Source organism: Rhodococcus sp. NPDC060086 (genome assembly GCF_042730275.1).
Classification (GTDB): Bacteria; Actinomycetota; Actinomycetes; order Mycobacteriales; family Mycobacteriaceae; genus Rhodococcus.
In genome coordinates this window covers 55,493-112,460 of sequence record NZ_JBHWWZ010000003.1, presented here as the reverse complement: position 1 = coordinate 112,460, position 56,968 = coordinate 55,493, and the positions used below count along the sequence as shown (strand labels likewise).

The 56,968-nt window shown below is 66.0% G+C and carries 53 protein-coding genes (2 of these 53 cut by a window edge); 28 read left to right on the top strand and 25 right to left on the bottom strand.

Features of this window, described 5'->3' with window-relative positions; translation table 11 throughout:
- From ACFWB0_RS03345 to ACFWB0_RS03335, 3 genes are all read right to left on the bottom strand, one after another.
- Positions 1-496: the 5' portion of a CoA transferase subunit A gene (locus ACFWB0_RS03345; protein ID WP_378489008.1), read on the bottom strand. Its footprint begins 404 nt before the window's first position; 496 of the gene's 900 nt are visible here — the first part of the coding sequence; its start codon is at positions 494-496; its stop codon lies off the left edge, out of view.
- Between the two features lie 59 nt (positions 497-555).
- A complete protein-coding gene (gene echA20 / locus ACFWB0_RS03340; protein ID WP_378489007.1) occupies positions 556-1,317 on the bottom strand; it encodes a (7aS)-7a-methyl-1,5-dioxo-2,3,5,6,7,7a-hexahydro-1H-indene-carboxyl-CoA hydrolase in 762 nt (253 codons plus the stop codon).
- A gap of 89 nt (positions 1,318-1,406) precedes the next feature.
- A complete protein-coding gene (locus tag ACFWB0_RS03335) occupies positions 1,407-3,104 on the bottom strand; it encodes a class I adenylate-forming enzyme family protein (protein ID WP_378489006.1) in 1,698 nt (565 codons plus the stop codon).
- Between the two features lie 151 nt (positions 3,105-3,255).
- Between ACFWB0_RS03335 and ACFWB0_RS03330 the strand changes: the two genes are divergently transcribed.
- From ACFWB0_RS03330 to ACFWB0_RS03310, 5 genes are all read left to right on the top strand, one after another.
- Positions 3,256-4,068, top strand: coding sequence for a MaoC/PaaZ C-terminal domain-containing protein (locus ACFWB0_RS03330; RefSeq protein ID WP_378489005.1), 813 nt, complete (start codon positions 3,256-3,258; stop codon positions 4,066-4,068).
- A 39-nt stretch (positions 4,069-4,107) separates the two neighbouring features.
- Positions 4,108-5,781 carry an AMP-binding protein gene (locus ACFWB0_RS03325; protein WP_378489004.1) on the top strand — a complete coding sequence of 558 codons (1,674 nt, stop codon included), beginning with the start codon at positions 4,108-4,110 and terminating at the stop codon, positions 5,779-5,781.
- A gap of 197 nt (positions 5,782-5,978) precedes the next feature.
- Complete coding sequence (locus ACFWB0_RS03320) at positions 5,979-7,145, top strand: Rieske 2Fe-2S domain-containing protein (RefSeq protein WP_378489003.1); 1,167 nt, start codon at positions 5,979-5,981, stop codon at positions 7,143-7,145.
- Complete coding sequence (locus tag ACFWB0_RS03315; RefSeq protein ID WP_378489002.1) at positions 7,126-7,383, top strand: hypothetical protein; 258 nt, start codon at positions 7,126-7,128, stop codon at positions 7,381-7,383. The genes ACFWB0_RS03320 and ACFWB0_RS03315 overlap by 20 nt, the downstream gene beginning before the upstream one ends.
- 40 nt (positions 7,384-7,423) lie before the next feature.
- Complete coding sequence (locus tag ACFWB0_RS03310; protein ID WP_378489001.1) at positions 7,424-8,227, top strand: SDR family NAD(P)-dependent oxidoreductase; 804 nt, start codon at positions 7,424-7,426, stop codon at positions 8,225-8,227.
- A gap of 70 nt (positions 8,228-8,297) precedes the next feature.
- On the opposite strand, the gene ACFWB0_RS03305 is transcribed toward ACFWB0_RS03310, so the two are convergent.
- The 3 genes from ACFWB0_RS03305 to ACFWB0_RS03295 all read right to left on the bottom strand — a co-directional run bounded on the left by ACFWB0_RS03305 (position 8,298) and on the right by ACFWB0_RS03295 (position 11,553).
- Positions 8,298-9,347: a 2Fe-2S iron-sulfur cluster-binding protein gene (locus ACFWB0_RS03305; protein ID WP_378489000.1), complete on the bottom strand. Its 1,050-nt coding sequence runs from the start codon at positions 9,345-9,347 to the stop codon at positions 8,298-8,300.
- A 152-nt stretch (positions 9,348-9,499) separates the two neighbouring features.
- On the bottom strand, positions 9,500-10,645 hold the full coding sequence (locus tag ACFWB0_RS03300; RefSeq protein ID WP_378488999.1) for a 12-oxophytodienoate reductase: 1,146 nt from the start codon (positions 10,643-10,645) through the stop codon (positions 9,500-9,502).
- Positions 10,642-11,553, bottom strand: coding sequence for an LLM class F420-dependent oxidoreductase (locus ACFWB0_RS03295; RefSeq protein ID WP_378488998.1), 912 nt, complete (start codon positions 11,551-11,553; stop codon positions 10,642-10,644). Before ACFWB0_RS03295 ends, ACFWB0_RS03300 begins: the two co-directional genes overlap by 4 nt.
- A gap of 410 nt (positions 11,554-11,963) precedes the next feature.
- Between ACFWB0_RS03295 and ACFWB0_RS03290 the strand changes: the two genes are divergently transcribed.
- The 6 genes from ACFWB0_RS03290 (at position 11,964) to ACFWB0_RS03265 (ending at position 18,812) form a co-directional block, all read left to right on the top strand.
- Positions 11,964-12,791, top strand: coding sequence for an IclR family transcriptional regulator (locus tag ACFWB0_RS03290; protein WP_378489119.1), 828 nt, complete (start codon positions 11,964-11,966; stop codon positions 12,789-12,791).
- 76 nt (positions 12,792-12,867) lie between these two features.
- Positions 12,868-13,734 (top strand): alpha/beta fold hydrolase, encoded by an 867-nt coding sequence (locus ACFWB0_RS03285; RefSeq protein WP_378488997.1) that lies wholly within the window; start codon positions 12,868-12,870, stop codon positions 13,732-13,734.
- A gap of 159 nt (positions 13,735-13,893) precedes the next feature.
- Positions 13,894-15,072, top strand: coding sequence for an acyl-CoA dehydrogenase family protein (locus tag ACFWB0_RS03280; RefSeq protein ID WP_378488996.1), 1,179 nt, complete (start codon positions 13,894-13,896; stop codon positions 15,070-15,072).
- Positions 15,073-15,110: 38 nt separating this feature from the next.
- The gene (bphC, locus tag ACFWB0_RS03275; protein WP_378488995.1) at positions 15,111-16,040 is read left to right on the top strand and encodes a biphenyl-2,3-diol 1,2-dioxygenase; all 930 of its coding nucleotides are present in this window, start codon (positions 15,111-15,113) and stop codon (positions 16,038-16,040) included.
- Positions 16,041-16,137: 97 nt separating this feature from the next.
- A complete protein-coding gene (hsaA, locus tag ACFWB0_RS03270; RefSeq protein ID WP_378488994.1) occupies positions 16,138-17,307 on the top strand; it encodes a 3-hydroxy-9,10-secoandrosta-1,3,5(10)-triene-9,17-dione monooxygenase oxygenase subunit in 1,170 nt (389 codons plus the stop codon).
- A 38-nt stretch (positions 17,308-17,345) separates the two neighbouring features.
- The gene (locus ACFWB0_RS03265; RefSeq protein ID WP_378488993.1) at positions 17,346-18,812 is read left to right on the top strand and encodes an FAD-dependent oxidoreductase; all 1,467 of its coding nucleotides are present in this window, start codon (positions 17,346-17,348) and stop codon (positions 18,810-18,812) included.
- 49 nt (positions 18,813-18,861) lie between these two features.
- Here the strand turns inward: ACFWB0_RS03265 and ACFWB0_RS03260 are convergent, their stop codons facing one another.
- Positions 18,862-19,314, bottom strand: coding sequence for a flavin reductase family protein (locus tag ACFWB0_RS03260; protein WP_378489118.1), 453 nt, complete (start codon positions 19,312-19,314; stop codon positions 18,862-18,864).
- Between the two features lie 308 nt (positions 19,315-19,622).
- On the opposite strand from ACFWB0_RS03260, the gene ACFWB0_RS03255 reads away from it, so the two are divergent.
- The 3 genes from ACFWB0_RS03255 to ACFWB0_RS03245 all read left to right on the top strand — a co-directional run bounded on the left by ACFWB0_RS03255 (position 19,623) and on the right by ACFWB0_RS03245 (position 22,099).
- Positions 19,623-20,237, top strand: coding sequence for a TetR family transcriptional regulator (locus ACFWB0_RS03255; protein WP_378488992.1), 615 nt, complete (start codon positions 19,623-19,625; stop codon positions 20,235-20,237).
- 174 nt (positions 20,238-20,411) lie between these two features.
- Positions 20,412-21,188 (top strand): SDR family oxidoreductase, encoded by a 777-nt coding sequence (locus ACFWB0_RS03250; RefSeq protein ID WP_378488991.1) that lies wholly within the window; start codon positions 20,412-20,414, stop codon positions 21,186-21,188.
- Complete coding sequence (locus tag ACFWB0_RS03245; protein WP_378488990.1) at positions 21,185-22,099, top strand: SDR family oxidoreductase; 915 nt, start codon at positions 21,185-21,187, stop codon at positions 22,097-22,099. The genes ACFWB0_RS03250 and ACFWB0_RS03245 overlap by 4 nt, the downstream gene beginning before the upstream one ends.
- A gap of 65 nt (positions 22,100-22,164) precedes the next feature.
- On the opposite strand, the gene ACFWB0_RS03240 is transcribed toward ACFWB0_RS03245, so the two are convergent.
- From ACFWB0_RS03240 to ACFWB0_RS03230, 3 genes are all read right to left on the bottom strand, one after another.
- Positions 22,165-22,824, bottom strand: coding sequence for a GNAT family N-acetyltransferase (locus ACFWB0_RS03240; RefSeq protein ID WP_378488989.1), 660 nt, complete (start codon positions 22,822-22,824; stop codon positions 22,165-22,167).
- A gap of 79 nt (positions 22,825-22,903) precedes the next feature.
- Positions 22,904-23,377, bottom strand: coding sequence for a nitroreductase family deazaflavin-dependent oxidoreductase (locus tag ACFWB0_RS03235; protein ID WP_378488988.1), 474 nt, complete (start codon positions 23,375-23,377; stop codon positions 22,904-22,906).
- 2 nt (positions 23,378-23,379) lie between these two features.
- Positions 23,380-24,543 (bottom strand): steroid 3-ketoacyl-CoA thiolase, encoded by a 1,164-nt coding sequence (locus tag ACFWB0_RS03230; protein ID WP_378488987.1) that lies wholly within the window; start codon positions 24,541-24,543, stop codon positions 23,380-23,382.
- Between the two features lie 202 nt (positions 24,544-24,745).
- Between ACFWB0_RS03230 and ACFWB0_RS03225 the strand changes: the two genes are divergently transcribed.
- Positions 24,746-25,999, top strand: coding sequence for a cytochrome P450 (locus ACFWB0_RS03225; RefSeq protein ID WP_378488986.1), 1,254 nt, complete (start codon positions 24,746-24,748; stop codon positions 25,997-25,999).
- A gap of 93 nt (positions 26,000-26,092) precedes the next feature.
- Here the strand turns inward: ACFWB0_RS03225 and ACFWB0_RS03220 are convergent, their stop codons facing one another.
- The 9 genes from ACFWB0_RS03220 to ACFWB0_RS03180 form a co-directional block, all read right to left on the bottom strand.
- Positions 26,093-27,037, bottom strand: a complete 945-nt coding sequence (locus ACFWB0_RS03220) for a DUF1254 domain-containing protein (protein ID WP_378488985.1) — start codon at positions 27,035-27,037, stop codon at positions 26,093-26,095.
- A gap of 53 nt (positions 27,038-27,090) precedes the next feature.
- A complete protein-coding gene (locus ACFWB0_RS03215; protein ID WP_378488984.1) occupies positions 27,091-27,777 on the bottom strand; it encodes a hypothetical protein in 687 nt (228 codons plus the stop codon).
- Positions 27,774-28,373, bottom strand: coding sequence for a TetR/AcrR family transcriptional regulator (locus tag ACFWB0_RS03210; RefSeq protein ID WP_378488983.1), 600 nt, complete (start codon positions 28,371-28,373; stop codon positions 27,774-27,776). The genes ACFWB0_RS03215 and ACFWB0_RS03210 overlap by 4 nt, the downstream gene beginning before the upstream one ends.
- Positions 28,374-28,450: 77 nt before the next feature.
- Entirely contained in the window at positions 28,451-29,023 is a 573-nt protein-coding gene (locus ACFWB0_RS03205; RefSeq protein ID WP_378488982.1) for an NTP transferase domain-containing protein, read from the bottom strand.
- Positions 29,024-29,032: 9 nt separating this feature from the next.
- A complete protein-coding gene (locus ACFWB0_RS03200; protein ID WP_378488981.1) occupies positions 29,033-29,446 on the bottom strand; it encodes a nuclear transport factor 2 family protein in 414 nt (137 codons plus the stop codon).
- Positions 29,443-30,375: a TIGR03619 family F420-dependent LLM class oxidoreductase gene (locus ACFWB0_RS03195; RefSeq protein ID WP_378489117.1), complete on the bottom strand. Its 933-nt coding sequence runs from the start codon at positions 30,373-30,375 to the stop codon at positions 29,443-29,445. The genes ACFWB0_RS03200 and ACFWB0_RS03195 overlap by 4 nt, the downstream gene beginning before the upstream one ends.
- 12 nt (positions 30,376-30,387) lie before the next feature.
- Complete coding sequence (locus tag ACFWB0_RS03190) at positions 30,388-31,563, bottom strand: thiolase domain-containing protein (RefSeq protein ID WP_378488980.1); 1,176 nt, start codon at positions 31,561-31,563, stop codon at positions 30,388-30,390.
- Complete coding sequence (locus tag ACFWB0_RS03185) at positions 31,563-32,624, bottom strand: thiolase domain-containing protein (protein WP_378488979.1); 1,062 nt, start codon at positions 32,622-32,624, stop codon at positions 31,563-31,565. Before ACFWB0_RS03185 ends, ACFWB0_RS03190 begins: the two co-directional genes overlap by 1 nt.
- Before the next feature lie 13 nt (positions 32,625-32,637).
- Positions 32,638-33,612, bottom strand: a complete 975-nt coding sequence (locus tag ACFWB0_RS03180; RefSeq protein WP_378488978.1) for a Zn-ribbon domain-containing OB-fold protein — start codon at positions 33,610-33,612, stop codon at positions 32,638-32,640.
- A gap of 90 nt (positions 33,613-33,702) precedes the next feature.
- Between ACFWB0_RS03180 and ACFWB0_RS03175 the strand changes: the two genes are divergently transcribed.
- Entirely contained in the window at positions 33,703-34,740 is a 1,038-nt protein-coding gene (locus ACFWB0_RS03175) for an LLM class F420-dependent oxidoreductase (RefSeq protein WP_378488977.1), read from the top strand.
- 210 nt (positions 34,741-34,950) lie between these two features.
- On the top strand, positions 34,951-35,907 hold the full coding sequence (locus tag ACFWB0_RS03170) for a hypothetical protein (RefSeq protein ID WP_378488976.1): 957 nt from the start codon (positions 34,951-34,953) through the stop codon (positions 35,905-35,907).
- 115 nt (positions 35,908-36,022) lie between these two features.
- On the opposite strand, the gene ACFWB0_RS03165 is transcribed toward ACFWB0_RS03170, so the two are convergent.
- Positions 36,023-36,859: a crotonase/enoyl-CoA hydratase family protein gene (locus ACFWB0_RS03165; RefSeq protein WP_378488975.1), complete on the bottom strand. Its 837-nt coding sequence runs from the start codon at positions 36,857-36,859 to the stop codon at positions 36,023-36,025.
- Between the two features lie 78 nt (positions 36,860-36,937).
- Between ACFWB0_RS03165 and ACFWB0_RS03160 the strand changes: the two genes are divergently transcribed.
- Both ACFWB0_RS03160 and ACFWB0_RS03155 read left to right on the top strand, forming a co-directional pair.
- Positions 36,938-38,608, top strand: a complete 1,671-nt coding sequence (locus ACFWB0_RS03160; RefSeq protein WP_378488974.1) for an acyl-CoA synthetase — start codon at positions 36,938-36,940, stop codon at positions 38,606-38,608.
- A gap of 9 nt (positions 38,609-38,617) precedes the next feature.
- On the top strand, positions 38,618-39,730 hold the full coding sequence (locus tag ACFWB0_RS03155; RefSeq protein ID WP_378488973.1) for an NAD(P)H-dependent flavin oxidoreductase: 1,113 nt from the start codon (positions 38,618-38,620) through the stop codon (positions 39,728-39,730).
- 7 nt (positions 39,731-39,737) lie between these two features.
- On the opposite strand, the gene ACFWB0_RS03150 is transcribed toward ACFWB0_RS03155, so the two are convergent.
- The gene (locus tag ACFWB0_RS03150) at positions 39,738-42,305 is read right to left on the bottom strand and encodes a multicopper oxidase domain-containing protein (protein WP_378488972.1); all 2,568 of its coding nucleotides are present in this window, start codon (positions 42,303-42,305) and stop codon (positions 39,738-39,740) included.
- Positions 42,302-43,024, bottom strand: a complete 723-nt coding sequence (locus ACFWB0_RS03145; RefSeq protein ID WP_378488971.1) for a helix-turn-helix transcriptional regulator — start codon at positions 43,022-43,024, stop codon at positions 42,302-42,304. Before ACFWB0_RS03145 ends, ACFWB0_RS03150 begins: the two co-directional genes overlap by 4 nt.
- Positions 43,025-43,103: 79 nt before the next feature.
- Between ACFWB0_RS03145 and ACFWB0_RS03140 the strand changes: the two genes are divergently transcribed.
- Positions 43,104-43,628, top strand: coding sequence for a hemerythrin domain-containing protein (locus tag ACFWB0_RS03140; protein WP_378488970.1), 525 nt, complete (start codon positions 43,104-43,106; stop codon positions 43,626-43,628).
- Between the two features lie 15 nt (positions 43,629-43,643).
- On the opposite strand, the gene ACFWB0_RS03135 is transcribed toward ACFWB0_RS03140, so the two are convergent.
- A complete protein-coding gene (locus ACFWB0_RS03135; protein ID WP_378488969.1) occupies positions 43,644-44,225 on the bottom strand; it encodes a TetR/AcrR family transcriptional regulator in 582 nt (193 codons plus the stop codon).
- A 187-nt stretch (positions 44,226-44,412) separates the two neighbouring features.
- Between ACFWB0_RS03135 and ACFWB0_RS03130 the strand changes: the two genes are divergently transcribed.
- From ACFWB0_RS03130 to ACFWB0_RS03100, 7 genes are read left to right on the top strand one after another with little or no spacing between them, the layout of a single operon-like run.
- Entirely contained in the window at positions 44,413-46,191 is a 1,779-nt protein-coding gene (locus tag ACFWB0_RS03130; protein ID WP_378488968.1) for a multicopper oxidase family protein, read from the top strand.
- Positions 46,188-47,348: an alpha/beta hydrolase gene (locus ACFWB0_RS03125; protein WP_378488967.1), complete on the top strand. Its 1,161-nt coding sequence runs from the start codon at positions 46,188-46,190 to the stop codon at positions 47,346-47,348. The genes ACFWB0_RS03130 and ACFWB0_RS03125 overlap by 4 nt, the downstream gene beginning before the upstream one ends.
- Positions 47,345-48,622, top strand: coding sequence for an oxygenase MpaB family protein (locus ACFWB0_RS03120; protein ID WP_378488966.1), 1,278 nt, complete (start codon positions 47,345-47,347; stop codon positions 48,620-48,622). Before ACFWB0_RS03125 ends, ACFWB0_RS03120 begins: the two co-directional genes overlap by 4 nt.
- Positions 48,623-48,664: 42 nt before the next feature.
- Positions 48,665-49,720, top strand: coding sequence for a lipocalin-like domain-containing protein (locus tag ACFWB0_RS03115; protein WP_378488965.1), 1,056 nt, complete (start codon positions 48,665-48,667; stop codon positions 49,718-49,720).
- A complete protein-coding gene (gene hmgA, locus ACFWB0_RS03110) occupies positions 49,717-51,018 on the top strand; it encodes a homogentisate 1,2-dioxygenase (protein WP_378488964.1) in 1,302 nt (433 codons plus the stop codon). Before ACFWB0_RS03115 ends, hmgA begins: the two co-directional genes overlap by 4 nt.
- A 9-nt stretch (positions 51,019-51,027) precedes the next feature.
- On the top strand, positions 51,028-52,512 hold the full coding sequence (locus tag ACFWB0_RS03105; protein ID WP_378488963.1) for an aldehyde dehydrogenase family protein: 1,485 nt from the start codon (positions 51,028-51,030) through the stop codon (positions 52,510-52,512).
- A gap of 24 nt (positions 52,513-52,536) precedes the next feature.
- Positions 52,537-53,781: a CaiB/BaiF CoA transferase family protein gene (locus ACFWB0_RS03100; protein WP_378488962.1), complete on the top strand. Its 1,245-nt coding sequence runs from the start codon at positions 52,537-52,539 to the stop codon at positions 53,779-53,781.
- A gap of 34 nt (positions 53,782-53,815) precedes the next feature.
- On the opposite strand, the gene ACFWB0_RS03095 is transcribed toward ACFWB0_RS03100, so the two are convergent.
- Both ACFWB0_RS03095 and ACFWB0_RS03090 read right to left on the bottom strand, forming a co-directional pair.
- Positions 53,816-55,300 (bottom strand): aldehyde dehydrogenase family protein, encoded by a 1,485-nt coding sequence (locus ACFWB0_RS03095; protein ID WP_378488961.1) that lies wholly within the window; start codon positions 55,298-55,300, stop codon positions 53,816-53,818.
- Between the two features lie 193 nt (positions 55,301-55,493).
- Positions 55,494-56,726, bottom strand: coding sequence for a DUF222 domain-containing protein (locus tag ACFWB0_RS03090; protein ID WP_378488960.1), 1,233 nt, complete (start codon positions 56,724-56,726; stop codon positions 55,494-55,496).
- A 159-nt stretch (positions 56,727-56,885) separates the two neighbouring features.
- Between ACFWB0_RS03090 and ACFWB0_RS03085 the strand changes: the two genes are divergently transcribed.
- Positions 56,886-56,968, top strand: partial view of a nitronate monooxygenase gene (locus tag ACFWB0_RS03085; RefSeq protein WP_378488959.1) — the beginning only. Its footprint extends 1,051 nt past the window's final position; 83 of the gene's 1,134 nt are visible here — the first part of the coding sequence; it begins with the start codon at positions 56,886-56,888; its stop codon lies off the right edge, out of view.

Here is a 56,968-nt window from a genome sequence, read left to right as displayed (position 1 = left end):
ACGACGCGTCCAGGTTCAGCGCGGGCATCGCGATCAGGGTCTCGCGGCGGCCGGATTCGTCGGCATAGGGGGAGGTGACGGTCTGCAGTTCGTCGCCCCAGAAGGTCTGCACGTCGGAGCCGAGCCCGGCGCGGATGGGCAGGAACGGCAGGCGCGCGGCGGCAGCTTCGAGGCCGCACTTGATCATGCCCTCGTCCATCTCGCGGGCGATGAGTTCGCCGGAGGTGCGGGCGGCGGCGAACCACGGGTCGTAGAACGGCGCCGAATCGAGCGACACGAAGCCGTAGTACGCCTTTTTCACCTTGCCTGCCGAGCACAGCAGGCCCAGGTCGGGTCCGCCGTAGGTGACGACGGTCAGGTCCTTGATGTCCGAACGCAGAATCGCGCGGACGAACGCCATGGGCTTGCGGCGCGATCCCCAGCCGCCGAGGCCGATGGTCATTCCGCTGCGCAGTTCGCCGACGACCTCGTCGAGCGACATTCTCTTGTCACGCATGAGTGTTCAAGCTCCTGTTCGTGCTGCTCAGTTCTCGTACTGCCCAGCTCTCGTGCTGCTCAGTGGTTGCTTCGGGGCTTGCCCGTGGCGACGAACTCGTCGCGGTGCTCGTCGGCGACACCGGCGAGGTTCAGTTCGAAGGTGAAGCCCTGCTCGATGCGGTAGGCAGTCTTGACGTCGACCGGGTCGATGCGGTTGATGGCTTCCTTGGCTCGGCGGATGACGCGCGTGTCCTTTGCGGCGATCAGTCCGGCGACTTCGAGTGCGGTGGCGTCGAGTTCGCTGCGCGGAACCACCTTGTAGACCGAACCGAAATGCTCGAGCTGCTGTGCGGTGACGTTCTGTGCCGTGTAGTACAGAGTGCGCATCAGGTGCTGGGGGACGAGGCGCGAGAGGTGGGTGGCGGCACCGAGGGCGCCGCGGTCGACCTCGGGGAGGCCGAAGACGGCGTCGTCGGAAGCGACGATGACATCGGCGTTGCCGACGAGTCCGATGCCGCCGCCGACGCAGAAGCCGTTGACTGCCACGACCACGGGGACCTCGCAGTCGTACACCGCGGCGAATGCGGCGGCGCAGCCGTGGTTGGCGGCGATGAGGGCGTCGAAGCCTTCGGTGGCCTGCATCTCCTTGATGTCGACGCCGGCGTTGAAGCCTCGGCCTTCGGCGCGCAGGACCACGACGTGCGTGTTCATGTCCTTGCCTGCGGCCACGATGGTGTCGGCGAGCTCGAACCATGCGGCGGAGGGCAGTGCGTTCACGGGCGGGAAGTCGACGGTGACCGTGGTGATCCCTGCGCCGTCGGTGGTGGAGGTGATGCCCATGGCATTTTCCTAACGTCGGTACCGAACCAAGCGATTGCTTGGTAAGTTAGCACATGCGGCTTCCAGGGCACAGTGACAGCGAATTCGCGTCAGTTCCCGGGCAGGTCGTCCCCGGGGAAGCGGCGTCGAATGATCTTTCCGGTGGTATTGCGAGGCAGCAGATTCTGCGTCAACCGCCAGCGGGTGGGCACCTTGAAGTAGGCGAGACGATCGGCCACGTACGCCGTCAATCTCTCCTTGGTCACAACCCCCGAGGCCTCCGGCGACGCGGGATTCAGGACGACGACTGCGCACACCTCCTGCCCCCACTCGGGGTGCGGTGTGCCACTGACGAGGCATTCGCGAACCGCAGGATGACTTTCCAGGACGCGTTCGACCTCCGACGGGTAGATCGCCTCCCCATTCTGTTCTATGAGGTCCGCTCGCCGACCGACCAGCCGCAGCCGCCCGCCCTCGACGACGCCGTAATCGCCCGTGCGAAGCCACCGGTCGGCGGTGATCGTCTCGGCTGTGGCCGCGTCGTCGCGCCAATATCCGAGCATGACGAACGGACTACGCACGCATACCTCGCCGGCGTGTCCATCGGGGAGCCACCCGCCGTCGGGATCGCGGATCTCGAGACTCACAGTGATGACGGGTTGTCCGACCGTGCCCGGATACTCCTCGTTCTCCAAGGCGCTCGCGACAGAGATGGAGGTGCTGCACTCGGTGATGGTGTAACTGTCGACGACGGTGTGACTGCCGAAGGGCAATCTCTCACGTATCCGCTGCTTGAATTCGGGGGTGGACGGCTCCGAAGACAATGTGAACCTGATCAATGAGGTGAGATCGTACTGGTCGAGATCGTCGATCTCGAGCATGCGCGCCGCCATCGACGGAACCGCATTCCAGTGGGTGATCTCCTCGCTTTCGAGCAGTTCGAGCACGGGTCGGATACCGACCCAGCCCTGGTTCATGACGACAGCGCTGCCCGTCGCGAGCCGGGGCACCACGGTGTTGTGAAGGCTCGTGATGTGGCACAGGGAGGAGGTGAGCAGATGCCGGGTGTCCGAGGGAACACCGCGCGTGTAGTGCTCCCCGCTCCAGGCGGCGGCAATGGCGTCGGAGTAGCGGTGATAGTCGACCACTGCCAGCAGGTTTCGCTGCGAATGCAACGCCCCCTTGGGGTCGCCGCTCGTCCCGGAGGTATACAGAAGTACAGCCGGATCGTCCTCATCGACCCTCGGCGGGGGCGGTTGCGAGCCGTCGAACTCGCCGATCAGGCGCGGCAGATCATCCTCGATGGTGAGTACGATCGTGTCGCTCGTATCCATGGCGGACACGGTGTCGGCGCGCTGTTCGTCGACGAACACCACCCGCGGACGCGAAGACCGGATTCCGAATTCGATCTCCGGCCGCATCCACCACGCGTTGAGGCCTACGGTGATCGCGCCCAACGCCTGAGTCGCCCAGAACGCAGTCACCCATTCGGGTCGGTTCGCCGACAGGATCGCGACCCGGTCGCCGACCGACACCCCGTAGCGTTCGCGTAGCGCCGCGGCCAGTGCGTAGGCCTCGCGCGCGTGCTCCGCGAACGTGATCCTGCGTTCCGTCGTGACGAGGTACTCGCGTTCTCCCCAGGCGAGCGACTGCGACAGCAGATCGGCGACGGCCCGGTCGCGGTTCCGCATCACCGGCATCTCGGTGCCCAGCACGTCGTCCATGACGATCTCGAAGTCGCCGCCCCGGCCGGTGAGCCGGGAAATGAGCTGGTCCAGGAACGGCCGTGGATCCGACGGGACAGTCAAAAGTGCTCTCCCTCCTCCGACGCGCTTGTGTGTCGCGAAAGGCTCTCACGCTCCGGACCACGACCTTCGAATGTACCGGTGAGTGAGATAGCAGAGGGGAGCGGTCGCCTACCCACTTAGCCTGCTCACAGTGGAGAAAGGACCGGCAACCATGACCACCATCGAAGAATCGTCGGCCGCCCGCTGGCGCGGCGTCGAACTGGGTACGCGCACCGTCCGTTACGACGAGAGCGACGCGATTCTGTACGCCCTCGCGGTCGGCGCACCCGCCACCGATCTCGACCTCGTGTTCGAGGAGCGGCTCAGGGTGCTCCCGACGTTCGCCCTCACGCTCGCGCAGTGGGCACCCGACGAGCTCGGTGCCCGCGGCGGGTTCGACACCCGCACCGCTGTGCACGGGTCGCAGAGCCTCGAGGTTCGCGCACCGCTGCCGCGCGCGGGTGAGCTCACGTTGTCGGCGAAGGTCGGCGAGGTGTGGGACAAGGGTCGCGCCGCGGTGTTCGAGGTGTTGGTCGAATCCGAGTTCTTCGTCGCCACGTGGTCGCTGTTCGCGCCGGGCGCGGGCGGGTTCGGTGGCGAACGTGGACCGTCGGCAGCATCGGCGTCCGAAGGAGCACCGGACCGGACGACGACCCTGCGCACCCGAGAAGACCAGGCTGCGCTGTACCGGTTGACGGGGGATCGGCACCACATCCACATCGATCCCGAGGCGGCTGCACGCATCGGCCAACCCCGGCCGATCATGCACGGACTGTGCACGCTCGCAGCCTCGACGATCCCGCTGGCCCGTGCGGTCGGCGCGCACCCCGCAGACCTGACGTCGCTGTCCGGCCGCTTCGCAGCGCCAGCGTTCCCCGGCGACGAGCACGAGATCCGCATCTGGGGCGAGAGCAACGACCTGCAATTCGACGTCCGCACCGGCGACAACGCAGTGGTGTCGGGTGGGCGTGCGACGTTCGCCTGACCGCCCCTGCCCAGGGCCGGAACCATCTGGAGGAAAAAGTTGGACACGTTCGCCGAAGTAGTGCGTTCTCGCAAGGGCGACGACAAGATCGGCCTGCGGTTCGAAGACCGGCAATGGACCTGGGACCAGGTGACCCAGGAGAGTGCCGATCGCGCGGCCGCGCTCGTTGCCGCAGTGGAGGAACCCGCCGATCGCCGTCGCCATATCGGCGTGCTGCTCGAGAATGTTCCGGACTTCGTGTTCTGGATCGGGGCAGGCGCACTCGCCGGTGCCGTGGTGGTGGGCATCAACGCGAGCCGCAGCGGCCCTGAGATCGCCGACGACATCCGCCAGGTCGACGTGGACTTCGTCATCACCGAATCGCGCCTCGCGCACCTGATGGACGGCACCGACCACGGCTTGCCTGCCGACCGGATCCTCGACGTCGACTCGCCCGAGTACCTCCGCTTCCTCGAACCGCACCGCGGCGCCGACCTGCCCCAGACGATCCCCGCACCCGACGACATCGCGCTGCTGCTGTTCAGTTCCGGGTCGACGGGTCGACCCAAGGCGGTCATCGTCACGCAGGGCCGCCTCGGGAAGCTCCTCGACGTCCTCGTCGAGCGCACGCGCATGCGTCGCGACTCGGTGACGTACCTGTGCATGCCGCTGTTCCACGGCAACGCCGTCATGCTCAACCTTGGCACCGCCATGCGCGTCGGCGCGACGGTCGGCCTGATCCGGAAGTTCTCGGCCAGCCGATTCGCCGACGACATCCACCGCTACGGCGCGACCTTCGTCAATTACGTCGGACGTGCGCTGTCGTACGTGCTCAACAAGCCCGAGGACCCGCGCGACCGCACCGGCACGCTCGAGGTGGCTTTCGGCACCGAAGCATCCGAGGTCGACGTCGCGCGGTTCTCCGAGCGATTCGGGTGCACGGTCATCGAGGGCTACGGCTCGAGCGAAGGCGTCATCAGGATCAACCGCACCCCCGAGACCCCGACCGGATCCCTCGGCGTGGCGCCGGGCGGAGCCGACGTGCGGATCCTCGACGAGAACACCGGCGAGGAATGCCCTCGCGCGCAGTTCGACGACACCGGCCGGCTGCTCAACTCCGAGGCGGTCGGGCAGATCGTCTCGATCGGCGGTGCAGCAGCCTTCGAGGGCTACTACAAGAATCCGGGTGCCGCCGCCGAGCGGATCAAGGGTAACGATTTCTGGACCGGCGACCTCGCCTACCGCGACGCCGACGGATTCTTCTACTTCGCCGGTCGCGCGTCGGATTGGCTGCGTGTGGACAGTGAGAACTTCTCCGCCGCACCCGTCGAACGAATCCTGGTGCGCATCCCCGGGATCCTGTCGGCGCCGGTGTTCGCAGTGCCGGACCCGGCCACGGGCGACCAGGTGATGTGCGCCGTCGAGCTCGACGCAGGCGCGGTGTTCGATCCGCAGGCGTTCGGGCAGACGCTCGCCGACCAGCCCGACATGGGCGACAAGTGGTGGCCGCGTTTCGTGCGGGTGACCGATCACATCCCGCTCACGGGCAGCAACAAGATCGACAAGGCGCCCCTGCGTGCGGCCGCGTGGAGCACCGGCGACCCGGTGTACGTCCGCGTCGGCCGCACTCCCGAGTACATCCTGCTCGACGACGAGACGCGTACCCGGATCGAACGCGACTTCACCGAGCAGGGGCGGGCCGCGCTGCTACCGGCACCGCTCACGTCCGTCTAGGCCGTGTTCCGCAGGCAGCCCGGTCCTCGGTCGGTCTCACCGAGCGGGACCTCGAACTCGGGGGTGACCTCGCTCACCTACCGTGACGTCCATACAGCCCCACCGGGACTTGTTGCACAGCCCGCGACGAGTCCGCGCCGCGAACGGAACACCCTGTTCCGCTCCCTCGATCACTACTTCCGAAAGGACGGACGACCGTGAGCCTGGATACTTCCGGAGACACCGAAATCCGCGAGATCGTCGTCGGTTCCGCTCCCACCCGCTTCGCCCGCGGATGGCACTGCCTCGGATTGGCGGAGTCCTTCAAGGACGGCAAGCCGCATTCCATCGAGGCATTCGGCACGAAGCTCGTCGCCTGGGCAGACAGCAACGGAGACCTGAAGGTCCTCGACGGGTACTGCCGCCACATGGGTGGCGACCTGACCCAGGGCACCGTCAAGGGCGACAACATCGCGTGCCCGTTCCACGACTGGCGCTGGGGTGGCAACGGCCGCTGCAAGGAGATCCCGTACGCCCGTCGTGTGCCGCCGATCGCCAAGACCCGCTCGTGGCACACGCTCGAGCAGGACGGCTTGTTCTTCATCTGGCACGATCCCCAGGGCAACCCGCCGACGGACGACGTCGCGATTCCCCGGATCGAAGGCGCGACCAGCGACGAGTGGACCGACTGGGTCTGGTACACCACCGAGGTCGACACCAACTGCCGCGAGATCATCGACAACATCGTCGACATGGCGCACTTCTTCTACGTGCACTACTCGTTCCCGACGTTCTTCAAGAACGTCTTCGAGGGGCATGTCGCGACGCAGATCATGAAGGGCCAGGCCCGCCCGGACATGCGTCCGAACACCGAGGGGCAGCCGAAGATGCTCGGCAGTCACTCCGAGGCGTCCTACTTCGGTCCGTCGTTCATGATCGACGATCTGAAGTACGAGTACGAGGGCTACGACGTCGAATCGGTGCTCCTCAACTGCCACTACCCGGTCTCCGCCGACAAGTTCGTCCTCATGTACGGGATGATCGTCAAGAAGTCCGATCGACTCGAGGGTGACGCTGCACTCGCGACCGCGCAGCAGTTCGGCAGTTTCATCGCGCGCGGCTTCGAGCAGGACATCGAGATCTGGAAGAACAAGACCCGGATCGAGAACCCGCTGCTGTGCGAGGAGGACGGCCCGGTCTATCAGCTGCGCCGCTGGTACGAGCAGTTCTACGTCGACATCGACGACGTCAAGCCGGAGATGACCGACCGCTTCGAGTTCGAGATGGACACCACCCGGCCGGTCGCGGCCTGGATGAAGGAAGTCGAGGCCAACCTCGCTGCGAAGGCGAGCGCGGAGCAGGACAATGCAGCCACTCAGGTGTAGCGACTGCATGGCGCAGGTGCTGGTGAAGAAGAACAGCTGGGAACACACCGAAGTCCAGTGGGACCAGCAGGCGCGTCAGCAGTGTCACGAGTTCGGGTCCGGGGCCGTCAAGCCCCGGCGCCCGGGCGCGCCGCTGCCGACATGCCCGTCGATGGTTGCCACCATCACCCGTGCCGCCGCAGAGGGACTGATCGACGTCGTCGACGACGCGCCGGTCCCGGCCCCGATCTTCCAGTAGCTCGATTGACCGGCAAGACAACACTTCTCGAAGGAACTCCATGACCGACTCCCTTTCGATCGACCGCGCCCGGTACGGACAGTGGGCGGTGATCGCCGGTGGTTCCGAGGGCGTCGGCGCGGCCTTCGCCGACGAACTCGCCCGCGCCGGATTCGACCTGCTGCTCATCGCCCGCAAGCCGGAACCCCTCGAAGAGACCGCGGCGAAGGTGCGTGTGCACGGCGGTGAGGTGCGCACGCTTTCGCTGGATCTGCTCGAGGCCGACGCTGTCGAGACGATCCGGTCGGCGACCGCCGACCTCGAGGTCGGCCTGTTCATCTTCAACGCCGGAGCCAACAGCTACGGCCACGAGTTCGTCACCGGCGATCTCGACGGCTTCCGCGGCGTGATCGAACTGAACGTGCATCGTCAGATCGAACTGTCGCACCTGTTCGGGGCGCGGATGAAGGAGATGGGGCGCGGCGGAATCATGCTGCTCGGGTCCCTCGCCGGCTACATGGGCTCGGAACACCAGAGCATCTACGCCGCGTCGAAGGCATTCAGCCGGGTCTTCGCGGAGAGCCTGTGGCTCGAACTCGAACCGCACAACGTGCACGTGCTCGAGCTGATTCTCGGCGTCACCCGCACGCCCGCCATGGAGCGTGCCGGCCTGAACTTCGACATCCCCGGCATGCTCGTGTCGGAGCCGGAGGACGTGGCCCGCGAGGGCCTCGAGCATCTGGCCGACGGCCCGGTGTGGGTCGCCGGTGGTAACTACGACGCGGCGGTCAAGCGCAGCGGCTTCCCGCGCGACAAGATGGTGCAGGGCGCCGCGAAGGCCATGCGGGCACTGCTGAACCGCTAGTTCCGGATCGCGAAAGGGCCGGCGAGGTGTTCACCTCGCCGGCCCTTTCTGTCGTCGGTGGACGGTGCGATCAGAACTCGATCTCGATGCGATCGCTGATCGGACGCGCCTGGCACGCGAGCACATATCCGCTCGCGACGTCCTCGTCGTCGAGGATCGCGGATTCGGGCATGTCGACCTTGCCGGACACGACCGTGCATGCGCACGAACCGCATTCACCCTCGCGGCACGAGTACGGCACGTCGAGTCCCTTGGACAGCATGACGTCGACGAGGGTCGCGGACCGCGGCCAGGACAGTTCGTGGTCGTCACCGTCGAGGCTCACCTGAACGGACGAGGTTTCCTCGTCGTCCGAGATCTCCACCGGGTCGATCGCGGCGAACGGGTCGCCGGACAGTGACGTGAACACCTCGGCGTGGATCCGGTCCGACGGCACCCCGGCAGCCCCGAGCCCCTCACGCACGGCATCCATGAACGGCTGCGGGCCGCACATGTACGCGTGATGCTCGGCGAACGGCGAGAGCAGCGCCGTGAGCTGTCCGGTGACGGGCAGACCCTGCACGGTTTCGAGCCAGTGCAGGACGGTGAAGGCACCGGGATAGCGCATCGCCAGGTCGCGCAGCTCCTGCGCGAAGATGACGGAGTTCTCGTCACGGTTGGCGTAGAACACGACGATGTTGCGGTTGCCCGCAGCGAGTGCCGACTTGAGGATGGACATCACCGGCGTGATTCCGCTGCCCGCGGCGCACAGCAGCAGCTTGTCGTCGAGGCTGCCCGGCGTGAACACACCGGCCGGTGGCAGCACCACGAGTTCGTCCCCGGCGGTGACGTTGTCGCACAGCCAGTTCGATCCGTATCCGTCGACGGTACGTTTGACGGTGACCTTGAGCTGTTCGTCGCTGTGCGGTGAGCTCGCGAGCGAGTAGCACCGCGCCACCGAGCCCGTCCGCTCACTCGGGATGCGCAGGGTCAGGAACTGGCCCGGCTTGTACGAGAACCTGTCCTTCGCATCCGCGGGAATGTCGAATACCAGCGAACACGCGTCGGCGGTTTCCCGCACGACAGCGGCCACGGTGACCGCCACCGCGCGCGTGCTCACCGGCGTCTGAACGGATGTCATGCGGTTTCCTTCGATACGGGACGAACGGGTGTGCCGTTCACGCTAATGTGCTCGCCACTGTCGGTGACACGATCTCCCGTTGGCCGGGACAGCCCCGTCGGTCGGGACTGTAAGGGGGAGAGCCGTATCGAGAGACCGCGGCGGTCCGAGAATCAGGTGAGGGTGGCCTCGTGCACCGACCGGTCGAATTCCGGCAGTGCCGATCCGTCGCGCAGGGTGGTCGCGAGGGAAGGATCGGCGAGGTGGAGGCGGCCGATGGCGATGAGGTCGAACTCGTCGTCGGACAACCGGCGCTCGAGTTCGGGGATGTTGTCGACGGTGGAAGCGGCACTGCCCGAGCGGTTCTCGCGCAGGCTGGCGCCGATACCGACACTGCCGACCGCCATCGACATCGCCCCGGTCAGCTTCTTCGCCCACCCGGCCAGCGACAGATTGCTGCCCTCGAAGACTGCTGCGTCGAAGCGGCGGATGCTCGCATCGAAGACGTCGACGCCTGCGTCGGCCAAGGCGGTGAGGATCGTCCGCAGTTCCTCGGGGTTCTGTGCGATCCGAGCGTTGTAGTCCTGCTGCTTGTGCTGCGAGAAACGGAAGAAGATCGGGGCGTCCTCGCCGACCTCGGCCCGGATGGACGCCACCACCGCGGCGGGGAAGCGGGTACGGCGTTCGAGGTCGCCGCCCCACCGATCATCGCGCTGGTTGGTGGAATCCCACAGGAACGAGTCGAGCAGGTAGCCGTGGCCGCCGTGCAGGGCGATGCCGTCGAACCCGACCTCCCGGGCGTTGCGGGCGGCCTGGGCGTACGCGGCGATGACGTCGGCGATGTCCTCCTCGGTCATGGCGCGACACGGCTCCGATGCCCGCGCGACGTATTCGTCGGAGTAGGAGGTCAGACCGACCTCGCCCCACACTCCGGACGGCCGCATCGGGGTGAGTGCCGGATCGACGTCGGCGGTCATCGCTCCCCAGAGCGGGCCGACGTGCCACAGCTGCGGGATGATCCGGCCGCCCTCGGCGTGGACGGCGTCGACCACGCGCTGCCAGCCTTCGAGCGCGTCGTCACCGTGCATGCGGGGGACGCGCGGGTTGTCCACCGCCGTGGGATGCCCGATTGCGGTGCCCTCGGTGACGATCAACCCTGTGCCGCCCGCAGCGCGTCGCCGGTAGTACTCGGCGACGTCGGCTCCGGGTACTCCGCCGGCGGAGCGTGAGCGCGTCATCGGCGACATCACGATGCGGTTGGGCAGCTCGAGTGCCCGGATCGACAGGGGGCGGAACAGGGGAGAGAGCGTGCGGGTCATGGGCGCGGTGTGCTTTCGTCGATGTCGGACAGGGAGGGCGCGTCGAACGTTGCGCCGATCTCGAGTGCGAGATCATGCAGCGCGTGCAACTGGTCGCAATAGTGCTCGACTCCGGTGGCGGTCATGGCCGTGCTCACGATCGTGGCCCCGACCTGTCTGCGGCGGTCGAGCGCGCGGAGGGTCTGCTCCCGTGAGCCGAGCGGATCGAGAGCTCGGCCGGTGGCGAGCACGACCTCGAATCCGCGGGGAATGTCTGCTTTCGCCAGCATGGCCTCGGTCTGCTCCAGAGTGAGTCCGAACGGCAGCCAGCCGTCGCCGAGGGTGGTGGCGCGTCGCAGCGAACGGACTGTGCGCCCACCGATCCAGAACGGAACGTGCTGCTGGATCGCATGCGGCCGGACGTAGACGTCGGCGAAATCGTAATAGGTGCCGTGGAACTCGGGAGTCGGTGTGGACATGCAGGCGCGCAGGGCGGAGAGGGCTTCGTCGGCGCGTGCCCCGCGGTCGGCGAAGGGCGCTCCCAGAAGCGCGAACTCTTCCTCGAGGCTTCCGACTCCCAGTCCGAGGACGAGCCGGCCGCCGCTCACCAGGTCGAGGGTGCCGTAGCGTTTCGCGATCTCGAGGGGGTGGTGGTAGCCGAGGACGAGGACCCGGGTGTTGAGCCGGATCCGAGAGGTGCGTGCGGCGAGGTAGCCGAACGTCGCGAGGGGGTCCCAGTAGACGCCGCCGCGTTCGGCTGCGACGTCCGTAGGTACGGCGACGTGTTCGCTGCAGGTGAGGTGGTGATATCCGAGGCCGTCGGCGGTCTCGGCGATACGCGCGAGTTCGAGGATGCCTGCGTCGCGTTCCCATTCGGCGAGGGTCGCGGGGTGGCCGATCACCACGGGTGACGTGATCCCTATGTGCATACGATTGGTCACCTCATACCGATATGGGCGCGGCAGCGCGGGGCGGACACCGAGTGTCCTACCGGCTGTTCTGTCCTACAGGCTTTTCTACCCGTCGGTCGAGGGCGGGCCACGCGATCTCCTGCTCAGTGGGACGTGCCGGACGCCCCGATTCGAAGCGGATTCGGTGAGTGGGCGGCGAAGTGCGAGGCGGTCGTACTTGTGTTATCGGCGTGCGCCGGTGATACTGGTCACGGAGCCACAAGAATGAATTTCAGTTTCTCTTGTTTGCCCAGGTGGAAGTAAGGTTCGGAGAGGAAGAAACGATGGTCCAGTCCGCAGAGATGCAGGCCGTTTCAGTACAGAGCACGACCGGGCAGAACACGATCGCGCAGAACACACCGGAATCCAAGCGTGAACTTCCGGCGTCGATGGTCGAGCGCATGACACTGATCCTCGACGCGTTCGACGGCGCAGGTTCGCGCCTCACCCTCGAAGAAGTGGCGTGCCGCACCGGCCTGCCCCGATCCACCGTCCACCGCATCCTCGACCAGATGGTCCGACTCGAATGGGTCGACCACGCCTCGTTCGGCTACTGCCTCGGCCGCCGCGCCAAGTCGCTCGGCGCACACGACAGCGGTCAGAGCCGCATCCGGGAGGCCGCGGCGCCACTCCTCCACGAACTCCACCTGCAGACCGGCATGGTCGCGCACCTCGCCACCCTCGACCGGGGTGACTGCGTCTACCTCGACAAGGTCGGTGGCCAGCTCGCCGCCACCCTCACCTCCCGCGTTGGCGGCCGCGTCCCCGCCTACATCACCGCGTGCGGCAAAGCGATCCTCGCAGGCCTCGAGCCCGAGCAGGTCGACGCGTTCTACGGCACGCACCTCATGCGCCGTACCGAACGAACGATCCCCGACCTCGCCACCCTCCATCAGGAACTCGGCCGTATCCGGCAGCGCCACGGACTGGCCTTCGAAACCGGCGAAGCGATGAACGGCATGGCATGTGTGGGTGCAGCAGTGCGCAGCCCGGGCGGCCCGGTCGCGGGAATCTCCCTGTGCGGGCCCGCCCGCCCCGGCCACCTCGAGCGTGTCGCGCCGCTGGTCGCCGACGCCGCCCGCGACATCTCCCGCATCCTGCATCCCGAACTCGGCACCCCGCGCCGCAGCCGCCGCGCAGTGGCGGAGCCCACGCAGTCGTGGTCGCCGCAGGCGATGGAACGCCTGGTCGCGACGCAATCGGGGCAGTGGATGTAGTGGACGCAGGAGTAATCGTCTCGATGAACGGGAGCTTCGGCGCATTGTGAACGGCATCACTGGGAATGTCGGTGCTATGACGACAGAACTGACGCTCGAAGGCACCGCACGCGAACTCGCGACCGACCGCGGAGTTCTCCGCTACCACGAGGCCGGCGACGGACCGCCCCTGCTGTTGCTGCACGGATCCGGTCCGGGCGTGACGGGGTGGCGCAACTACCGCGGCGTCCTCGCCGACTTCGCGGAGCACTACCGGTGCCTCGTGCTCGAGTTCCCCGGCTTCGGTGTCAGCGACCCGTGCGAGGGCCATCCCATGGCAATGGCCAAGTTCGCGGTCAAGGACTTCCTCGACGGCCTCGATCTGCCCGACGTCGATATCATCGGCAACTCGATGGGTGGCATCGTCGCAACCCAGTTCGCGATTGCCGAACCCGACCGGGTGCGCAAACTCGTCACCATCGGTGGCGCAGGCCGCTCGGTGTTCGCCCCCGCCCCGGGCGAGGGCATCCGGCTGCTCATGGAGTTCACCGACGACCCGACCCGCGAGAAGCTGGTCCGCTGGCTGCGCTCGATGGTGTTCGATCCCGCGATCGTCACCGAGGAACTGATCGAGGAACGCTGGGCGCTGGCCACCGAGCCGAAGACCCTCGAGATCGCTCGTCGCATGTACAGCACCGAGGCATTCACCGCGGGTGCACGTGCCGCCGCTGCCTCGAACGAGACGCCGTACTGGGCGCAGCTCGGGAAGATCAAAGCCCCCACCCTGCTCACCTGGGGTCGCGATGATCGCGTCAGCCCGGTCGACATGGCGATGCTGCCGATGCGCGAACTGCGTCGCGGCGAACTGCACGTCTTCCCGAACTGCGGCCACTGGACGATGATCGAGGCCCGCGAAGCATGGCTGGCCACCGTCCTGGCATTCCTGAAGCGGAACGACGCCTGATCCGCAGCGCTCCGCGGAGTTCCCGCTGAGCGGAAAGTTTGCGCACTGTGGTCGTGAATCCTCCACCGTAGAGGCCATCGGAAGGTCGAGACGGTAAGCGGCCTGAACACACCTCGCCCGGTCAGCCTCCGGGCGCCACATCAGAAAGCTGGAGAGAAAATGGGACAGGTTCTCGACTCCATCTCGCCGTTCGCCGACGAGATCCGTGCCGACGGTGCAGAAGGCGACCAGCTCATGCGCCTGACCGACCGCAGTGCCAAGCGACTCAAGGACGCCGGCGTCATCCGGATGCTGCAGCCCAAGGAGTTCGGCGGACTCGAAGTGCACCCGCGTGAGTTCGCCGAAACCGCCATGGCGCTCGGCGCGATGGACGGGGCGACCGGCTGGGTCAGCGGCATCGTCGGTGTGCACCCGTGGGAGATGGCCTTCTTCGATCCCAAGGCGCAGCAGGAGGTCTGGGGCGAGGACCCCGACACCTGGATCGCGTCTCCCTACGCGCCGATGGGTGTCGCCACTCCCGTCGACGGCGGGTACATCCTCAACGGCCGCTGGTCGTTCTCGTCGGGCACCGATCACTGCCAGTGGGTCATGATCGGCGCGGCCATCGGAGACAAGGACGGCAACCGCCTGAACCCGCCGCAGGCCCTGCACGTGCTTCTTCCGCGGTCGGATTACGAGATCGACCAGGACAGCTGGAACGTCGTCGGCCTGCGCGGCACGGGCTCGAAAGACCTCATCGTCAAGGACGCCTTCCTGCCCGAGTACCGCACCCTGTCGGCTGCGCGCGTCATGGGTGGTGTCGCATGGAAGGACGCCGGACGGGACGAGACGCTCTACAAGTTCCCGTTCTCGTGCATCTTCCCCCTCGGCATCACCTCATCGCTGGTGGGCATCGCCCAGGGCGCGCTCGACTCCTACATCGAGACCCAGCGTGAGCGTGTGACGATCTCCGGTACCGCGATCAAGCAGGACCCCTATGTGCTGTCGGCACTCGGCGACGCAGCGGCGGAGATCGCCGCGTCGCGTGCGGCACTGCTCGAGACCGTCGACCGTTTCTGGGACATGACCGATAAGGGCCAGGAGGTCACCTTCGAGCAGCGGGCGATCGGTCGCCGGACCCAGACGGCCGCCGCGTGGCGCGCGGTGCGCGCCGTCGACGAGATCTTCTCCCGCGCAGGTGGCGGCGCCCTCCAGCTGAGCAACCCGTTGCAGCGTTTCTGGCGCGATGCACACGCAGGCCTCAGCCACGCGATCCACGTGCCCGGCTCGATCTTCCACGCGTCGACCCTCACACAGCTCGGCGGCGAGCCCCAGGGTGCCATGCGCGGAATGATCTAGAACTTCCCCAACACACAACTGCGAAGGAATATTCGGACATGACGGATATCCGGGGCCTGGGCTATCTCAGGATCCAGACCACTGACATCGCGCGGTGGCGCGAGCTCGTCGTCGACGGGCTCGGAATGGCGGTCGGTAACGGACCCGAGTCCGACGGCCTCTACCTGCGGATCGACGAACGTCGGGCTCGCTTGATCGTGCTCCCCGGCGACACCGACAAGGCACTCGCAGTCGGCTGGGAGGTGCGCGACCAGTTCGCATTGCAGCGCGTCCGCGAGACCGTCGAGAAGGCCGGAATCCAGGTGGAACTCCTGTCGGAAGCCGAGGCGACGTACCGCGACGCGGAACAGGTCATCGCGTTCGACGACCCGGCCGGAACCCGCGTCGAGGTGTTCTTCGGGCCGGTCCTCGACCACAGCCCGATCGTGACGCCGTTCGGCGGCCGCTTCCACACCGGTGAGGAAGGGCTCGGGCACGTCGTGCTGCCCGTCGCGAACTTCGATGCGGAGTACGCCTTCTACACCGAGGTCCTCGGATTCCTGCCGCGTGGCGCCGTCCGACTCGGCGGGCTCTCGGCGCCGCCTCCGGTGCGCCGGGTGCGGTTCCTCGGCGTCAACCGCCGTCACCACAGTCTGGCGCTGTGCCCGGCACCTCCCGGCGCCGCACCGGGACTCGTGCACCTGATGCTCGAGGTCGACACCCTCGATGCTGTCGGGCAGGCGCTCGATCGTGTCCGGACCCTGGGCTTCTCGATCTCGTCGACGCTGGGCAGGCACACGAACGACAAGATGGTGTCGTTCTACGTGCGCGCACCGGGCGGCTGGGACCTCGAGTTCGGAACCGAAGGGATGCTCGTCGACGAGACCTTCTACACCGCAGAAGAGATCACCGCCGACAGCTACTGGGGCCACGACTGGTCCGAATCGGAACCGCTCGCGGCGTTCTCGCCGCAGCCGAGCAAGAGCTGACCGAGCGAGAGCTGACCGAGCAAGAACCACGCTGCACGACGATGCCACGACCGCTGCGCGGCGTGGCATCGCCCGTTTCCACCGACAGGAGTTCGAGATGAGCAACGACGACGTACTGACCGCCGTGCGCGCGTTGCTTCCGGACATCGCCGACAGGGCAGCGACCATCGACGAGGCCCGGCGGGTCCCGGACGTCGTTGTCGATGCTCTCGCGTCGGCCGGGGTGTTCCGGATGCTGCAGCCGCGTCGCTACGGCGGCGACGAGACCGACCCGGTCGGGTTCTACGAGGTGGTGCGGGCAGTGTCCGCGGTGTGCGGTTCGACCGGGTGGGTCACCTCGGTGCTCGGCGTGCACCCGTGGCACCTCGCGTTGTTCGACGATCGAGCTCAGCACGACGTGTGGTGCGACGATCCGTCGGTGCTCGTGAGTTCGGCGTATGCACCGGTCGGGAAGCTCACCCCGGTGGACGACGGTTATGAACTGTCCGGTACCTGGATGTTCTCCTCGGGCTGCGAATACGCCTCGTGGGCGCTGCTCGGTGCCGTCGTCACCGGGCCGGAAGGCCGGCCCGTCGACTTCATGACCGTGCTCGTGCCACGCACCGACTACGGGATCCGTGACGTGTGGAACGTGGTCGGGATGCGCGGGACGTGCAGCAACGAGATCACCGTCGACCGGGCGTTCGTGCCGGAGTACCGGGTCAAGAGCAACTTCGAGACCGCGAACCTGCGTGGGCCCGGTCAGAAGGTCAACACCGGGCCCCTGTACCGGCTCCCGTTCGGTGCATTGTTCGGCACGACGGTGAGCATGCCCGTCGTCGGGGTGGTCGAGGGCTGCTACGAGCACTACCTCGCGTCGATGCGCGAACGCGTCCGGTTGAGCTTGGGTGGTGGACGATTCGTCGACGACCCCTTCGCGCAGACGTCGGTGGGACGCGCCGCATCGGAGATCGACGCCGCGATCCTGCAGACCAACCGCAACCTGCGCGAACTGTGGGAGCACGCCGTCGACGGCCGGGAGATCCCGATGATGCTGCGCGCGCGTGCCCGCCGCGACCAGGTGCGGGCAACCGAACGCGCCGTCGAGGCGATCGACCTGTTGTTCAAGACGGCAGGCGGCTCCTCGCTGTTTCTGGGGAATGTCGTCGAACGTGCCTGGCGAGACGCGCACGCGGGAAGCGTGCACGTCGCCAACGAGCCGGAACGTGCACTGGCTCAGTACGGTCGGGCCGCGTTCGGGCTTCCGGTCGAAGACAACCTGATCTGACCGAAGTGAACTACCCTCGAACGAAAGAGAGTGTCTCCTTGAGTAACTCGGATGTCCGGCCGGTGCCGGCCGACAGCATCGAATCCTGGGACCACGAAGCCGACGTCGTCATCGCGGGATTCGGCATTGCCGGTGTCGCCGCGGCGATCGGGGCGGCCGAGAGCGGAGCCGACGTCCTCGTGCTCGAACGCACCGGCGGCGGGGGAGGAGCCGCGGCGCTGTCCGGCGGCATCGTCTACCTCGGCGGCGGCACCCGCCTGCAGAAGGCGTGCGGCATCGACGACACCCCCGAGAACATGAAGACCTTCCTCGCTGCGGCCCTCGGGCCGGGCGTCGACGCCAAGAAACTCGACGCCTATTGCGACGGAAGTGTCGCGCATTTCGAATGGCTCGAAGCGTGTGGCGTGCCCTACAAGGAAGGGTTCTGGAACCAGCCCGGCTGGGAGATCCCGAACGACGATTCGCTGATGTACAGCGGCGGCGAGAACGCCGCTCCGTTCTCGACGCTCGTGGACCCCGCGCCGCGCGGACATCTCGCGCAGGTGCCGATGCCCCGCAACGGTGAGCAGGGCGCCGGCTACGTCCTGATGACGACGCTCATCGCGAAGGCCGGCGAACTCGGCGTCCGCATCGAAACTGATGTGCGGATGCAGCGTCTCGTCACCGACACCGACGGCAGGGTCGTGGGACTCGTGACGACCCGATTCGGCAAGCAGGTCGCCGTCCGTGCCCGTAAGGGTGTCGTCCTCGCGACCGGGTCGTTCGCATACAACGACGAGATGATGCAGGCCTACGCCCCGCGCCTGTACAAGCGGCCCGCCGCGACGGTCGAGGAACACGACGGTCGCGGAATCCTCGTCGCACAGGCACTCGGAGCCGGTCTCGCACACATGGATGCGTGCGAGGTCGCGTTCTTCTGCGACCCGCAGTTGATGGCCCGCGGGATCCTGGTCAACGGTCGCGGCCAGCGGTACGTCCAGGAAGACACCTACCCGGGCCGGATCGGCCAGCTCACACTGTTCGAGAACGACAATCAGGCGTTTCTCGTCATCGACCAGAAGTCGTACGAGGAAGGGATGGCGGCGCCGAGTTCGAGCCCTCAGCTCAAGCGTCAGCCGACGTGGGTGTGCGAGACGGTCGACGAACTCGAAGGCGAAATGGGCCTGCCCGCAGGTTCTCTCACCTCGACGGTGGAGACGTACAACCGGCATGCGGCCGAAGGTTCGGATCCGGTGCTGGGCAAGAAGCCCGAATGGGTCGCGCCGATCGGCTCGCCTGTCGCGGCGATCGACCTCCGCGGAAACACCGGCGGGTTCACTCTCGGTGGGCTGCGGACCACGGTCGATTCCGAGGTCCTCCACGTCGACGGCACTCCGATCCCGGGTCTGTACGCGGCGGGACGGTGCACGTCGGGGCTGTCGGCGTTCGGCTACTGCAGTGGGATCTCACTCGGCGACGGCAGCTTCTTCGGTCGCCGCGCAGGCATCCACGCCGCGAATTCGTAGGGGACTTCGTAGCGGGTGCGGGCCGTCGGTCGGACGGCCCGCACCGTCCTCAGTTGTCGAGACCGAACGCACCCCGGTAGAACACCATGGGCCGGTCGTCGTCGAGGCATTCGAGTTCCAGGACCCGGCCGATCACGACGTCGTGGTCGCCGGCGGTATGCACGTCGTGGACCTCGCAGTGCGCACGCATGAGGACACCCGGGAGCGACGGGGTGTCCCACCGCGAGACCTCCCAGTCGAGACCGTCGAACTTCGTGCCCCGTGACGAACCGAAGCGCCCGCACAGGTCGGACTGCTCTTCACCCAGCACATTGATGGCGAAGCGTCCTGTCGGGCGGATCCGCGGCCAAGCACGACCCCGGTGATCGGCGCAGAACAGGATCAGTGGCGGTTCGAGTGACACCGACGCGAACGACTGGCAGGCGAAGCCGACCGGTCCGTCCTCGTCGAGGCCGGTGACGATTGTGACTCCGGTGGCGAAGCGGCCCATCGCATTGCGCATGTCGAGGGCGCCGGGGAGCTCAGGTTCTGGTGCGAGGACCTGCGTCCGTGTCTGGGTGTACATGCGCCTCAACTCCGATTCATCTCGGGTCGCCTCGATCCGGCGACGTTCGCGTGCCATGAATGTATGGACGCCGCGGTACGCGACCGTGCCGAATTCTCGCTCAGCGGACTTCTCGGCCATTTCTTCCGAGTCGGTGCCGCAGCCGGCGTTTCATCTCGGTGGGCGGGAGTTGTGGGGCGTGGTGAGTGTCGCCGCCACCTCGATGGGAGAATCGTTGTACTCCGTCACGGAAGGGAGAGTGCTCGATGCCCAGAATTGGGGTAGCGCGAGACGGGGCCGAACCCACGTCGGCCGAACAGCGCGACCGGCACGAGCGCATTCTCGACGCGGCGGCTCATCTCGCGACCGAGTACGACCTGCCGCGGGTGCAGATGACCGAGGTCGCGAAGCGCGCCGGTGTCGCGATCGGCACGCTCTACCGATATTTCCCGTCGAAGACCCACCTGTTCGCAGGGGTGATGCTGGATCGGCTCGAGCGGTTCGGCGGATACACGCCCGTCCGCACCCGAGACGTGCCGGTGCAGGACGCGATCTGCGACGCATTGATTGCGATGACCCGCAGACTCGTCGAGTATCCGTCGCTCGCGTTGGCCATGCTGCAGTCCAACAGTGCAGCCGTGGCATCCGCGGTTCCCGACACGGTCAAGATCGAAGCGCAGTTCCAGAAGATTCTGCTGAGCACTGCAGGCATCGCCGAACCGACCGAGCAGGACAAGGACCTGCTGCGGTTGCTGTCGATGCTCTGGTACGGGGTGATCATCTCGTACCTCAACGGCCGCTCGACCGCCGCCGAGGCGGAGACGGACATCCGGCGTAGCTGCGATCTGCTGCTCGTCGAACTGAGCCCGCGCTCGTCCTGAGCCAACGGTAGTATCCGACGCCGCGAACTACGACGTGTTCCAGAAATAATTGCGATGTGCCACACGGCCGCTAGCCGTGGTGGGTTTTCCCGGCCCGCGGTACCAAACCAAGCGATTGCTTGGTAAGTTGGGGTCGGCCCACAGCCGGGGCCATGGAGAAGACCCGGAGGCAGGATGGATCTCGGACTCGACGGCGCAGTCGTACTCGTCACCGGCGGTGTGAGAGGAGTCGGCGCGGGCATCACGAGAACGTTCCTTCGTGCGGGCGCCACAGTGGTGACCTGCGCGCGCAACGAGCCGGAGAAAGCGGTCGAGGTGGACGGCCGAGCCTCGGAGTTCCTCGCGTGCGACGTCCGCGACGCCGACCAGGTCCACGCCATGGTGGCCGCCATCGTCGAGCGACACGGACACCTCGACGCGCTCGTCAACAATGCCGGTGGGTCGCCATATGCGCTTGCTGCCGATGCGAGCCCGAAGTTCCACGCGAAGATCGTCGAGCTCAATCTGCTCGCGCCGCTGCTCGTCGCGCAGGCCGCGAACGCGGTCATGCAGACGCAGGACGGCGGCGGATCGATCGTCAACATCTCGAGCGTCAGCGGATCGCGCCCGTCGCCCGGCACCGCCGCATACGGTGCAGCGAAGGCCGGAATAGACAGTCTCGGAACATCTCTCGCCGTCGAATGGGCGCCGAAGGTGCGCGTCAACTCGGTGGTGGTGGGCATGGTGAACACCGAGCAGTCGCACCTGTTCTACGGCGACGACGACGGAATCGCCGCCGTCGGCGCGACCGTCCCGCTGGGCCGTCTGGCCAGCCCCGACGACATCGGGAACTGCGCGGCATTTCTGGCCTCGCCGCTGTCGGCGTACGTCAGCGGATCGACATTGACCGTCCACGGCGGCGGTGAACGCCCTGCCTACATGGCAGCGGCCCGAACGAAGGAGACAATGTGAGTGGATTGCTGGACGGACGCGTCGTCATAGTGACGGGTGCCGGGCGTGGGCTCGGTCGTGCCCACGCTCTGGCCTTCGCCGCCGAGGGCGCCAAGGTCGTCGTCAACGACATCGGTGTCGGCGGAGACGGCTCCGCGACCGGTGAATCCCCGGGCGAACTCGTCGTCGAGGAAATCCGTGCGGCCGGTGGCGAAGCCGTCGTCAACGGTGACGACGTCGCCGACTGGGCCGGCGCCGAGAACCTCGTCAAGACCGCGCTCGACAACTTCGGTCGCCTCGACGTGCTCGTCAACAACGCAGGCTTCCTGCGCGACCGCATGCTCGCGAACATGAGCGAAGAAGAGTGGGACTCGGTGACCCGCGTGCACCTCAAGGGCCACTTCGCGCCGATGCGGCACGCGATGACCTACTGGCGTGCCGAGTCGAAGGCCGGTAATCCGGTCGACGCCCGCATCATCAACACCAGCTCCGGGGCAGGCCTGATGGGCAGCATCGGCCAGGGCAACTACGCAGCCGCCAAGGCGGGTATCGCGACACTGACGATCCAGGCTGCCGCCGAGTTCGGTCGCTACGGCGTCACCGTCAACGCGATCGCACCCTCCGCCCGGACCCGGATGACCGTCGGCGCAGGCGGAGCGATGGCCGAGATGATGGCCGCGCCCGAAGAAGGATTCGATGCGATGGCACCCGAGAACGTCTCCCCGCTCGTCGTGTGGCTGGGCAGCAGTGAATCGAAGGATGTCACCGGCCGCGTGTTCGAAACCGAAGGTGGCAAGGTGTCGCTGGCCGACGGCTGGCGCCACGGCGAGGTCGTCGACAAGGGCAACCGGTGGGATCCCAAGGAGCTCGGGCCGGTCGTCGAGAAGTTGATCTCCTCGTCGGAGCCCCCGACCCCGGTCTACGGCGCATAGACCCGTGATGCGCGCTTCTGGTTGCCCCCGGCGACCAGAAGCGCGCATCGGCCGCTTCGCTGCGCTTATGCGGGTGTGCGGATGATCAGCGTCGAACCGGGGAAGTAGGCCGCAAGTTCGGTACGGGCCTGCTTGAGCGTGGCGGTGCCGTAGCCCTGCTTGCGGGCCTCGGGCCGAACCCAGATCCGCACTTCCACCTCGTTGCCGCTGAGCTCACCGAACGCGAAACCGATCTTCTTCGGCTCCTCGCCGGACAGGTCTTCCGCGACGAGCCACATTCCCGACTCGTCGTCCATCAGTGCAGCGCCCTTGCGACGTTCCCTCTCCACCGCCTCGTCGCTGCCGTCGCCGAGTTGTTCGGCGCAGCGTGCCTTGAACAGTTCGGTGTCGGCGGAATCCTCGCTGATCGGACGCAACCGGAAATGCTCGCCGGTCGCGTACGGTCGCGAATCCGTCGTCCACTTCACGACTGCATCGAGATCGTCCAGTTCGGCGCGGATCTTCTTGCGCTCCGCCTTCGTCAGACGACCCAGCGGAAGCGCGAGTACGGCCTCCGCGCAGAAATCGGTGGTGTCGAGGATCGACCCGATCGCGGCGATGGCGGCGGCCCGATCATTGCTCTCGACGATCGCGTCGAGCACCTCGTGACGGCGTTCGAGTGCGCGCAGCAGTGCGGCCGCGACCTCGCGGCGATCGAGGACCTGGTCGTGATTCGTGGTTGCCATCGCGTGACATCCCCTCTCGAGAGCATGGACAATGCGCTTCCCAGTATCGCCGTTCGCGGCGCTACGCGGGAAGGTGACGTCACTCGCAGACGACCACGGGGATGACGCGATCGGTCCACGACTGATAGTTGTCGAAATCCGGATACATTGCCGTGAGTTTCGGCCAGTACAGTGCGCGTTCCGCCTCGGTGGCGACGCGCGCCTTCAGTTGACGTATGTCCGATCGGATCTGGACCGTCACCTCGGGATTCGCCACGATGTTGTGGAACCACAGAGGGTGCTTCGGCAGACCGCCCTGGGATGCGACCAACAGCACCTTGTCGTCGTCCTCCAGGAACAGCAGCGGAGCGGTCCGCGGCTGTCCGGTCTTCCGGCCCGTGGTGGTGACCAGGCAGACCGGGATTCCCCACGGAAATGCGCTGCCCACCCGCCACTTTCCACCGAGACGGCCACCGGTTGCCCGATACAGCGCCACGTTCCCGCGCGACATCCACTTGATGATCGACGACGTCGCCTTCGAATCGAGCCCCTTCGGGGCCGCCTCGCTGCCCATGATCAGATGCGTTCGATGATGGTGCCGGTGGCGAGCGCGCCGCCCGCGCACATGGTGATCAGCGCCGTCGAGGCGTCGCGCCGCTCGAGTTCGTGCAGCGCCGTCGTGATCAGCCGCGACCCCGTCGACCCCACCGGGTGACCCAGCGCGATCGCGCCGCCGTTGACGTTGACCTTGTCCATGTCGGGTCCGTGGACCTGCGCCCACGACAGCAGCACCGATGCGAACGCCTCGTTGACCTCGAACAGGTCGAGGTCGCCGATGCTCATGCCGGACTTCTCGAGCACCTTCGACGTCGCCTGCACCGGTCCGTCGAGGTGGAACTCGGGCTCAGCGCCGACGAGCGCCTGCGAGACGATGCGTGCGCGCGGCTTCAGCCCGAGGGCCTTCGCCTTGTCCTCGTCCATGATCAGCACCGCGGCTGCGCCGTCGGAGATCTGCGACGAGGTGCCCGCGGTGTGGATGCCGCCGTCGAGCACAGGCTTCAGCTTGCCGATGGACTCGAGTGAGGTGTCGCGCAGACCCTGATCGCGGGTGACGGTCTGCTTCTCGCCGGTGTGGTTGCCTTCCTTGTCGACCACGGGCGCGACGACCTGCAGGACCTCACGTTCGAAGCGGGCTTCGTCCCACGCCTGCTTCGCGAGCTGCTGGGAGCGCACGCCGAGGGCGTCGACGTCGTCGCGGGTGATGCCGCGGCGGCGGGCGATGCGTTCGGCGGCCTCGAACTGGTTCGGCATGTCGATGTTCCACGACTCGGGCCGGCGCGGTCCGGCCTGATCGCCGACGTTGGCGCCGAGCGGCACCTGCGTCATTGCTTCGACACCGCATGCGATTCCGGCGTCGATGGCGCCGGTCGCGATGAGGCCCGCGATCAGATGGTTCGCCTGCTGCGCGGAGCCGCACTGGCAGTCGATCGTGGTGGCACCGACCTGCCAGGGGAGTCCGGCGTGCAGCCAGGCGGTGCGGGTGATGTTGTTCGACTGGGCGCCTGCCTGGGTGACGCAGCCGCCGATGACCTGTTCGACGAGTGCCGGATCGATTCCGGCCCGTTCGATCAGTCCGCTCTGTGCTGCGCCGAGGATCTCGGTGGCGTGGAGGCCCGAGAGCCATCCACCGCGCTTGCCGATCGGGGTGCGTGCGGCCTCGACGATGACGGGTGTGCCCACAGCGGGCTCCTTTCTGTGTGCCCTCGCGGGGCAGCGTTCCTATCTCGGAAAATAGAACAGGTTATCGAGTGGTGCAAGAGGCGGTCTCGTTGTTCGGAAGCATGGTTTCCTTGGCGAGTCGCGTGTGCTGTGCTTCAATGATTCTAGAACGTGTTCCACATTACAGCGCGGGTTACCGTGCAAGGGCAGGAGAGGTTCAGTGGTGGCACAGCCCAACATCCCCGAAGGCATCGACTTCACAGATCCCGATCTTTTCGCGGAGCGTATGCCGTTCGAAGAATTCGCCGAACTGCGTAAGACGGCACCGGTCTGGTGGAACAAGAAGTCGCCGGATGTCAGCGGCTTCCACGACGAGGGCTTCTGGGTCGTGTCCCGCCACGAGGAAGTGCGCGAGGTCTCCCGCCGGAGCGATGTGTTCTCCAACTGGGAGAACACCGCGATTCCGCGGTTCAACGACGACATGCCGCGCGAGGCCATCGAACTTCAGCGTCACGTCCTGCTGAACAAGGACGCTCCCGAGCACACCAAGTTGCGCAAGCTGGTCGCGCGTGGCTTCACGCCCCGCGCGATCAACGGCCTGCGCGACGAATTAGACTCGCGGGCAAAGAAGATCGTTGCCGAAGCCTGCCAGGAAGGCGGGGGCGACTTCGTCACCCAGATTGCGGCCGAGCTGCCGCTGCAGGCCATCGCCGATCTCATCGGGGTGCCGCAGGACGATCGCGCGAAGATCTTCGAGTGGTCCAATCAGATGACCGGGTACGACGATCCCGACAACACTGCAGACCCGGCAGCGGCCTCGATGGAGGTCCTCGGATACGCGTACCAGATGGCCGCCGAGCGCAAGGCGAACCCGGCCGACGACATCGTCACCGCCCTCATCGAAGCGGACATCGACGGCGACGAGCTCGCACCGGAGGAATTCGGTTTCTTCTTCATCGTGCTCGCGGTCGCGGGTAACGAGACCACCCGCAACGCCATTTCGCACGGCATGGCGGCGTTCCTCGACAACCCCGAGCAGTGGGAGATCTTCAAGCGTGATCGCCCGAAGACCGCTGCGGACGAGATCATCCGCTGGGCTACTCCGGTCATCTCGTTCCAGCGCACTGCGCTCGAAGACACCGAACTCGGCGGTCAGGCGATCAAGAAGGGCGACCGCGTCGTGATGCTGTACGCGTCGGCCAACAACGACGAAGAGGTCTTCGAGAACCCGCGGGAGTTCGATATTCTCCGGGACCCGAACCCGCACCTTGCATTCGGCGGTACAGGAGCGCACTACTGCCTCGGTGCGAACCTCGCTCGCATGGAGATCGATCTGATCTTCAATGCGATCGCCGACCACATTCCGGATATCAGCAAGATCTCCGACCCGCATCGACTGCGGTCGGGGTGGCTCAACGGCATCAAGGAGTTCCAGGTCGACTACAAGACGTCCGGTGGTTGCCCGGTCGAGCACTGATACGAACGGTCACATGGACCCCCGCTCCTTCTGGAGCGGGGGTCGTGTGTGTTCACTGACATGTGTGTTCAGGGCTCGTGTTCCCGGCATTGGTCAGGTCGGCGTGGTGATGGCGGGAAACGTCCAGTGACCGTCGCGTATCTCCGCACGTGGACGGTACAGGCGCACAAGGTAGTTCCAGCCGTCGGTAATGGGAATTGCGTTGTCCTGCTGCGGATCCCCACCGAAACGGACCGTGATCGAACCGTCGTCGTCGGTGACACCGGTGATGTTGTTGACGCTGTACGCGTGGTGTTCGTTCGGCTCGAAGAACCCGTCTGCGTTGTACACCGAAATCGACCAGAATCCGTCGACGGGCACATCGCGCACGGTCAGTTCGTACTCGCCGACCGGAAGTCGAGGATCGACGCCGATGTACGCGGCCTCCTCGGTCGGGAGCCCACCCCAGCCTGCTGCAGTACCGATCAGGTGCCGGACTTCGTCGACGGTATCTCTGGTGCCGAACGTGTGGTCGAAGTCGGTGAGATTCCGAGCCAACGCGAGCAGCGCGTCGCGCGTCTCGTCCATGCTGTTTCGGTCGTAATCCGGTGAAGTGAACGGAGTCGACGATCCTGCGTCGATGCGGAACTGATCCTGCAGTGCAGCGACTGCGCGTACATCGTCGGAATCGGCAGGGTCGACGAGAATTCTGATTGCGACAGCGACATATGCTGTCGGGAAATCGCCGGTCGCGAGTCGGTGCTCACCCGGGTCGTGGAAGATTCGGTCGACGTAGTGATCCTGGTCGACCACCATCACCGACACGTAGCGCTCTCCGGATTCGGGAACGGTGACGACCGCCCCGCCCGAGACGTCGACGATCGCGAAACTGTAGAGGGTGTCGCGGTTCATCCGAATCACGGTTTGGTGTTCGACTGCAGCGGGCTCTCGATTGTGCAGGAGGGTATTGATCCCTCCGGCGTCGTGCTGGAGATCGGCAAACATCCGATCGGTCTCTGCGCGGACGAAATTGTCGACGTTCACCCGAACTCGTGTCATTGCGGCAGCGTAATCGACCGTTGTGGTGCTGCGGTTCGTTTCGCGCGGCCTCGTTATTGCACCAGACGGTATTCCTGACGCTTGTCGCGGTCGCGCACTACGACACCGCGAGTCTGCAGCCTGTTGCACAGTTCCTCGGCAGTGTTCGTCTCCTTGCGGGAGAGCGCATGGCGCCGCTCGCGCAGAAGTCCGTGCGTTTCGTCGTCGAGGGCGGGGTCACCGTCGACCCACCGAGAGAAGTCGCCACCGTGAAGTGACTTCTGTGTCCACGGGTATCCGTGTTCGGTGAACGCGCGTCCGATGGCGTCCTTGTCGAGATCGCCGGTGTCGCGCCGGGCGAGTTCGCGTCCGGTGGTGTCGGAGAGGACGAGGTCTTTGTCGTCGAGGTGGACACCGGCGACTTTTGTTCGCGGAACATATAGTTCGTCGTCGTCCTGCTCGAGGAGCACGCCGTCGGAATCGACGGTGACCGTGAGGGATTCGCCGAGGCTGATCATGGCGAGGACGACGCCCCCCACGATCCCGAGAATCGTCAGGATCGGCAACGACCACGCGGTGGTGAGCTCCGCGAGGAGTTCGACCGGTCCTGGGACCGACGGCAGGGTGTCGACCGCCCAGCGGCAGAACGGGGGAGCGGCGAAGCCGAGCCCGATACCGACCAGGATGCACGCCACCGCCACGACGGCGGGGATCGTCCAGGAGACCGAGATCTTCGTTGCATCGTCACGCATCATCGTCATGATTTCTCTCCTCGGTGTCCGGTGAGGTAGCGGCGGATGACCGTCCGCATGGTGTCTACGGGTGCTGTGGCGGCCGGATTGCCGGCGTAGAGGAATGCCGAGTCGGTGATCGCGCGGATCCAGGTGGCGGTGGCGACGGGATCGAGCGTGGGGTCGACCCGGTCGTGGGCCCGACGAAGAAGCTGTATCAGTCCCTCGTTCACGAGGGCGTCCTCTTCTTCGAGGACAGTCGCGAGTTGCGGGTCGTGCCCCACCTGCCGGATCACCTCGACCACGAGGCCTGCGGCCAGTGGGTCGGAGGCGGGGCCGACTAGCTCGGCGACCATGTCGAGAATCGCCTCCAGCGGATCCGGGGCGTCGCGATAGCGTTCGACCATCGCTCGGGATTCGGGCAGGTCGCGCTCGAAGATCGCCCGGAAGACGCCGCGTTTGTCGCCGAAGTAGTGGAAGACCGTGCCGGAGCTGACACCGGCACCCTTCGCGATTGCGGTGACAGGGGTTGTTTCGTAGCCGTGTTCGGCAAAGAGTGCGGCGGCCGCGTCGGTGATCGCGTTGCGGCGTTGCGCTTGGAGTTCGGGGTCGACGGTGCGGGCCATGAACCCAGGGTAATAATTGATTGACTAGTAAGTCAATCAATTATTTCTGTGTGTGATCCGATCGGGAGGAGACGAAGTCAGTCCAACCGGTGCAGGTCGTCGACGGTGTCGATGTCGCCGGGATCTGCGAGACCTGCGCAGTCCAACCGCCGGACCCGGTTGCGATGGCGGGAGAGGAACGATCGCGCGCCCTCGTCGCCACGTGCCTGCTGCGCCGCTGCTATCGCGTCGGCCAGGTCGAACACGACGGGATGACCGGGACGCTCGCCGAACATCGGCAATGTCACGGTTCCCGGTTCGTGCGCCGACAGGACCGCACGTACGAGCTCGGAGTTGATGCCGGGGAAGTCCACGACCGTCAGCGCGATCACGTCGGCGTCGGTCGCGGCATCGACCCCGCACTGCAGCGACGTCGACATGCCCTCTTCCCAGCGAGGATTGCGCACCAGGGTTGTGCCGGGCGGGCACACGGCCGCCACGTCGTCGGTGTACGCGCCGACGACCACGATCGTCTCGTCGCACCCGCCTCGCTGGAGAGCGTCGACGACGGAATGCAGCAGGGGACGGCCCCGGTGGGGGAGCAGGGCTTTCGCCCGGCCACCCAAACGTGAGCCGTCCCCGGCAGCGAGAACGATCCCGGTGACAGTCATGCGCCGACTCTACTGGGCCGGACGCACCGTCTTCATTGCTCGATCGACTTCCCAGAACGCGCGCAGCGACGCGATTTTGCCTTCGTCGTTCACCCGGTACACGAACACACCCTCGGCGTCGATGATGTTGCCGGCCAGCGTGGTGCGAATGGTGCCGACGTTGACGCACTCGTTGCCGCACACCAGGACGTCGTCGACGAGGAACTCGAGACTCTCGGTGTTCGCGATCGTCATGTCGTAGAACGCTGCGATCGCCTCACGCCCGTGATGGCCCTTGCCCTCCGGATCGAACCCCGACGGACCCACCGGATCCTCCACGCATCCGTCCTCGGCGAACAGTGAAAGCCATTCATCCTTACGTCTCGAGCTCGCAGCCGTCTGCGACGCGCGTGCCGCAATACGTGCGGGATGTTCCTCGCTCATGCCGTGCCCTTCCCCTGGATGAACTTGTCTGCGCTGCTGAACTTGTCTGCGCTGCTGAACTTGTCTGCGCTGATGAACTTCTCGGCGAACTTCCGGAGCGATTCCTGCTTCGCTTCGAGGGACGAGTCGAATCCGTGGCCGTCGAAGATCCACGGCACCACGATGATGTCGGTGACACCCGCATCGGCGAGCGCGGCGTAACCGGACGAGCCGAACTTGTCGATGCACACCGTCTGGATTTCGAAAGAATTGTCGTTGCGGCCGTATTCGGTGCGTAGCGTCCGCAGGCGGTCGATCACCTGGACGAGATCGTCGAACTTGATCATCGCCGAGGTCCAGCCGTCGCCGGCCCGCGCCGCGCGGCGCAGTGCCACGTCGGTGTGGCCACCGACATACAGCGGAACCGGTTTGCTGGGTGCGGGACTCATCTGGAGACGATCGAAATCGTAGAACTCACCGTGGTGCTCGACCATTCCACCGCCGAGGATCAGCTTCAGCACGTCGATCATCTCGTCGACCCGCTTGCCGCGCCGCGCGTAGGGCACGCCGCACCATTCGAATTCTTCCGGTGCCCAGCCGATCCCGACGCCCAGACCGAATCGGTTGTTCGTGAGATTCGCGACCGAACCGACCTGGCGGGCGAGCAACACCGGATTGCGGGAGCCGAGCTTGAGCACCTGGGTGTAGAACTCGATGGTCGACGTAGCTGCCCCCATCGCAGCTGCGGCGATCAACGGGTCCACCCAGGGTGTCTCGGCTGTCCACATCCGCGACCCGTCCGGGGTATACGGGTAGTCGACGGTCTGCTTCTCCATGTAGAACAGCGAATCCGGTAGGGCGATCGACGAGAACCCGGATTCCTCAGCGGTCTTGGCGATCCCCGCGAGCTGATCGAGTGGCGTCATTGCGACGCCGACGGTGAACTTCACCATGAGAGACCCCTAATTCGACGGCTTGTCGGACCCGACCACCCACATCGAGAAATACTGCGACCCGCCGCCATACGCGTGGCCGAGAGCCTTGCGTGCACCCTCCACCTGGTGGTCGCCGGCTTTGCCCATCACCTGGATCGCTGCTTCGGCGAAGCGGATCATGCCCGACGCGCCGATCGGGTTCGACGACAGCACACCCCCCGACATGTTGACGGGAAGCTGGCCGCCGATCGCGGTTTCGCCTGCCTCCGTCAGCTTCCAGCCGCCTCCTTCCGGGGCGAACCCGAGGTTTTCGAGCCACATCGGCTCGAACCAGGAGAACGGGACATAAATCTCGGCGCAGTCGATTTCGGTGAGCGGATCGGTGATCCCTGCCTGCTTCCACAACGCCGCGGCCGCGATGCGACCGGCCTCGGGGTTGACCTGGTCGCGACCCGCATAGGTGGTCGGTTCGGTGCGCATCGCGGTGGCGTGAATCCATGCGACGGTGCGCCCGGCAGCTTCGGCCGCGGCAGCGCTGTCGGCGTCGCCGAGGACCACTGCGCACGCCCCGTCGGACGACGGGCACGTCTCGTCGTAGCGGATGGGGTCCCACAGCATCTGCGACGCCTGCACCTTCTCGAGGGTGATGTCGGATTGCTTGAGGTGGGCGTACGGGTTCTTCGCGCCGTTGAGGCGATCCTTCACAGCGACCATCGAGCCGACGTGTTCGGGCGCGCCGGAGCGACGGATGTACGAGCGGACATGGGGCGCGAAGTACCCACCGGCACCCGCGCCGACCGGCATCGTGAACGGCACCGGTGTGGACAGCGCCCACATCGCGTTGGATTCGGACTGCTTCTCCCACGCAACGGCGAGCACACGACGGTGGACGCCGGCCTGGACGAGGCTCGTGGCCACATTGGCGGTGGAACCGCCGACGGATCCGGCGGTGTGGACGCGCAGCAGGGGCTTGCCGGTGGCGCCGATCGCGTCGGCCATCGCCAGTTCGGGCATCATTGCGCCCTCGAACAGGTCGGGGGCCTTTCCGATCACGACGGCGTCGATGTCGTCCCAACCCACATGGGCGTCGGCCATCGCACGGTCGATTGCTTCGCGGACGAGTCCTGACATCGAGACGTCGTGCCGCTTTGCGACGTAGTGGGTCTGCCCCGTTCCGAGGACCGCCGCAGGTTGCTTCGTCATCAGTTTCGTCCCTCCAGAACGGCTACCAGATTCTGTTGCAGCACAGCGCCGCCCGTCGCGTGGGCGAGGGCACGGCCGGCCTTCCCGTCCATGATCGCCTGGGCGGCGAAACCGATGCGTTCGAGACCGCCGGAGAACATCGGGTTCCCGGTCAGAGGTCCACCCGACGGATTGATCGCGGTGTTTCCGTTCAATCCGAGCTCTTCACGCAGGATCAACTCCTGGTGAGTGAAGGGCGCGTGGAGTTCGGCGATGTCGAAGGCGGTGTCACCACGGGTGACGGCCTGCGCTGCAGCACGTGCGGACGGCGCGGTCGTCAGGTCGGCGGCGCCGAAATTCGGGGAGTCGATGCGATGCTCGATCCCGGTGATCCAGGCGGGGTTCTCGCACAGTTCCCGGGCGCGGTCGCCGGATGCGAGGACGATCGCGGCGGCGCCGTCGGTGACCGGTGCGCAGTCGTGGGTGCGCAGCGGATCGGCGACGTACGGCTGCGCGAGCAGCTCTTCGACGGTGACGTCGCCGCTGAGTTGTGCGTCGGGCCTGCTCTTCGCCGCGGCGCGGGCCTGCACGGCGACCTCGGCCATCTGTTCGGCGGTCCACTTACCGGAGTCGAGTCCGATCCGCGCCTGCAGACCGGCGAGCGATACGGCGTCGAGTCCGAGCGGTGCGACGAGATACGGATCGAGCTGCGCCGACAGGGTGCGCCGCAGCGTACCTGCCGACGACTTGCCGAATCCGTACACGAGAGCGGTGTCGACCTCGCCGGTGATGAGCTTGACCCAGGCTTCGTAGAGCGCCCACGCCGCGTCCATCTCGACGTGCGACTCGTTGATCGGGGGAACTGCACCGATCGCGTCGATGGCCGAGATGAAGGAGAAAGCGCGGCCGGCGAGGTAGTCGGATGATCCGGAACACCAGAAACCGATGTCGGACTTGGTGATTCCGAGCTTCCCGTAGAGGTCTTGGAAGCAGGGCACGAGCATTTCGACACCGTTGGTGGTGCCGTGTGTTTCGCGGACGTGTGGAGCGTGCGCGAAGCCGACGACTGCAATGTCTGTCATGATTTCGCGGCTCCTAGAGGTGGTGTTTGAAGGTGTCGAAGTCGGCGTCGGGTTCGCCGGTGGGACGGAAGTATTCGATGTTCTTGAGGGTGTAGTCCCATTCCTCCCGCGGTCGCCACTTGGCCTCGACGCGCATACCCATGCGCACTTCCGAGGCATCGCACTCGAGGATCAGGTGAAGGAACGGGATGTCGGCGCCGTCGAGCAGCACGTACGCCGCGACGTACGGAGGCTTGATCTGCTGGCCCATGAACGGAACGTTGACGATACAGAATGTTGTGACGATGCCCTTGTCGGGCAACTCGACGTGCTCCTTCGTCGGAACGCCGTCGGTGGGGCTCGCGCCGCGCGGCGGGATGTACACCTTGCCGCCCGGTCCGGTCCGCCCGCCGACAAGCTTGCCTTCCTTCAGTCCGCGCAGATACCACGACTCCTCGGGAGACGCTGTGTGCGTGTAGTGCAGATCGAGGGGGGTGGTGATGATCGCGACCGGTTCGGTGTCAGCCACGGCAGCAGGTGCTGCGCCGGCCTCGCCGGGTTCGAACGCCACGATGTCGTGGATGCCGCCCACCCGCTCGTCGGCCCATCGGACCCGAACCCGCAGACCGGTCTCGATGTCGTCGGGAGAGGAGACGTCGACAGCGTGCAGGAGGGAGGAGTCGGCGCCGTCGAGCCGGATCAGCGCCCACGCGAAGGGGCGGTCGAACGGCTGGCCCGACAGCGGCTCGGGGTTCCACGTCCAGCTCACCACGGTGCCGGTCTGCCCGACCTCGACGAAATCGACGAGCGGCTCGTGAGTGATCGCGTCGTATTCGGGGGGAGGGACGAGAACTCGGCCGTCCGATCCGCGGGCGCCGACGATCCGCCCGTCACGCAATCCGGTGACGAAAGCGCCGACGGTCGGCCCGGTGGATCGGGTGTAGTCGAACTGAAGATTCAACGGGGCTCTCAGTGGCGGTTCGGCGACCGCGCTCTTTCCCAGGCTCACATCTTCGAGTAGAACAGGTTCTAATGTCGCTGGCAAGAGTAGCGTGTGAACAGCGCGGCATGGCCCGTCGTCCGACCTGAAAGGCCTGCAATGAAATTGGGACTGCAACTGGGGTACTGGGGTGCGCAGCCGCCCAGAAACGGACCGGAACTTGTTACTGCAGCCGAAGCCGCGGGCTTCGACGCGGTCTTCGCGGCCGAGTCGTGGGGATCGGATGCCTTCACGCCACTCTCGTGGTGGGGGTCGGCGACCGAGCGAGTACGGCTCGGCACCTCCGTCGTGCAGATCTCCGGACGAACCCCGACGAATTGCGCCATGCACGCGCTCACCCTCGACCACCTCTCCGGCGGCAGGCACATCCTCGGTCTGGGTGTGTCCGGACCGCAGGTCGTCGAAGGCTGGTACGGGCAGCCGTTCGCCAAGCCGCTCGCCCGAACCCGTGAATACGTGTCGATCATCCGCGACGTCCTCGCGCGGAAGGAACCCGTCACCAGCGCGGGCCCGCACTATCCGCTGCCGTACTCGGGCGAGGGCGCGACCGGACTCGGTAAGCCGCTCAAGCCCATCACGCATCCGCTCCGGTCCGACATTCCGATCTGGCTCGGCGCCGAGGGCCCGAAGAACGTCGCACTCACCGCGGAGATCGCCGACGGCTGGCTCGCGATCTACTACTCACCGCGCCTTGCCCCGATGTACAACGAATGGCTCGACGAAGGATTCACCCGCCCGGGAGCGCGTCGCAGTCGCGAGGACTTCGAGATCGCGGCGACCTGCCAGGTGGTGGTGACCGACGACCGTGCAGCGACCATCGCCGGAATGAAGCCGGTGACGGCGCTCTACGTCGGCGGAATGGGTGCCCCGGAGTTGAACTTCCACGCGCAGGTCTACCGCCGCATGGGATACGGTGACGTGGTCGACGAGGTCACCGAACTGTTCCGTGCGGGTCGTAAGGACGAGGCGGCTGCAGCGATCCCCGACGAGATGGTGACCGAGACGATGATCGTCGGCGACCACGACGAGGTTCGTGCGGGTGTGAAGCGGTGGGCGGATGCGGGGGTGACGATGCTCCTGGTCTCGTGCCGCGACGCCGAGCACGTGCAGTCGCTCGCCGACGTCGTGCTGGGCTGAAGTGTTTCCGCCTCCGGCGGATTCGAGCGAATGTATCCTTCGTCTCGATCAAGAGACGCAATGCGCCATTCGTTCAGCGGGGGCAGGCGCGGTCGGGCCGCATCGGGTGGGATTCGGGGTTATCCACAGGTCAGAGATCCATCCACAGATTTGGCAGTACGACCGAATCCGAGCACCGGGCCGGGTACGAGTGCTGCACCGTGGCTGTTCATGAGACGAGGAGAGTGGGCGGAAGACCCGGAAGCGTTGCTGAAGATCGCGGACCGCGGGATAGTCGCCGACGCCGCACTGCGTCAGGTCGGAGTGTCTGGGTCGGCAATACATCTGCGATGCAAACCGGGCGGTCCGTGGCAGCGTGTGTTGCCGGGGATCCTCTACCTGGGCAATGGGTCCCTGTCGCCGCGACAGCGCGGGATCGCAGCACTGAAATACGGCGGGCGCGATGCGATGCTCACGGGTCGCGCGGCGCTGCGTGAGTACGGATTCGACAGTTCGACTCATGAAGCGCATCTGCTGCTACCCGCTGAGCGACGCAAGCAGTCGAAGGGATTCGTCGTCGTCGAGCGCTCCCATCGACTTCCGGAGCCGGTTATCCGTCAGCAGCTCCGGTGCGCCCCACTCGTCCGTGCGGTTCTCGATGCTTCACGTCGGTGCACGACTCTGAATTCGTCACGTGCATTGATTGCGCAGGTCGTGCAGAGCGGGAAAGTGACGGTGCCAGCGCTGATCGAGGAATTGGAGGAAGGCAGTGACCGAGGCTCAGCCCTGCCTCGGAAGGTGCTCCGCGAAGTTTCAGCGAACGTCCATTCCGTCCCGGAGGCAACGGCACGCGAACTGTGGCTCCGCAGCGGCTTGCCCGAGATGCACTTCAATTTCGACGTGGTGGACGCGGCCGGCAAATTCATTGCGCGGCCGGACGGCTGGGTCGACGACGTCGCGATGGCGTGGGAGATCGATTCGCTCGCGTGGCACTTGTCGCCGGCCGACTACAAGCGGACCGTCGAACGCCGTGCTCGGATGCAAAGCGCCGGGATCATCGTCTTGTCGACTGTGCCGAGCGCCCTCCGCGACGCTCCCGGCAGGGTGCTGGAGGAACTTCGGCGGCATTACGAGCTGGCGGCGTCGCGCCCGCGACCCGATGTCCGGTTACTTCTGCCGCAGAATTGACTGTCCCACTCCGAACGAATGGCACACTGCCTCTCTTGATCGAGACGAAGGATTCATTCGCTCGGAGTTGGGGGAGTTGGGGGGAGTTGGGGGAGATGGGTGAGGTGGGGGATGGTCAGGCGCCGGTGAACTTCGGGGGGCGCTTCTCGGCGAAGGCACGGGGGCCCTCCTTCGCGTCGGCGCTCTTGAACACCGCAGCACCGAGTTCTGCGTCGATGCGGAAGGCCTCCTCTTCGTGGAGTCCTTCGGAGCGGCGGATGGTTTCGAGGATCGCCTGCACCGCGACCGGTCCGTTGGCGGATATCATTTCGGCGATCTCGAGGGCCTTGTCGAGGGCCTGACCGTCCGGGACGACGTGCCCGATGAGCCCGATCTCCTTGGCTTCGGGCGACTTCAGGTGGCGGCCGGTGAGCAGTATGTCGGCGGCGATCGTGTACGGGATCTGACGGACGAGGCGCACTGCAGAGCCGCCGAGCGGGAACAGGCCCCACTTCGCTTCGGATACGCCGAACTTCGCGCTCTCGCCGGCGACCCGGATGTCGGTGGCCTGGAGGATCTCGGTGCCGCCTGCGATTGCGGGGCCCTCGACTGCGGCGATGAGCGGCTTCTTCAGCCGACGACCCTTGAGCAGTGCCGGCAGTCGCGACAGGTCCCAGCCGCCACCTTCGAACTTGTCGCCGGGCGCGGACTTGTTCATGTCCTTGAGGTCGGCGCCCGCGCAGAAGGCTCCGCCTGCACCGGTGAGGATCGCGACACGGATCTCGGGATCGTTGTCGACGCGGTCCCACGCCTCGGTCATGATCGCCATCATCTCGCCGGACAGGGCATTTCGTGCTTCGGGGCGATTCATCGTGACGATCAGGGTGTGCCCGCGTTGTTCGACGAGGCAGTGCGGAGCGCGCTCCGAAATGTCCGAAGTTTCGGCAGCGCCGGTGGCGGCGGTAGGGGACACTGAGAACTCCTGATGTGTTGTGAACTGGATCTCACTCCGGGTCTTGTCAGAAACGATAACACGTTCTATTTTGATGGCGTGGCCCTTAACATCGCAGACCTCGTAGAGCACGCCATCGACCTCGTCCCCGACCGCGTCGCACTCGCGTCGGACGGTCGCGAACTCACGTATGCGCAGTTGGAGGGCCGGACCAATCGGCTCGGCCACTACCTGCGCGAACACGGCGTCAAGCCGGGTGACAAGGTGGGGATCTACTCCCGCAACACCATCGAGGCCGTCGAGGCGATGGTTGCGGTGTTCAAGATCCGCGCCGTGATGGTCAACATCAACTTCAGATACATCGAGAACGAGTTGCAGCACATCTTCGAGGATTCGGACATGGTGGCGCTCATCCATGAGCGTCAGTACGCCGACAAAGTTGCGAATGTCCTGCCGACGACGCCGCTCGTGAAGACGGTCCTCGTCGTCGACGACGGCACCGAACTCGACTACTCCGGCTACGGCGGAGCCGACTATGAGCAGGCGCTCGCGCAGAGCTCACCGGAGCGCGATTTCGAGGAGCGCAGCCCCGACGACCTCTACATGCTCTACACGGGCGGCACCACCGGTAAACCGAAGGGCGTGATGTGGCGCCAGGAAGACGTGTGGCGCGTCCTCGGTGGCGGCATCAACTTCCTCACCGGCGAATACGTGGCCGACGAGTGGGAACTCGCCAAGACAGGTGCCGCGAATCCCGCGATGGTGCGCTTCCCGATTCCGCCCATGATTCACGGCGGTGCGCAGTGGGCGCTGTTCCAGGCATTGTTCGGTGGCGGCAAGCTCGTCATGCACCCCGAGTTCGACGGCCACGACACGCTGCGTGTCATCGAAGAACACAAGGTCAACGTCATCTTCATCACCGGCGACGCGATGGGCCGCCCCATGATCGACGCGCTCGAGCAGGGCAACCCGAAAACTGGTAAGCCGTACGATCTCTCGTCGATGTACTTCATGGGGTCCAGTGCCGCACTGTTCTCCCCGGCACTCAAGGAGCGCTTCCTCGAGCTCCTCCCGAACTGCATGATCACCGACTCCATCGGCTCGTCCGAGACCGGTTTCTCCGGTATCGGCGTGGTCCAGAAGGGGCAGGCGCACGTCGGTGCTCCCACGGTGAAGATCGACGCGTCGACCGACGTCATCGACGAGGACGGCACTCCGCTGCAACCGGGCGACGGCAAGGTGGGGTTGCTCGCCCGCAAGGGGCACATCCCGATCGGGTACTACAACGACGAAGCGAAGACGGCGGCGACGTTCCGCGAGTACAACGGCGTGCGGTACTCCATCCCGGGCGACTACGCGCAGGTCGAGGCCGACGGCACGGTGACGATGCTCGGCCGTGGCTCGGCATCGATCAACAGTGGCGGCGAGAAGATCTACCCCGAAGAGGTGGAGGCCGCCCTCAAGGGGCACCCCGACGTGTTCGACGTTCTCGTCGTGGGTGTCCCCGACGAGCGATTCGGTCAAGGCGTTGCTGCGGTCGTCGCGGTGCGCCAGGGCACCCGTCCCGCCCTGGCCGAACTGGTCGAGCGCGCCCGCGCCTCGATAGCGGGATACAAGGTGCCGCGGAGCCTCTGGTTCGTCGACGAGGTCAAGCGTTCACCGGCGGGTAAGCCCGACTACCGATGGGCGAAGGAACAGACCGAAACTCGTCCGGCAGACGACATCTACAGCAACAGCGCTGCCGTCAACGACACCGCCGCAGCAGGATAAAGGACCGCCATGCAGACAGATCTCAGCAAGAAGTTCGGCATCGAGTACCCGATCTTCGGGTTCACGCCGTCCGAACACGTCGCAGCGGCCATCAGCCGGGCGGGTGGCCTCGGAGTGCTGGGTTGCGTCCGGTTCAACGATGCCGAAGAACTCGACGCGGTTCTCACCTGGATGGACGAGAACACCGACGGCAAACCGTACGGTGTCGATATCGTGATGCCGGCGAAGGTACCCACGGAGGGCACGGCCGTCGACCTCGACAGTCTCATCCCGGCGGAACATCGCGCGTTCGTCGACCGCACCCTCAGCGAGCTGGGAGTGCCACCGCTCGGTGACGACGCCGAACACGCCACGGGGGTGTTGGGCTGGCTGCATTCGGTCGCGCGTTCACACGTCGACGTAGCACTCGAACATCGCCCCGCGCTCATCGCCAACGCTCTCGGATCACCTCCGAAGGACATCATCGATCTCGCACACGAGAAGGGAGTGCCCGTCGCGGCTCTGGCAGGCGCCGTCGACCATGCGAAACGACATGTCGAGAACGGCGTCGACATCGTCATCGCTCAGGGCTACGAGGCCGGTGGCCACACCGGTGAGGTTGCGTCGATGGTGTTGTGGCCCGAGATCGTCGATGCCATAGGGGATTCCGCGTCAGTTCTCGCCGCGGGCGGTGTGGGTTCGGGTCGGCAGGTCGCTGCAGCACTTGCGCTCGGTGCCTCCGGCGTGTGGATGGGCTCGTACTGGCTGACCACAGCCGAGTACAAGCTCGGTTCTGCGGCCAACGGGCCGTCGTCGATTCAGCGGGCGTTGCTCGGCGCGAGCTCGTCCGACACCGTGCGGTCGCGCATCTACTCCGGCAAGCCGGCGAGACTGCTCAAGACGAAGTGGACCGAAGCGTGGTCGAAGCCCGACGCGCCGTCGCCGCTGCCCATGCCGCTGCAGAACATCCTCGTCAGCGAGGCACACCAGCGCATCTCGGCCGGGAACGACCCCGAGGTCGTGGCGATGCCGGTGGGCCAGATCGTCGGACGGATGAACGAGATCCGCCCCGTCGCGGAGATCATGACCGAACTCGTCGACGGCTACGACAAGGCGGTCGAGCGGCTGAACCAGGCGAGGTAGTACCCGCTCATCGGACCTCCACGATGCCGTGAGCACCGCGCTCGGCGTCGACCATCGAGTGCGACACGAACGGATAGTGTCCCGGCTCTGGGAATTCGAGTTCGACGAACCCTCCCTGGGCCGGGAACAATCCGAGGGTCTGGCTTCCTCCGGTGCCCGGTTGCAGGCGGTAGTCGCCCTCCGACCAGACGGTGTCGAACTGTCCGCCGACGATGTGGAACGCCGATCCGCGGTTCGGTCCCGCGGCGAGCACCCAGATGCGGATGCGTTCGCCGACCTCGGCGACCAGGGGGTCATGGTCGTACTGGTTCGCATATCCGTTGAACACCACCAGATCCGGATTGTCGGCGACGACCTTGTCGGCGTCGGCTTCACCGCCCTCGGGTCCCAGATACAGCTCCGACTGCACCATGACGTACTCGCGGTCTACCGGTGGCAGGTCGGGCGGGTCGATGATGACCGCACCGAACATCCCGTTCGCGATGTGCAGTGACATCGGCATCGTCGAGCAGTGATACATCCACATTCCCGCGCGGGTCGCGGTGAACCGGTAGACGAGCGATTCGCCCGGCTCGATGGTGCGCATCGGTTCGTCCGGGGACAGCGAACCCGCGTGGAAGTCGATGGAGTGACCGATGGTCCCGTCGTTGACGAGGGTGACCTCGAAGATGTCACCGACCTTCCCTCGAAGTGTGGGACCAGGGGCGGTGCCACCGAATGTCCACAGGCGCTGCGTGATCCCGGGCGCGACTTCACGTTGCTCGTCCGTTGCGGCCAAGGTGATCCGGTGATCGGCCGACGTTGCAGGCGCGACCGGATCGTGCGCGACGAAGCCGGCATCGGGGTGCGCGCCGAGGCTCCGCGACACGTCGGACGAGTTGAGGGAAACTGCTTGGGCATCGGGCCGGTGTTCGGTGTGGACACGGTCGTCGACGGCACCGGTCGGCTGCACGGTGAGCGTCATTCCCATCTGGCGGTGCCCGGCAACGGAGCACCATCCGTCCACCTGTCCTCCTACGAGTCCGACGTCGAGCGTCGCAGTCTCATCCGGATCGATGCGACCGGTGCGGGCGCCGTTGGCGAGAACCAAGTCGTGCCGATCGGTGCCGGTGTTCACGAGCGTGACCACCAGGCGATCCCCTATCGGCACGTCGAGGACGTCGGGAACGAATCGCATGCCCTCGATCCGCACCTCGACTTCGGTGGTGTGCCCACTCGCCGTCACGTTTCCGGTATCGGCGGTGGAGATACCGACGGCGGCCGGATCGGCCGCGATACCGGCGGCCGCGGCGAAGACGACGACGCCCACGCCCGCTGCCGCGGCCCGGATGCGTCTGCGTGCCGGAACAGGTTCGGGACGGCCCGGTTTCGACGGCATCCCACGCAGGCGCCGGGCGACCAGGACCGCGCGTACGGCCAACGGCAGGAACGACGCGAACGCCACCAGAACGAGCACCGAACACGCGACTCGCACGAGGCTCGGCACTGGCAGGACACACACTAGCAGACCCGCATTGGCGATCGACAGGCGCCACGGCGCGCCGCGCTCGAGTTCGGTTATCGCTCCCTGCACTGCGGCACGACCGCCGATGACGACAGGAACGAGATACGTGAGGGCGCCGAGCAGCACCTGGACGAGGAAGCCGGCGAGCAGCGCTGCGGTCACCGACCCCGCTGTCTCGGTCGCTTCCAGTGGAGTCGATGCCGTCGCCAGTCCCACCGTGAGGTACGTGAGTGAGCCGAGCAGCCACATGATGCCCGCGAGCACAGACAACGTCGCGAAATCGGCGGGATGCTTGCGGCGGATCTCGTCGAGGTGTGGTTCGAGGACGTAGGCTGCGGCAGCGAGATATCCGAGGGCTCCCGTGGCTGTGACGAGGGGTATGCCCGCGATTGCACCGACGACTCCCACTGTGAGACCGAGGAGTAACGCCGGGAGTCCGCGCCGCGCTGCGGTTTCGACACGCGCCGCCATGCGGGTCCGCAGCATCGTCGGCCATAGGGTGACGAGGGTGCCCAGCACCGTCAACCCCACCCAGCCCAGGACGTTGACGGCCGAGTGAGCGAGCACGAGCCGCTCGTGCAGTTCGCTGGGCAGACCGACATTCGCCATGGCGATTCCGATCCCCGCACCGATCGGCAGCATGGACGCCGCAGCGATGTAGTAGCGCACGGTGTGCCCGAATCGGGACGGCAGCGCGGCCCGCAGACGCTGCAGCAGTGTTGTCCCGTGCCATCCGGCAACCCCTGCGACGACACACCCACCGGCCACTGCCGCGGGCCACCATCCGGTCAGCATGCCGGCGATGACCGCGACTGCACCGGAGTTGAACACGATCAGCCGCGCAGTGTCGGCGCGGCGGGTACCTCCGGCAGGGCGCCGGAGCAGGGCATCGGTGAAATGTCCGCTCCAGATCAGGATCGCGTTGCTTCCGGCCCCGAGTCCGAGCAGATGGACCAGGAGCCAACCGGATTGCGGAACCCATCGGTGTGCGACGGACACCACGACCAGTGCCGCGAACCACGCGGCAACCACCGTGCCGGCGCGAAGATGCCAGCTTCCACGCTCGTTCACGAGTCGCTCCGCGGACTGCAGCACACCGGGGGAACTGTGGGATCGGGAAGGAAGAGCCGGCACGCGCCGGGTTCGGCGAAGGGCAGAAGGTCGAGCCCGGGGCCGGTCGGTGCGCCGATCTCTTCGAGCGCGCCCTCGACGATGCCGAGGTGGACCTGGCAGACGATGGTCGGGTAGCGGCGCGCGGCGTCGAGCAGGGGGCACATCGGCAGCGCGACACCGAGCGCGGGTCCGCGGTCGTGTGGAGCGAACCCCAGCCGTGTGAGCAGGTCGAGAGCGTAAGCGTGTGGATCGTCGGTGTCGCAGTCGGATTCGTGGGCGAGTTCGCGGCCCCACTCCCGTCCGGCGGCGCGTGCGTCGCCTTCCGGGTCGCTGCTGGTACGGGCGATGTGCCCGGCGAGAGCGGTCGCGAGTCCTGCGTAGTCGCGACCGGACAGGGCGGGATCGGCGGCGGGCATGGGCCGATACACCTTGGCGGGACGTCCGCGTCCTCGGGCCGGTTCGGTGGTGCGTTCGACGAGGCCGTGGCCGACCAGTGCGTCGAGGTGTTCGCGCACGGTGTTCGCGTGCAGACCGAGTCGCTCGGCGATGTCGTTGATGCGCGCGGGGGCGTGGGCACGGACATCGTCGAGGACGGTGATCCGTTGGGGTGACAGTGCGAGATGCGACGCCGGTGTCGGTGTCGCGTGCGGCCCGGGTCGAAGTTCCCTATTTTCCACGGGAATAACTGTAGTAAATTGATCGATGAAAGGCCACCCCGCCGCACGCCTATCGCGGCGCCACCGAGAGGAGCCGTCCATGAGTGCCGACCAGGTCGTCGTTGCCACCAGCGCAGAGGATGCGCGTGCTGTAGATGCCGTCAAGAGCCACCACAGTGAACTCGCGGGACGCATCGCGATCCTCAGCGAGGCATTGCTCGACGCTGCCTCCACCGGAAAGGATGTCGACGCACGACGTCGTGCGATGGTCGACTATCTCACCGGTACCGTGCTGCCGCACGCAACTGCGGAAGAGCGCGCGCTCTACCCTGCGGCGGCCGGCCGCCGTGAGGCGAAGCTGCTCGTCGAATCCATGATCGCCGTGCATCGTGTCCTCGGCGGTCTCGTCGACCGGACTGCGAAGGAACCCGATCCGGTGCGTGCAGCTGCGGCCGCGTACGCGTTGAGGGTGGTGTTCGAAGCGCACCTCGTCGACGAGAACGACCGGATCCTCCCGCTCGTCGCCGCAGATCCGGACGTCTCACTGGCCGGCATTCTGGACGGTATGCACGAACTGCTGGGCGCGAATGCGGAACCGGAGGGCGACAGTCACGCGTGCGCCTGACTCGAATTTCGGCGGCTACATCCGCGTGAGGATCGCGACGAGGTCCTGGATCTCGTCGGCCGTCGGTGTGGTGAGGTTGTCGTGACCGTAGACGAAGCCGATACCCGCATACACCAGGGTGCCTGCGCGGATCCGCGCTTCGCGGTCGTCGAAACCCAGTTCACGAAAGGCGTTCTCGACTACCGACATGATGCGCTGGTCGAGGGCTCGCACGGATTTCGCCACCTGCGGGTCGGTGCGAGCCCAGTCGCGTATCGCCACCTCGGTGGCCCAGGCGCGGTCCTCGACGAGCGTCGCACCCATGTGCGCGAGACGGTCGCGGACGGGCATCTCTTCGATACTCGTCAGTCCGCGCAGCGTGTCGTTGTCGTGCGAGCAGTAGCGGGTGGCGATGGCATGCATCAACTCGTCGATGTCGGTGAAATGCCAGTAGAAGCTGCCCTTGGTGACACCGAGGTCGGTGCACAACCGTGCGATCTTCACCGCGTTGCGGCCCTCGGCGACAAGCAGTTGCAGACCCGCGTCGGTCCAGTCGTCGAGCGAGAGCCGCGGCCGGCGGGTGGAGGCGGGATTCTTCTTCTCCGATTGCCGAGTCACGACCACTTCTCCTTGTTCTGCGCTGGTGCGAGATTACACGTCGGGTAATGAGATGGGCGCATTGACCAAACCGTACCGTATGGTACTGTGAGGGCCGTCACGATCCGTCGTGTTCTTGTCAATCTGGGTGGGATCGACACGAAAGCGCATGATGCAACGAATCAGTCGCAGAACACTTCTGGCCGGAATGACTCTGGGGGCAGGCGGGGGAGCATCACTGGTGTTCGGCGGCGGACGGGCCGTTGCCGAGGGGCCTGGCATTTCGAATCCGCTGCTGTTTCATTCGCCGCGACTCGAACCGTTCGTCGATGAACTGCCCGTACTCCCGCGTATCGACAGTGCGACGGTGTCGATCGATGCCACGACCACATCGCACAGCTTCCACCGCGACCTCGCCCCGGGCCCCGCCCTCGCCTACGGCGACCGCAGCTATCTCGGACCCGTCGTCGTCGCCAGGCGCGGGCGCGAAACCACGATCGACTACCGCAACCGCATCACATCGCACCCCTTCGCCGCCGACTTCGACACCTCACTGCACGGGCTCTCCGAACACGACCGCACCGCGGTGCCCACATCGATGCACCTGCACGGCGGCGTCACGCCGCCCGAGTTCGACGGACACCCGAAGCAGATCTCGCGCCCCGGCCAGGGCTACACCTACCGGTTCCCGAACCGGCAGGAGGCCACCACGATGTGGTACCACGACCACGCGATGGCCGTCACCCGGCTCAACGTCTATGCCGGTCTGGCGGGGCTGTATCTGCTGCGCGACGAATACGACACCGGCGAGCCCGGCAACCCGCTGGGCTTGCCCACGGGCGCACACGAACTCGACCTCGTCCTGCAGGAAAAGATCGTGAACAGAGACGGCACACAGAGCATCCGCTCGACACCCGTCGTTCCCCAGGGACGATGGGAAGGCGGAGCCGTCGGCGACGTGGGCGTCGTCAACGGCAAGATCTGGCCCGAAGCCCGCGTCGACCGCGGCCTGTACCGCATGAGACTGCTCAACGCGGCCTCGTTCAGCGTCTGGGATCTGCACTTCTCCGGCGGTATGCAGTTCTGGGTGATCGGGATGGAAGGCGGCCTGATGGATGCCCCCGTTCACACTGGCCGCGTGCGGCTTTCGCCGGGTGAACGTGTCGATATCCTCGTCGATTTCGGTGCCCTCGAACCCGATTCGACGGTCGAACTGCGCAACACCGAACCTGCCGCGCCGCAGGCCGCGCAGATCGGTGCGGTCCTGATGCCGGTGTTCATGCGCTTCCGCGTCGGGACGCAGCGAGGTTTCGCCGGCCCCGTCCCGGAGACACTGCGCGGCGGGCGTGGGCAACCCCCGGTGGTGGGTCCGATCCCGGTGCCCCAGACGATACGCAACGTGTCGCTGAGCCAGCCGTCGGATGTTCGACTGCCTCCGTCGATCATGTCGCTCAACAACCTCACCTTCGACAGCGACGACATCGAGACACCCCGGCAGGGCGCGATCGAGCAGTGGAACATCGTCAACGCCACCCCTGACCCGCACCCGATCCACCTGCACCTCGTGACCTTCCGCGTTCTCGGGCGCCAAGCGATCAACACCCTCGCGATGTGCGCGCGGCATCCGCAGGGGCCGCTCGGTATCAAGTGGACTCCCGACGCCGACCCGTTCGTCGTCGAACCGCTTCGCGGCCCCGAACCGTGGGAGACGGGTTTCAAGGACACGGTGATCTGCAATCCGAACTCGGTCACGCGCATCGTGGTGCGCTTCCCGACAGCCGAAGAACTCGGCTTCGACCCCGACGCGACCTTTTCTCCTGCGGTGCACACGTTCGACGACCACGCGCATGTGATGCCGCACCACGGTGACGGTGAACTGCATGGCGGTGAACTACAGGGCGGTGAACTACAGGGATACGTGTGGCACTGCCACATCCTCGACCACGAAGACCACGACATGATGCTCGAATATCGGACGGTGCCATGACTTATGAAGTAGTAGACCACTTCCAGCGCATTCCCTACGAACCCGCGTCCGACGGCCGCGTCGAGATGCACTCAGGGCTGAGCAGGCACTATCCGACCCTTCACGGAAACCTGGTTGCCGCACCGGGATATTCACGCAAGGTGGGCGTGATCATGTGTCACCCGGCATCGAATTTCCTGAGCCACTTCCTGCTCCGCGCGATCGCGAATGCAGGCATTCCCGCGATGGGGCTCAACACCCGATACGCATCGAACGAACCGGCTCTGATCATGGAACGCGCGGCATTCGATCTCGGCACCGGCGTGCGCTGGATGGCCGAGGAACTGGGCTTCGAGAAGGTTGTGCTGCTCGGCTTCAGCGGCGGCGGCTCGCTGGCGTCGTTCTATCAGTCGCAGGCCGAGAACCCCACTGTCACCGAGACACCGGCCGGCGACCCGGCGTCCTTCCCCGACGCGAAGCTGCGTCCCGCCGATGCGGTGCTGCTCGTCGGCGCACACCCCGGACGCGCACGAGTACTGCGGCACTGGATCGACGGCGCGGTCCTGGACGAGGCAGACCCGTACCGCGTCGACCCGGAACTCGATCTCTACGCACCGGGCAGGGCCGCACCGCTCGACCGTGACTGGGTTGCCGGCTACCGCGACGCGCAGCTTGCCCGCATGCGCCGCATCGATGCGTGGGCGCTCGACCAGCTCGACGAGATGGACCGGACCGGTGCATCCGACCGAGGATTCGTCGTGCACCGCACTGTGGCCGACCCGCGCTTCGTCGACATCACCCTCGATCCCAGCGACCGCGAGCTCGGGAGCATGTACGGCGACCCGGCCGCCGCGAACACCGCAGCGGGCGGCCTCGCTCGATTCGTGACGGTGCGCAGCTGGCTCAGTACATGGAGCTCCGACCGCACCAACGCCGACGCCCTCGAAGACCTGGTGCACGTCGACGCACCGGCAATGGTGATGAGCCTGCTCGGCGACCAGGCTGCGTTCGCGGAGGATTCGCGCCTGATGCACCAGGCGCTGGGCGGAGACACCGAACTGATCGAGATGCGCGGACTCAATCACTACCTGGTGGACCAGCCGGGTGGCCTCGACGACGTCGTCGGCCGCATCACCGGCTGGGTCCGCCGCACCGTTCTCGAGGAGGCAACGCCATGACCGGGACACTCGACGCGAGGATGATCCCACCGGCACAGGACCGCTGCCCGAGTCGGTTTCCCTATTGGCAGGCCGTCGAGCGTCCGGGCGTGGCGCGGGTCCGGAACCTCATCCGCAAGGTCACGGGTTTCGACATCCTGCACGACGACGAGACGGCCCGTGCTCTGTGCAACGATCTCTTCAGCGGCGACCCCACCGCGGAACGGTTCGTCGGGGAGGTCTATCACGGCGATCTCGGCCCGAAGAAGACGCGGGAGTTGCTCGATGCGGCGCTGACCGACGGTATCGATACCGTGCCGGATGCGCCGGAGGCGATGAAGGCGCTGTTCGAGGAGTTCGAGACCGTCCCCGGCTGGGTGCAACCCGAACTCGTCGAAGAAGGCGCGAAGATCTGGCGACGCTGGGGCACAATGCTGTTCAGCTTCGCGGGGGCCGAAACTCTCGAAATCTACACGGAATCCGCTGTCGCGACCCCGTTGTCGCTCGCCGGCGGCTACGCGGGCGACAACGCTCTGCGCCGCTACCTCGAGACCTGTCGATTCTGGTGCGACGTTTCCGAGCCGGGCGCATTGCTCACCCCCGGATCGGTCGGGCGCGCAACGGCACTCAAGGTACGTGTGATGCACGTGTCGGTGCGCGACCGCGTCGCGAAGCATCCCGAATGGGACGAGGAGAAGTGGGGGCTACCGATCAGCCAGACCTACATGCTGCTCACCCTCATCGCCGGCAGCCTGACTCCGGGCCTCGCCCTGTGGACCCTGGGCTATCAGACGACTCCGCGAGAGATACGCGCGCTCATCCACTTCCAGAAGTACATGGGGTACCTGCTCGGCGTGCGCATCGACTGGTATCCGGAGACGATCGGCGACAGTATCCGCACGCTGCTCACCACCGTCGTGTCCCGTTCCTACGATTCGGGCGATCACGGTAAGGAGCTGATCGAGTCGTACCCGAAGGCGTTCGCGCCCCGCGACGGTCAGCGGGGACGCAAAAGACTCCGGGCGGCATACAACTTCCGGATCAACTCGGTCTACTCGGCGATGTTCATGGGTCCAGGTACGCGTCGCAAATATTCGATGCCGACGGTCCTTCCGTGGCTCGTCATCCCGATCGTGAGGTTCCCGCTCATCACCGCAATGGAGTTCGCACGTCGTGTCCCCGGGATCGCCGGTGTACACGAGAAGATCATGGTTGCGCATCGCGAGAACTGGTACCGCGCCCAGATGGACGGGCGAGAAGCACAATTCGACGCCAGTGGCGCACTACGGCGCTGACTACCCACATACGGCGCTGAATCCACACACACCGGAGGAACAATGGCGGCACTGCAGATCGTCGAGGCCTGGAACGGTCCCGGAAGGCGCGACGGAGAGATCACCCAGGTTGTCCCCAGCGACAACGGTGCTCACCCGTCGACCGACAAGCACGCATTCGAACACTGGTACTTCGACGCGCATCTCGACGACGGCCGCATCGTCGTCGCGATGCTGCAGACCCGGGAGCTGGTGCATCGCAAGCCCGGCGTCGAGATCCACGTCTACAGCGCCGGTGGTGAGCGCCGGACGGTCGTGAAACAGTATTCCGACTCGGATCTCACCGTGTCGGCGGATCGGTGCGACGTCGAGGTCGGTCGCAGCTTCGCGAAGCTGACAGGCGAAGAAGACGGGCTGCCCGTCTATCGCGTGTCGGTGACCGAGGAGGATCTCGCCTTCGACCTCACCTTCACGGTCGAGGTGCCGCCGTGGATGCCGGGCCGCGGACAGACCAGCTACAACGACCGCGAGTTCTTCGCGTGGGTCGTCGGCGCACCCCGCGCACGTGTCGCGGGGACGGTGACGGTCGACGGCGTCACCACCGAGGTGACGGGCCGCGGCTACCACGACCACAACTGGGGCGTGGGCGACATGAAGCGGATCATCTCCAAGTGGTACTGGGGCCGCCTCTACACCGAGGACTTCTCCCTGGTCTACGCGATGGTGCAGACCCAGAAGAAATACGGGGCGCACTGGTCGCAGCCGGTGATGATCGCGCACGGGCGAGAAGTGGTCCTCAGCAACGGTGAGGTCGAGATGACGGAGGGTCCTGCCGTCTACGACCCGGTCGCCGACCGCACCTATCCGTCATGGTTGCGGATCACGGTCGCCGATTCACTCGAGCTGACGCTGACGGTTCGTGAGATCGTCCACGCCCACAATCTCCTCGAGGACATTCCCGTCGCGTCGAGCAAGCTCGTCAAGCCGCTCGTGCACTGGCTCGTGGGTCGTCCGGGCTACTTCCGGTTCCGTTCCGATTTCACCATGACCGTCACCATCGACGGCGAACAATACGATCGTTCTGGTTCGACGTTGCACGAGATGGTAGCCCTGGCATGACGGTTGACCTCGAGTACCTGCACGGGTTCGGCAACGAACACCACAGCGAAGCGGTCGAGGGAGCGCTGCCGTGGGGGCAGAATTCGCCGCAGCGAGCCCCGTACGGGCTGTACGCCGAGCAGCATTCTGCAACCGCGTTCACCGAGCCGCGTGAGATCAACACGAGGAGTTGGACCTACCGGATCATGCCGTCGGCCGCGCACAGGCCGTTCGAGCGGATCGATGACCGCGGCTGGGTGTCTGCGCCGTCGGCCGCGACGGTACTGACTCCGAACAGGCTGCGGTGGGATCCGCAACCTGCGCCGCCCGCCGGGGTCGATTTCGTCGACGGCATCACGACCTACGCCGTGAACGGCAACGTGCACGACCGGACGGGCATTGCAATACACATGTATGCGGCGTCGGTATCCATGACCGACCGGTACTTCGTCGACGCCGACGGAGAGCTGCTGCTCGTCCCGCAAGAGGGCGGGCTGCTGCTGTGCACCGAATTCGGGAGGCTCGCGATCTCGCAGGGGGAGATCGCCGTCGTCGGACGGGGTGTGCGGTTCCGGGTGGAACTGCTCGACGGCACGGCCACCGGGTACGTCTGTGAAAACTACGGAGCCGCCTATCGACTGCCCGAACTCGGTCCGATCGGCGCCAACGGGCTCGCTCATGCGCGCGACTTCCTCTACCCCACAGCGTGGTACGAGGATCGTCTCGGGCCGGTCGAGCTGGTACAGAAATTCGGGGGTCACCTGTGGGCCACCGAACTCGACCATTCGCCGCTCGACGTCGTCGCGTGGCATGGAACGCACGGCGCCTACAAATACGATCTGTCGCGCTTCAACGTGATGACGACGGGAGGGTGGGACCACCCCGACCCGTCGATCTTCACCGTCCTGACCTCGCCGACGCCGGTCGCCGGACAGGCCAACGTCGACTTCTGTGTTTTTCCCGACCGATGGGTCGTCGGCGAACACACCTTCCGGCCACCGCATTTCCACCGCAACGTGATGACCGAGTTCATGGGGCTGATCCGCGGTCGACACGATTCGAAGGCCGAAGGCTTCGTGCCCGGCGGAGCCTCGCTGCACAACCAGTGGGGCGCACACGGACCCGACCGCGAGACCTTCGATCTCGCGTCCGCTGCAGAGCTGGCGCCGGTGAAACTCGAGAACACGACGTCGTTCATGTTCGAAACCCGCCTCGCCCTCGCCGTCACCGAGAGGGCACTGTCTGCATCCCATCGTCAACCCGACTACGACTCGTCGTGGGCCGGACTGGAACGTCGCTTCACCCCACCCTCGAAATAGGAGCCCTTCATGACCGACACTGCAGCTCCCGTCACTCCGGCTCCGGTGGTTCTGCCGGAACCGCTGCTGCGCATCGGCGGCCGGGCGGTCCCCGCCCGGTCCGGCGCGCAGTTCTCGTCGATCAACCCGGCGAACGAAGAAGTGGTGGCCGAAATCGCACGCGGCGGCGCCGACGACATCGATGCCGCCGTCGACGCCGCCCGCGACACGTTCGACTCGGGTGCGTGGTCGCGGATGGCGGGCGCCGAGCGGGGCAGGATCCTCTCCCGCGCCGCCGATCTCATCGAACAGCATGCGCCGGAGCTGTCGGCGCTCGAAACCGCGGAGATGGGCAAGCTGTATGCCGACACCGTCGCGGGCGACATTCCTGCCGCCGCTGCATCGTTCCGGCACTACGCGGGCTGGGCCGACAAGATCGCCGGTGAGGCGATGATCCTGCCGGACGTCGGGCCACAACACCGCTTCGGCTTCACCCTCCGTCAGCCGCTCGGTGTGGTCGGTGCGATCACGCCGTGGAACAACCCGACCGTGGTCGCGGCGTGGAAGATCGCCCCGGCGCTGGCGGCGGGCTGCTCCGTCGTCGTCAAGCCCGCGGAGGACGCCTCCCTCGCCGTGCTGAAGCTCGCCGATCTGCTCGCGGAGGCGGGCGTGCCCGACGGCGCGTTCAACGTCGTGCCGGGTGTGGGGCCTGAGGCGGGGGCCGCGCTTGCCTCACACCAGGGCATCGACAAGATCACCTTCACCGGCAGCCCCGCCGTGGGCAAGACCATCACGTCGCTGGCGGGGGAGAAGTTCCGCAAGGTGACCCTGGAGTTGGGCGGCAAGGCCCCGCAGCTGATCTTCCCCGACGCCGATCTCGAGGCATCACTGCCGTGGATCGCGATGGGCAACTTCTACCACCAGGGCCAGGTGTGCGCCGCGGGCACCCGCGTGATCGTGCACGAATCCATCGCCGACCAGGTCATAGAGGGACTCGTCGAGTTCGCGCGTAGCGCAGTGATCGGCGACCCGTTCGACGCCGGTACCACCCAGGGCACCATCGTCAACCGCAAGCAGCTCGACCGTATCCTCGGATACATCGAGAAGGGCCGCAGCGAGGGGGCGGAGCTGCTCACCGGCGGCACCCGCGTGGGGGAGAAGGGCTTCTTCGTGCAGCCCACCGTGTTCCGCGGCACCAACGATCTGACGATCGCGCGCGAGGAGATCTTCGGGCCGGTCGCCACGGTCATCACGTTCAAGACCACCGAGGAAGCGGTGCGGCTCGCGAATGCGACCCAGTACGGTCTCAACGCCTTCATCTTCAGCCAGAATCTCTCCACCGTGCACAGTGTGATTCCGCAGCTGCGGGTCGGAACGGTGTGGGTCAATGGCTGGGGTGTGCCCGATCCGGCACTACCCTGGGGTGGTCGGGACGCCAGCGGCATCGGGCGTGAGCTCGGACGCAGCGGTCTCGAGGCGTTCACCGAGGAGAAGACGGTTCACCTCGGTTACTGATCCCGGACAGAAATGGAACACCGAGTGACTGACGCGGATACGCAGAACGAGTCGGCGGAGAAGGCCGGCTCCACAGGTGCACTCGGGGAGATCAGAGTGCTCGAACTGGGCACCCTGATCGCCGGGCCGTTCGCCGGGCGGCTGCTCGGCGACATGGGCGCCGACGTCATCAAGATCGAGGACCCGACGCGTCCCGACCCGCTGCGCACCTGGGGGCAGGGCGAGCGGGACGGTCACCGGTTCTTCTGGACCGTGCACGCACGCAACAAGCGGTGCATCACCCTCGATCTCCGTTCGCCGGACGGGCAGGACCTCTTCCGCCGGCTGGTCGCCGAATCCGACGTCGTCGTCGAGAACTTCCGTCCCGGCACCCTCGAGAAGTGGGGACTCGGCTACGACGTGCTCTCCGAGGTCAACCCGGGCATCGTGCTCGCACGGGTCTCCGGATACGGGCAGACCGGGCCCAAGGCCTCGCACGCCGGATACGCATCGGTCGCGGAGGCGGAAAGCGGTCTGCGGCATCTGAACGGCTACCCGGGGCAGGCTCCGCCGCGCCTCGCACTGTCCCTCGGCGACACGCTCGGCGGCATGTTCGCGGTCCAGGGCGTGCTTGCGGCCCTGTTGAGCCGCGAACGCACGGGTCGCGGGCAGATCGTCGACGTCGCGTTGACCGAGGCGTGCCTCGCGGTCCAGGAGTCGGTCATCCCCGACTACGACGCTGCCGGGGTGGTGCGCGGCCCGTCCGGCACCCGCCTCGAAGGTATTGCGCCGTCGAACCTGTATCGGACCTCCGACGACATGTGGATCATCATCGCCGCCAACCAGGACACCGTTTTCCGGCGTCTCTGCGCAGCGATGGATCGTCCCGAACTGCCCGTCGACGCGAAGTTTGCCGACCATCTGGCACGCGGCGCCAATCAGGACGAGCTGGACGATCTCATCGGAGCGTGGGCAGCGAAGTGGCCGCTCGCCGAGCTGCTCGAACATCTCTCGGAGTCCGGTGTCGTTGCCGGGCCGGTCAATACGGTGGCCGAAGTGGTCGCCGACGAGCAGTTCCAGGCGCGCGACATGCTGGTACCTCATCGCGACGAACGCACCGGCGCCGACGTTCTCGGGCCCGGTGTGGTGCCGCGCCTGACGGACACTCCGGGATCGGTGCGTCGCGCCGGCCCGCCGATCGCCGGTTACGACAACGCCGCCGTGTACGGCGAGCTGTTGGGCGTGACCGAGGACGAGCGGGCCGATCTGCGCGAACGCGGTGTCATCTAGCGGCGGTGTCGTCCGAAGAGATTCGGCTCCTCGTTCAGCCTGGGAGGCCGATCGTCTTGATTTCGAGGTACTCCTCGAAACCCTGCGTGCCGTTGCGCCTGCCGAGACCGCTCTGTTTGGTGCCACCGAACGGGCTCGTGATTCCGAAGAAGGAGTTTCCGTTGACGGTGACACTGCCGGTACGCATGCGCTGTGCGACGGCCAGCGCCCGATCGTTGTCGGCGCTGCTCACCTCACCGGACAGTCCGTAGATCGAGTTGTTGGCGATCGCAACGGCCTCGTCGTCGGTGTCGTAGGCGGTCACGGTGAGCACCGGGCCGAAGATCTCCTCCTGCGCGATGCGGGAGTCGGGATCGACGTTTCCCAGCAGCGTCGGCTGGGTGTAGTAGCCCGTGGGCAGGTTCTCCGGAATGCCACCGCCGGTGATGAGGGTCGCGCCGGATTCGACACCGTCGGTGATCAGGCCGAGCACCTTCTGACGCTGGGTTTCGCTGATCTGCGGGCCCTGCATGTTGCCGGCGACCCACGGGTCGCCCACGGGGAACGATTCCATCGTGGCCTTCAGCACCGCGATGCCTTCGTCGTAGCGGCTGCGCGGTAACAGGATCCGGCTGGGCAGGATGCAGCTCTGCCCCGACATCACGCACGCCATCACGGCGGCCATGGGAAGGGACGCGCTGAGGTCGGCGTCGTCGAGCACGATGTGGGCCGATTTTCCGCCGAGTTCGAGCATCGTCTTCTTGACCGTGGGTGCGGCGGCGGCCAGGATCGCTCGTCCGGTCGCTGTCGACCCGGTGAACGTGATCATGTCGACCCGCGGATCTGCCGACAACGCCGCGCCCACCTCGTTGGCGTTCGACAGCACGACGTTGAAGACGCCTGGCGGAATATCGGTCTCCTCGGCCACGATCCGTCCCAGTTCACTCCCGGACCACGGGGTGAGCTGCGCCGGTTTGAGTACGACGGTGTTGCCTGCCATCAGAGCCGGCATCGTCTCGGCGACATTGAGATAGAACGGCACGTTCCACGGGGTGATTGCGCCGACGACCCCGACGGGGTCGAAGTGCAGGAGCCGTCGCGCCGGACCCATCACGGTGGAGTGCCTTCCCGTGTCCTGCAGATAGTCGAAGCTCCGGCCGTATTCGGCCCAGTGCTTCACTTCCTCGATCGGCTCTTCGATCTGGCTTCTGGTGACCCCGATGGGGCAACCGACTTCCGTCACAACTATCCGCCGCAGGCGCTCCATGTTCCTCGTGAGTGCCTCGTGAAGCTGGCCCAGGCAGTGGTAACGGAATTCGACGTCGCGTGACCATTCGGTCGTGTCGAATGCACGGCGGGCGGCGCCGATAGCGCGTTCCATGTCGGATACGGTGCCGTCGGTGGCGCTGCCCACGACTTCTCCATTGCCGGGATGGATCACGTCGAATAGTGCGCCGCTTCCGGTGTGTTGTAGTTCGCCGTCGATCAGCATGCGATCGTCGCCGGCCAATATTCCGGTGTCGTCCTGTACTGACGTCATTTCGCTCCGTTCGGTTGTACGCGTTCGGGGGCTTGCCAATGTCGCGACATCAAGACGGGGAATCGGTCGCGAGACTATACGGACGTCATCGATGGCGAGGTGATTCAGCGAAATCGTCGAGACACGGTCACGACCGCAATCAGGGCACACGTGTGCCCTGGTGACGGTGCCTGCTTTGTGTTCTGTTGTGGAACTACGCGACCAGATCCGGCCTGCTTCCCGGTATCGGCCTACGGAACAGATCGACACTCGCCGGCGGAATGAATTGTGGCCGACGTTCGTCAGTCATTTCGACTTCCCAGTCGGTGTGGTGCATCAACCTGTGGTGATGACCGCAGAGCAGCACCAGGTTGTCGAGGTCGGTGTCGCCGCCGTCGACCCAATGGGTCAGGTGATGGGCATCGGCCCAGGCCGGCGGTGTCGAACAGTGCGGGAAGGCGCATCCGCCATCTCTGACGGCCAGGGCTCGACGTTGTGCCGTCGTCGCAGTCCGGTGCGTCCGCCCGTGTGCCAGCGGTACGCCGTGTTCGTCGAGCAGGATCCGGGTGACCTGGCAATCGCACGCGAGCATCCGAGCAGCGTCGATCGACAACGGACCCGCCCACGGTTCGGTCGCGTACCCGTGTTCGGGTGAGTGAGCGAACAGTTCCTTCACGGCGGTGTTGTTCGTCAGATCTTTGATCGATGCCGTGACCGTCACGTGTGGCTTCACCCCGCCCTCGACGGGGACGAGGCCGGCGGTTTCGACGCACTGCAGGAGTTGATCGAAGGCATCGGCGTTGCGCTTCGACGCGGGGCGGTCGTCTTTGATGCCTCCGGCCTCGGGTCTTGGTGCGGCCAGCGGCGAGAGGAGGTGGCGGAGGCGGGCGCCGGTGACGGCGTCGAACTCGCCTTTGATGACGACGCGTCCGTGCAGGGTGGTGGAGACGAACAGTTCATTGCGCGAGGAGTCTTCACCAGGTGGTGGTCCCTCTCCGGTGCCGAAGAGATGCTCGAGTCTGCGGATCAACGCCCGCACGGTGGCTTTGGTGGCGACCGTGTCGGAGGCGTGCTCGATGAGGATGTCGCGGGCTTTCTCGAAGTCGCAGGGGTTCATGGTGCGGGGGTAGTGCTGGCAGAAGTACGCGATCTGCCGGGCTTTCTCCGCATCGAGCAGGCCGGAGGAATAGGCGTCGCGAACTTCAGGTTCGAGTCTCAGCAACTTTGCCAGTGATTCGATGCGGTGGCATTCGCCGATCTCGAGATTCGTTGCTGCGCACAACCAGTGCGCGGGGCTGCGGTAGCCGTGTTCTTTGACGGTGTCGCGTTCGTACATCGCGATCATCAGATCCACGCGGTGCACCTGCGACGTATGGATTTCGGCGCTGACGGCGAGCGTCTCGGCCATCAGCTGCTTGTCATCGAATTTCCAGGTATCCCCACCCATGATCGAATTGTATAGAACAAATATTCGACTGGCAAGTATCCTGCGAACATTTGTTCTATGCCAGTCATTTCGGTGTTGCGGGGCATGTTCATTCGGGCGCGGTGCACCTAAGGTGGAACTTGTTTCAGTTGCCCACCGTCTCTTCTCGAGGAGTGCCGAATGCACACACCCCTATGCGACCAACTCGGCATCGAGTTCCCGATCTTCGCATTCACCCACTGCCGCGACGTCGTCGTCGCCGT

Coding starts and splice junctions, on each gene's coding strand:
- echA20 (WP_378489007.1), bottom strand. CDS start 1,317: ATGGGCATCACCTCCACCACCGACGGCGCAGGGATCACCACGGTCACC.
- ACFWB0_RS03330 (WP_378489005.1), top strand. CDS start 3,256: ATGACCACCATCGAAGAATCGTCGGCCGCCCGCTGGCGCGGCGTCGAA.
- ACFWB0_RS03315 (WP_378489002.1), top strand. CDS start 7,126: ATGCAGCCACTCAGGTGTAGCGACTGCATGGCGCAGGTGCTGGTGAAG.
- ACFWB0_RS03310 (WP_378489001.1), top strand. CDS start 7,424: ATGACCGACTCCCTTTCGATCGACCGCGCCCGGTACGGACAGTGGGCG.
- ACFWB0_RS03305 (WP_378489000.1), bottom strand. CDS start 9,347: ATGACATCCGTTCAGACGCCGGTGAGCACGCGCGCGGTGGCGGTCACC.
- ACFWB0_RS03300 (WP_378488999.1), bottom strand. CDS start 10,645: ATGACCCGCACGCTCTCTCCCCTGTTCCGCCCCCTGTCGATCCGGGCA.
- ACFWB0_RS03295 (WP_378488998.1), bottom strand. CDS start 11,553: ATGCACATAGGGATCACGTCACCCGTGGTGATCGGCCACCCCGCGACC.
- ACFWB0_RS03290 (WP_378489119.1), top strand. CDS start 11,964: ATGGTCGAGCGCATGACACTGATCCTCGACGCGTTCGACGGCGCAGGT.
- ACFWB0_RS03285 (WP_378488997.1), top strand. CDS start 12,868: ATGACGACAGAACTGACGCTCGAAGGCACCGCACGCGAACTCGCGACC.
- ACFWB0_RS03280 (WP_378488996.1), top strand. CDS start 13,894: ATGGGACAGGTTCTCGACTCCATCTCGCCGTTCGCCGACGAGATCCGT.
- bphC (WP_378488995.1), top strand. CDS start 15,111: ATGACGGATATCCGGGGCCTGGGCTATCTCAGGATCCAGACCACTGAC.
- hsaA (WP_378488994.1), top strand. CDS start 16,138: ATGAGCAACGACGACGTACTGACCGCCGTGCGCGCGTTGCTTCCGGAC.
- ACFWB0_RS03260 (WP_378489118.1), bottom strand. CDS start 19,314: ATGCGCAATGCGATGGGCCGCTTCGCCACCGGAGTCACAATCGTCACC.
- ACFWB0_RS03255 (WP_378488992.1), top strand. CDS start 19,623: ATGCCCAGAATTGGGGTAGCGCGAGACGGGGCCGAACCCACGTCGGCC.
- ACFWB0_RS03250 (WP_378488991.1), top strand. CDS start 20,412: ATGGATCTCGGACTCGACGGCGCAGTCGTACTCGTCACCGGCGGTGTG.
- ACFWB0_RS03240 (WP_378488989.1), bottom strand. CDS start 22,824: ATGGCAACCACGAATCACGACCAGGTCCTCGATCGCCGCGAGGTCGCG.
- ACFWB0_RS03235 (WP_378488988.1), bottom strand. CDS start 23,377: ATGGGCAGCGAGGCGGCCCCGAAGGGGCTCGATTCGAAGGCGACGTCG.
- ACFWB0_RS03220 (WP_378488985.1), bottom strand. CDS start 27,037: ATGACACGAGTTCGGGTGAACGTCGACAATTTCGTCCGCGCAGAGACC.
- ACFWB0_RS03215 (WP_378488984.1), bottom strand. CDS start 27,777: ATGACGATGATGCGTGACGATGCAACGAAGATCTCGGTCTCCTGGACG.
- ACFWB0_RS03210 (WP_378488983.1), bottom strand. CDS start 28,373: ATGGCCCGCACCGTCGACCCCGAACTCCAAGCGCAACGCCGCAACGCG.
- ACFWB0_RS03205 (WP_378488982.1), bottom strand. CDS start 29,023: ATGACTGTCACCGGGATCGTTCTCGCTGCCGGGGACGGCTCACGTTTG.
- ACFWB0_RS03200 (WP_378488981.1), bottom strand. CDS start 29,446: ATGAGCGAGGAACATCCCGCACGTATTGCGGCACGCGCGTCGCAGACG.
- ACFWB0_RS03190 (WP_378488980.1), bottom strand. CDS start 31,563: ATGACGAAGCAACCTGCGGCGGTCCTCGGAACGGGGCAGACCCACTAC.
- ACFWB0_RS03185 (WP_378488979.1), bottom strand. CDS start 32,624: ATGACAGACATTGCAGTCGTCGGCTTCGCGCACGCTCCACACGTCCGC.
- ACFWB0_RS03175 (WP_378488977.1), top strand. CDS start 33,703: ATGAAATTGGGACTGCAACTGGGGTACTGGGGTGCGCAGCCGCCCAGA.
- ACFWB0_RS03170 (WP_378488976.1), top strand. CDS start 34,951: ATGAGACGAGGAGAGTGGGCGGAAGACCCGGAAGCGTTGCTGAAGATC.
- ACFWB0_RS03155 (WP_378488973.1), top strand. CDS start 38,618: ATGCAGACAGATCTCAGCAAGAAGTTCGGCATCGAGTACCCGATCTTC.
- ACFWB0_RS03140 (WP_378488970.1), top strand. CDS start 43,104: ATGAGTGCCGACCAGGTCGTCGTTGCCACCAGCGCAGAGGATGCGCGT.
- ACFWB0_RS03130 (WP_378488968.1), top strand. CDS start 44,413: ATGACTCTGGGGGCAGGCGGGGGAGCATCACTGGTGTTCGGCGGCGGA.
- ACFWB0_RS03125 (WP_378488967.1), top strand. CDS start 46,188: ATGACTTATGAAGTAGTAGACCACTTCCAGCGCATTCCCTACGAACCC.
- ACFWB0_RS03120 (WP_378488966.1), top strand. CDS start 47,345: ATGACCGGGACACTCGACGCGAGGATGATCCCACCGGCACAGGACCGC.
- ACFWB0_RS03115 (WP_378488965.1), top strand. CDS start 48,665: ATGGCGGCACTGCAGATCGTCGAGGCCTGGAACGGTCCCGGAAGGCGC.
- hmgA (WP_378488964.1), top strand. CDS start 49,717: ATGACGGTTGACCTCGAGTACCTGCACGGGTTCGGCAACGAACACCAC.
- ACFWB0_RS03105 (WP_378488963.1), top strand. CDS start 51,028: ATGACCGACACTGCAGCTCCCGTCACTCCGGCTCCGGTGGTTCTGCCG.
- ACFWB0_RS03095 (WP_378488961.1), bottom strand. CDS start 55,300: ATGACGTCAGTACAGGACGACACCGGAATATTGGCCGGCGACGATCGC.
- ACFWB0_RS03090 (WP_378488960.1), bottom strand. CDS start 56,726: ATGGGTGGGGATACCTGGAAATTCGATGACAAGCAGCTGATGGCCGAG.